Source organism: Portibacter lacus (assembly GCF_021533215.1).
GTDB lineage: Bacteria > Bacteroidota > Bacteroidia > Chitinophagales > Saprospiraceae > Portibacter > Portibacter lacus.
In genome coordinates this window covers 403,700-461,370 of record NZ_JAJNKA010000004.1, presented here as the reverse complement: position 1 = coordinate 461,370, position 57,671 = coordinate 403,700, and the positions used below count along the sequence as shown (strand labels likewise).

The 57,671-nt window shown below is 36.4% G+C and carries 46 protein-coding genes (2 of these 46 running past the window's edge); 20 read left to right on the top strand and 26 right to left on the bottom strand.

Annotated elements, in window-relative coordinates; translation table 11 throughout:
• Positions 1-16: the 3' end of a histidine phosphatase family protein gene (locus L2586_RS09400; protein ID WP_235292630.1), read on the top strand. It extends 596 nt beyond the left edge of the window; the window shows 16 of its 612 coding nt (coding positions 597-612); the start codon falls outside the window, past its left edge; the stop codon is at positions 14-16.
• A 9-nt stretch (positions 17-25) separates the two neighbouring features.
• Here the strand turns inward: L2586_RS09400 and L2586_RS09395 are convergent, their stop codons facing one another.
• The 8 genes from L2586_RS09395 to L2586_RS09360 form a co-directional block, all read right to left on the bottom strand.
• Positions 26-1,117: an AI-2E family transporter gene (locus tag L2586_RS09395; protein ID WP_235292629.1), complete on the bottom strand. Its 1,092-nt coding sequence runs from the start codon at positions 1,115-1,117 to the stop codon at positions 26-28.
• A gap of 101 nt (positions 1,118-1,218) precedes the next feature.
• The gene (locus L2586_RS09390) at positions 1,219-1,683 is read right to left on the bottom strand and encodes a Dps family protein (protein ID WP_235292628.1); all 465 of its coding nucleotides are present in this window, start codon (positions 1,681-1,683) and stop codon (positions 1,219-1,221) included.
• 74 nt (positions 1,684-1,757) lie between these two features.
• A complete protein-coding gene (locus L2586_RS09385; RefSeq protein ID WP_235292627.1) occupies positions 1,758-1,949 on the bottom strand; it encodes a CsbD family protein in 192 nt (63 codons plus the stop codon).
• 10 nt (positions 1,950-1,959) lie between these two features.
• Positions 1,960-2,247 (bottom strand): hypothetical protein, encoded by a 288-nt coding sequence (locus tag L2586_RS09380; RefSeq protein WP_235292626.1) that lies wholly within the window; start codon positions 2,245-2,247, stop codon positions 1,960-1,962.
• Between the two features lie 2 nt (positions 2,248-2,249).
• Complete coding sequence (locus L2586_RS09375) at positions 2,250-2,600, bottom strand: hypothetical protein (protein WP_235292625.1); 351 nt, start codon at positions 2,598-2,600, stop codon at positions 2,250-2,252.
• Positions 2,601-2,669: 69 nt separating this feature from the next.
• Entirely contained in the window at positions 2,670-3,101 is a 432-nt protein-coding gene (locus L2586_RS09370) for a YtxH domain-containing protein (RefSeq protein ID WP_235292624.1), read from the bottom strand.
• Between the two features lie 79 nt (positions 3,102-3,180).
• Positions 3,181-3,696, bottom strand: coding sequence for an RNA polymerase sigma factor (locus tag L2586_RS09365; protein WP_235292623.1), 516 nt, complete (start codon positions 3,694-3,696; stop codon positions 3,181-3,183).
• A 243-nt stretch (positions 3,697-3,939) separates the two neighbouring features.
• Complete coding sequence (locus tag L2586_RS09360; RefSeq protein WP_235292622.1) at positions 3,940-4,464, bottom strand: helix-turn-helix domain-containing protein; 525 nt, start codon at positions 4,462-4,464, stop codon at positions 3,940-3,942.
• 174 nt (positions 4,465-4,638) lie between these two features.
• On the opposite strand from L2586_RS09360, the gene L2586_RS09355 reads away from it, so the two are divergent.
• The 4 genes from L2586_RS09355 to L2586_RS09340 all read left to right on the top strand — a co-directional run bounded on the left by L2586_RS09355 (position 4,639) and on the right by L2586_RS09340 (position 7,958).
• On the top strand, positions 4,639-5,154 hold the full coding sequence (locus tag L2586_RS09355) for a helix-turn-helix domain-containing protein (protein ID WP_235292621.1): 516 nt from the start codon (positions 4,639-4,641) through the stop codon (positions 5,152-5,154).
• Between the two features lie 86 nt (positions 5,155-5,240).
• On the top strand, positions 5,241-5,696 hold the full coding sequence (locus L2586_RS09350) for a PA2169 family four-helix-bundle protein (RefSeq protein ID WP_235292620.1): 456 nt from the start codon (positions 5,241-5,243) through the stop codon (positions 5,694-5,696).
• 16 nt (positions 5,697-5,712) lie between these two features.
• Entirely contained in the window at positions 5,713-6,594 is an 882-nt protein-coding gene (locus L2586_RS09345) for a mechanosensitive ion channel family protein (RefSeq protein WP_235292619.1), read from the top strand.
• A gap of 5 nt (positions 6,595-6,599) precedes the next feature.
• On the top strand, positions 6,600-7,958 hold the full coding sequence (locus tag L2586_RS09340) for an NAD-dependent succinate-semialdehyde dehydrogenase (RefSeq protein ID WP_394804401.1): 1,359 nt from the start codon (positions 6,600-6,602) through the stop codon (positions 7,956-7,958).
• A 216-nt stretch (positions 7,959-8,174) separates the two neighbouring features.
• Here the strand turns inward: L2586_RS09340 and L2586_RS09335 are convergent, their stop codons facing one another.
• Complete coding sequence (locus L2586_RS09335) at positions 8,175-9,140, bottom strand: endonuclease/exonuclease/phosphatase family protein (protein WP_235292617.1); 966 nt, start codon at positions 9,138-9,140, stop codon at positions 8,175-8,177.
• Positions 9,141-9,234: 94 nt separating this feature from the next.
• Here L2586_RS09335 and L2586_RS09330 point away from each other — a divergent pair, with 94 nt between their 5' ends.
• From L2586_RS09330 to L2586_RS09320, 3 genes are read left to right on the top strand one after another with little or no spacing between them, the layout of a single operon-like run.
• Positions 9,235-9,450, top strand: coding sequence for a hypothetical protein (locus tag L2586_RS09330; RefSeq protein ID WP_235292616.1), 216 nt, complete (start codon positions 9,235-9,237; stop codon positions 9,448-9,450).
• Between the two features lie 28 nt (positions 9,451-9,478).
• Positions 9,479-11,452 carry a M1 family metallopeptidase gene (locus tag L2586_RS09325; RefSeq protein WP_235292615.1) on the top strand — a complete coding sequence of 658 codons (1,974 nt, stop codon included), beginning with the start codon at positions 9,479-9,481 and terminating at the stop codon, positions 11,450-11,452.
• A gap of 3 nt (positions 11,453-11,455) precedes the next feature.
• Positions 11,456-12,316: a hypothetical protein gene (locus L2586_RS09320; RefSeq protein WP_235292614.1), complete on the top strand. Its 861-nt coding sequence runs from the start codon at positions 11,456-11,458 to the stop codon at positions 12,314-12,316.
• 40 nt (positions 12,317-12,356) lie between these two features.
• Here L2586_RS09320 and L2586_RS09315 read toward each other — a convergent pair whose 3' ends face one another.
• Complete coding sequence (locus L2586_RS09315) at positions 12,357-12,773, bottom strand: TerB family tellurite resistance protein (protein ID WP_235292613.1); 417 nt, start codon at positions 12,771-12,773, stop codon at positions 12,357-12,359.
• 120 nt (positions 12,774-12,893) lie between these two features.
• Between L2586_RS09315 and L2586_RS09310 the strand changes: the two genes are divergently transcribed.
• Together L2586_RS09310 and bshB1 are read left to right on the top strand one after the other, a co-directional pair.
• Positions 12,894-13,949, top strand: a complete 1,056-nt coding sequence (locus L2586_RS09310) for a 3-oxoacyl-ACP synthase III family protein (RefSeq protein WP_235292612.1) — start codon at positions 12,894-12,896, stop codon at positions 13,947-13,949.
• 9 nt (positions 13,950-13,958) lie between these two features.
• Positions 13,959-14,675 (top strand): bacillithiol biosynthesis deacetylase BshB1, encoded by a 717-nt coding sequence (bshB1, locus tag L2586_RS09305; RefSeq protein WP_235292611.1) that lies wholly within the window; start codon positions 13,959-13,961, stop codon positions 14,673-14,675.
• Between the two features lie 307 nt (positions 14,676-14,982).
• On the opposite strand, the gene L2586_RS09300 is transcribed toward bshB1, so the two are convergent.
• The 4 genes from L2586_RS09300 to L2586_RS09285 all read right to left on the bottom strand — a co-directional run bounded on the left by L2586_RS09300 (position 14,983) and on the right by L2586_RS09285 (position 21,052).
• Positions 14,983-15,507, bottom strand: a complete 525-nt coding sequence (locus L2586_RS09300; protein ID WP_235292610.1) for a hypothetical protein — start codon at positions 15,505-15,507, stop codon at positions 14,983-14,985.
• Between the two features lie 300 nt (positions 15,508-15,807).
• Positions 15,808-16,944, bottom strand: a complete 1,137-nt coding sequence (locus L2586_RS09295) for a THUMP domain-containing class I SAM-dependent RNA methyltransferase (RefSeq protein ID WP_235292609.1) — start codon at positions 16,942-16,944, stop codon at positions 15,808-15,810.
• 6 nt (positions 16,945-16,950) lie between these two features.
• A complete protein-coding gene (locus L2586_RS09290) occupies positions 16,951-18,585 on the bottom strand; it encodes an acyl-CoA carboxylase subunit beta (protein ID WP_235292608.1) in 1,635 nt (544 codons plus the stop codon).
• 1,045 nt (positions 18,586-19,630) lie between these two features.
• On the bottom strand, positions 19,631-21,052 hold the full coding sequence (locus tag L2586_RS09285) for a trypsin-like peptidase domain-containing protein (protein WP_235292607.1): 1,422 nt from the start codon (positions 21,050-21,052) through the stop codon (positions 19,631-19,633).
• Between the two features lie 191 nt (positions 21,053-21,243).
• Between L2586_RS09285 and L2586_RS09280 the strand changes: the two genes are divergently transcribed.
• On the top strand, positions 21,244-23,094 hold the full coding sequence (locus L2586_RS09280; RefSeq protein ID WP_235292606.1) for a hypothetical protein: 1,851 nt from the start codon (positions 21,244-21,246) through the stop codon (positions 23,092-23,094).
• Between the two features lie 84 nt (positions 23,095-23,178).
• The gene (locus L2586_RS09275; protein WP_235292605.1) at positions 23,179-23,763 is read left to right on the top strand and encodes an ArnT family glycosyltransferase; all 585 of its coding nucleotides are present in this window, start codon (positions 23,179-23,181) and stop codon (positions 23,761-23,763) included.
• 906 nt (positions 23,764-24,669) lie between these two features.
• Here L2586_RS09275 and L2586_RS09270 read toward each other — a convergent pair.
• The gene (locus L2586_RS09270; protein WP_235292604.1) at positions 24,670-26,943 is read right to left on the bottom strand and encodes a hypothetical protein; all 2,274 of its coding nucleotides are present in this window, start codon (positions 26,941-26,943) and stop codon (positions 24,670-24,672) included.
• Positions 26,944-27,141: 198 nt separating this feature from the next.
• Between L2586_RS09270 and dapF the strand changes: the two genes are divergently transcribed.
• The gene (gene dapF / locus L2586_RS09265) at positions 27,142-27,930 is read left to right on the top strand and encodes a diaminopimelate epimerase (RefSeq protein ID WP_235292603.1); all 789 of its coding nucleotides are present in this window, start codon (positions 27,142-27,144) and stop codon (positions 27,928-27,930) included.
• A 357-nt stretch (positions 27,931-28,287) separates the two neighbouring features.
• Here dapF and L2586_RS09260 read toward each other — a convergent pair whose 3' ends face one another.
• On the bottom strand, positions 28,288-28,581 hold the full coding sequence (locus L2586_RS09260) for a hypothetical protein (RefSeq protein WP_235292602.1): 294 nt from the start codon (positions 28,579-28,581) through the stop codon (positions 28,288-28,290).
• Between the two features lie 185 nt (positions 28,582-28,766).
• Entirely contained in the window at positions 28,767-29,087 is a 321-nt protein-coding gene (locus L2586_RS09255) for a tetratricopeptide repeat protein (RefSeq protein ID WP_235292601.1), read from the bottom strand.
• A gap of 61 nt (positions 29,088-29,148) precedes the next feature.
• Between L2586_RS09255 and L2586_RS09250 the strand changes: the two genes are divergently transcribed.
• Genes L2586_RS09250 through L2586_RS09240 form a run of 3 tightly spaced genes read left to right on the top strand, consistent with a single transcriptional unit; the run spans position 29,149 to position 31,489 of the window.
• A complete protein-coding gene (locus tag L2586_RS09250) occupies positions 29,149-29,889 on the top strand; it encodes an electron transfer flavoprotein subunit beta/FixA family protein (RefSeq protein WP_235292600.1) in 741 nt (246 codons plus the stop codon).
• 19 nt (positions 29,890-29,908) lie between these two features.
• On the top strand, positions 29,909-30,871 hold the full coding sequence (locus L2586_RS09245; protein WP_235292599.1) for an electron transfer flavoprotein subunit alpha/FixB family protein: 963 nt from the start codon (positions 29,909-29,911) through the stop codon (positions 30,869-30,871).
• A gap of 18 nt (positions 30,872-30,889) precedes the next feature.
• Complete coding sequence (locus tag L2586_RS09240) at positions 30,890-31,489, top strand: bifunctional nuclease family protein (RefSeq protein ID WP_235292598.1); 600 nt, start codon at positions 30,890-30,892, stop codon at positions 31,487-31,489.
• A 33-nt stretch (positions 31,490-31,522) separates the two neighbouring features.
• Here L2586_RS09240 and L2586_RS09235 read toward each other — a convergent pair whose 3' ends face one another.
• Complete coding sequence (locus L2586_RS09235; RefSeq protein WP_235292597.1) at positions 31,523-32,557, bottom strand: threonine aldolase family protein; 1,035 nt, start codon at positions 32,555-32,557, stop codon at positions 31,523-31,525.
• 68 nt (positions 32,558-32,625) lie between these two features.
• Positions 32,626-33,399, bottom strand: coding sequence for a hypothetical protein (locus L2586_RS09230; protein WP_235292596.1), 774 nt, complete (start codon positions 33,397-33,399; stop codon positions 32,626-32,628).
• Positions 33,400-33,811: 412 nt separating this feature from the next.
• Here L2586_RS09230 and L2586_RS09225 point away from each other — a divergent pair, with 412 nt between their 5' ends.
• Together L2586_RS09225 and L2586_RS09220 are read left to right on the top strand one after the other, a co-directional pair.
• Positions 33,812-44,344, top strand: coding sequence for an SdrD B-like domain-containing protein (locus L2586_RS09225; protein ID WP_235292595.1), 10,533 nt, complete (start codon positions 33,812-33,814; stop codon positions 44,342-44,344).
• A gap of 125 nt (positions 44,345-44,469) precedes the next feature.
• On the top strand, positions 44,470-45,318 hold the full coding sequence (locus L2586_RS09220) for a DUF2911 domain-containing protein (RefSeq protein WP_235292594.1): 849 nt from the start codon (positions 44,470-44,472) through the stop codon (positions 45,316-45,318).
• Positions 45,319-45,407: 89 nt separating this feature from the next.
• On the opposite strand, the gene L2586_RS09215 is transcribed toward L2586_RS09220, so the two are convergent.
• Positions 45,408-46,457, bottom strand: a complete 1,050-nt coding sequence (locus L2586_RS09215) for a glycerophosphodiester phosphodiesterase (RefSeq protein WP_235292593.1) — start codon at positions 46,455-46,457, stop codon at positions 45,408-45,410.
• Between the two features lie 111 nt (positions 46,458-46,568).
• On the opposite strand from L2586_RS09215, the gene L2586_RS09210 reads away from it, so the two are divergent.
• Both L2586_RS09210 and L2586_RS09205 read left to right on the top strand, forming a co-directional pair.
• On the top strand, positions 46,569-48,455 hold the full coding sequence (locus L2586_RS09210) for an AAA domain-containing protein (protein ID WP_235292592.1): 1,887 nt from the start codon (positions 46,569-46,571) through the stop codon (positions 48,453-48,455).
• Between the two features lie 185 nt (positions 48,456-48,640).
• On the top strand, positions 48,641-49,099 hold the full coding sequence (locus L2586_RS09205) for a heme-binding domain-containing protein (protein ID WP_235292591.1): 459 nt from the start codon (positions 48,641-48,643) through the stop codon (positions 49,097-49,099).
• Between the two features lie 108 nt (positions 49,100-49,207).
• Here L2586_RS09205 and L2586_RS09200 read toward each other — a convergent pair whose 3' ends face one another.
• From L2586_RS09200 to L2586_RS09175, 6 genes are all read right to left on the bottom strand, one after another.
• Entirely contained in the window at positions 49,208-51,085 is a 1,878-nt protein-coding gene (locus L2586_RS09200) for a T9SS type A sorting domain-containing protein (protein ID WP_235292590.1), read from the bottom strand.
• 101 nt (positions 51,086-51,186) lie between these two features.
• Positions 51,187-52,176: a bifunctional heptose 7-phosphate kinase/heptose 1-phosphate adenyltransferase gene (locus L2586_RS09195; RefSeq protein ID WP_235292589.1), complete on the bottom strand. Its 990-nt coding sequence runs from the start codon at positions 52,174-52,176 to the stop codon at positions 51,187-51,189.
• On the bottom strand, positions 52,173-53,393 hold the full coding sequence (locus tag L2586_RS09190) for a 3-deoxy-D-manno-octulosonic acid transferase (RefSeq protein ID WP_235292588.1): 1,221 nt from the start codon (positions 53,391-53,393) through the stop codon (positions 52,173-52,175). The genes L2586_RS09195 and L2586_RS09190 overlap by 4 nt, the downstream gene beginning before the upstream one ends.
• 263 nt (positions 53,394-53,656) lie before the next feature.
• Complete coding sequence (locus tag L2586_RS09185; RefSeq protein WP_235292587.1) at positions 53,657-54,856, bottom strand: glutamate-5-semialdehyde dehydrogenase; 1,200 nt, start codon at positions 54,854-54,856, stop codon at positions 53,657-53,659.
• Positions 54,857-54,946: 90 nt separating this feature from the next.
• Entirely contained in the window at positions 54,947-56,689 is a 1,743-nt protein-coding gene (locus L2586_RS09180) for a M14 family metallopeptidase (RefSeq protein WP_235292586.1), read from the bottom strand.
• Between the two features lie 698 nt (positions 56,690-57,387).
• Positions 57,388-57,671, bottom strand: the 3' end of a protein-coding gene (locus L2586_RS09175; RefSeq protein ID WP_235292585.1) for a hypothetical protein. 550 nt of this gene lie beyond the right edge of the window; only the last 284 of its 834 coding nucleotides appear in the window; its start codon lies off the right edge, out of view — the gene reads right to left on this strand; its stop codon occupies positions 57,388-57,390.

Here is a 57,671-nt window from a genome sequence, read left to right as displayed (position 1 = left end):
CCATCTAGAATACTAAGCATTCCAGTTATGTTGCTCTCTTCTTAATGGGTAGTTCTGTAAATTTATTCGCTATATCCTTAATGTCGGCGCTCATAATCATAGATATGGCTTTCGTTTCTTCGAATTGTTCTAGAATGATCCTAATAACTGAAATCAGTGGAAGCGCTAGAATGACACCTCCTATTCCCCAGAAAGAACCAAAGAATATTAAGGATAATATAGCCACTAAAGGATTAATATTAACTTTGTTACCAACTACCTTTGGCGTTATAAAATTGCCTTCTACTTGCTGTATGACAGCATAGTAAACAATCACAGCGATCGGTTGCCACGTGGAATCAGAAGTACTTAGCGAATAAAGAAAGGGCAGTAATCCACCTAGGAAGGTTCCCACATATGGCACAATTGCTAGTACACCTGCTAAAGCTCCCCAGAATAGAGGATATTCAATTCCGATTAACCAAAGACCCAATGTATTAAGTGTGGATAGGATTAGAACTACGATTCCTAAACCTGTTACGTATCCTTGAACTGTCTCTTTAATGGCGAGAAGTGTGTCCTTGATATCGTCTCTGTTATATCTTGAAAATTGGTAAATGATAAAGTTTTTTATGCTCTTTTTATAGAAAAGTATTAAGAAGGTATAAAGGAAGGTCAGTGCTGTAGAAAGTAATATTTCTGAGGAGGAAACAATTCCGCTACCTATAGTATTAAGCTGGCCATCTGACATGTTATCTATGTTGTTAGATATCATTTCTTGGGCGTCAAATTGATTAAATGGATTCAAATTTTGAATCTTTTCTATTACTTTATCCACTCCTTCAGTAACTTTTTCGGCAATAGATGGAATATTATCTAACATTTCTACCAGTTGTAGCGAAAATATTGTGAAAAGAAGCACTACTGGTAATATCACACATAAGAAACCTAGCAATATAGCTAACCACCTTAGTTTGATCTTCTTAGTAAACCATTTCGTGATTGGAATTAAAAAGATGGCAAACAAACAAGAAAAGAGTATAGGAAGTACAATTCCAGATCCGACATACAGTAGCCATCCAAAACCTATAATTATAATAGTGATATAGGCTAGATTCTGGATGGTCGTATTTTTCATATGAGTAGACTGAATTGTGAATGGATAATGCTTAGTTTTCTCAAAGCATTATCTAATACTTTGGATAGAAAAATAGTGTATTTATTTGACAAATGGATGATCTATCTATTTAACCAGGCATCAAGCATCCAACTGTTTTTCTCAACAGATGCTAGAAATCCTGCTGTCATATCTATTGTTCCTTCATCTGAAGCATCTCCAGCTGTTTCGATTACAGATCTTAAGTTTGTAATGATTTTCTTGTGATCATCAAGAATATTAGCGACCATCTTTTTCGGATCATCCGTAGATCTTTCATTAATGTCAGCATTCTTTAAGTACTCAGCAAGAGTGGATGTTGGTTTTTGTCTCAATGTTAATACTCTTTCAGCAATTTCATCGATGCTTACTTTCGCTTCATTGTACAGTTCCTCAAACTTAATATGTAGATCAAAGAAGTGCTCACCACCAATGTTCCAGTGATAATTTCTTAAATTTTGGTAGTAGATCTGATAGTTACATAGTAACTGATTTAATTCATCTACTGTTTTTTCTATATTTTCAGGCTTAAATCCTAAGTAGTTCATTTTGATTGTAATTTTAATTTTGAAAAAGTGATGATCAATTTCTGTTAAAAAATTGATCATCAAAAGGGAGGCTATTATAAGTTATTGATAAATGATTTGATATCCTCTTTAGCTTCTCCTGTTTTTTTCTGAATTCTACCGAGTAGCTCATCTTCTTGACCTTCGGCATAAGTTAAATCATCATCTGATAAATCCCCGTATTTTTGTTTTAGAGATCCTTTAATGATATTCCAATTTCCTTTTAGCTTATCTTGTAAAGCGCTCATATTTATGTGTTTATTTGTTAGTAATTATTTTGTATCCTTGTTTAATAACAGACAGGTATTTGAAAATTTGTCTGATTAAATTTTTCTGGGGTAAAATTGTCCTAGCGATCATATCTGCACTAGAAATAGCTCTTTTCGGATCATCTATAATTCCATGTAATGCTCCAGGTATGGAACTTGTGCCTATTGATATATAATCTTTCAGACTAGCATTGTTAACATTTTCTTCTAACAATAAGGAAGCTCTGTCTATTTCTTGCTGTAGTTTTTCTTTCCGTTCAATAAGTGTAACATCCATATCTATATTTTATCTGCGATTTTGCTGTAAAAAAGTTTAGCTACAGGTCTATACAGTAAAGGTTTTCTCAATAAATAAATTACTGTGCAAATGATTAGTAACCCTATTCCAGAAATCATTAAGCCAATTAGTACTGATCCTGTTGCTTCAGCAAGTAATATGATTAAGGCAGTTATCAATATGGCCAGTAGAATGAAGAACATGCCGGATAGCATTAATGCAAGAATGATAAGTCCTAGAGACTTTGCTACATTCTGAGCGAGATCTATTTTGAATATTTCAATTTTATTATTGATGATCGTTCGAATATATTCATAGTTCTCCCCTATGTCGGTCATTAATTGGTCGTTCATTGAATTGAGAGTTTCTGGTAAAAGATCCTGTAATACCAGACTGGTATTACAGGTTGTTATTGTTGATACTTAGGCTTTTACACCATTGTTTAATTTTTTCTTAGCTTTGGCAACACCACTTTTCAAGTTTGATGCTTTATCTGTTGCAAAGTCTTCTGCGGCATCTGCTGCTTCTTCAGTTTTGTTAATAAATCTGTCTTTTACATTAGTAATGGTACTTGATGCGGAATCAAGTGCTGTTTTTGCAGATTCCTTAACAGAGTCTATTTTTTCAGAGGCAGTTTTCATAGCTGATTCTGCATAGTTTTTAGATGAAGTAGCAATTTCAGATGCTTTTTCACTCACTGTGTTTTTATATTCGTCAGCTTTTTCAACGATTGCATTTCTCACTTTTTTCCCGTGGGGAGTATTAAGATAGATCGCTGCTGCGGCACCTGTGATGATACCTGCTACGAATAAAAATTTATTAGTGTTATTTCCTGAATTATTGTTGTCGCTCATAATATTTGATTTAATTGTTTATTAATGTTGTTCGTTGTTCTTACTTAATCTGAATCTTATATGTTCGAAATGAAATTGATTAAGCTGCTAATTTTTCTTGAATAGTTGATAGGTTTTTCAATTTGGTTCTTGCAAAATTGATTCTACTTTTCACAGTTCCTATTGGAATGTTTAATATATCAGCAATTTCGTTGTATCTGTATCCTTCCACATACATAAGGAAAGGCAATCTACTCTTGTAACTAAGTTCTTCTATAGATTCTTTGATTTCCTTAATTCTTAACTGTGAAATAGCGTCATTCCTTACAGAATAGGTGTTTTCAAGTGCGAATGTGAAATCTTCGATTGGGTTATTAACTACTCTTCTTTTCTTCTTTCTATTATATTTGCTAATAAAGGTATTCTTCAAAATTGTGAATGCCCAGCTTTTAAAACTCGTTCCATCTCTAAATGTATGCATTGCTCTGAATGCTTTAATGGCAGTTTCTTGTACTAGATCTTCCGCGTCTACATGATTATTAGTTAATTTTCTTGCAAAGTTTGTAAGAGCATTATTATATTCATTATAGTTCTCGATAAATTGTGATTCTGTCATTTTTATTAATTTATTGATTAGTTAATATATAAGTATAATAACATTAGGTGCTTAATTGTTCATTAAAAACTCAAAATAATTAACAAAAATGTGCATTAAACCAACAAGAATATTTTAACAGGCTGAAAATCAGCTATTTGTATGAATTAGAAAAGTGCAAAAAAAATGTGCTTAATCAGCGCATTTGTGAAAAAATGGAGAATGTGATGGTTTTTTTAGTGTAAAACCGAGAAGATGGAGGGATTAGGCAGACTCAGACTTAGCTATTTCAAGAAAAGTGGTAATAACATTCTCATTATAAGAAAGGAGGTGTTCCATTAATTGAATAAAATTATCAATATCAAAAATTATTTTTTCTTTTTCAGGAGAATCTACAACCATTCCATTTTTTCTAAAGTTATAGAATGCTTTAAATCCTTCTAAGACCTTTCTGATTTTCTCTGATTTCTCAACAAAGGTTTCTATTTGTATATTCTCAGTGATGTCTAGTTTCAGATCGACAGTAGGTGCCGTGGCTGATTTTTGATGAAAGCTTTTGTATTCAGTATCCTGAGATAGCTCAGTTTCTATTAATGTACTGACATCAATGTCAAAAATCCTGGCCATTTCTAGAATGATTCTTAATCTTGGTTCTACGTTCTTACTTTCGTAAGCTGCAATATTAGACCTTTTTATATTAAGACGTTCGGCTAGCGCCTCCTGACTTAAGCCTTTAACTTTTCTTAAAAACTTTATATTATTAGATAGGGTAGACTTCTCAAGTGCCATACATATAGCTTTTTTATGATTACTTATTTACCGAACTTAAAAATATTCATTATGTTCGTTATAAGAATATAAATAGCCGGCAATACTAAAGTTGTTCTTTTTATGCTCATCATTTTTGATTTCTGGCACAAAATAATGATAAAATTCACTTATATCCAAATTTTGTAATATGATATGATCGGAAAAAAGAAGAATATTCCCAAACCCACACACTTTGGAAAAAATTTGCGATTTCTTAGAAGACTTGAGGGTTTAACTCAAAGTGCCTTCGCTGAAATAATTGGAATTACAAGAAATAGCATCGCATCATATGAGAATGGTATGGTCGAACCGAGTGCTCACAATTTTTTACGAGTTTGTGAATATTTTAATGTTGATGAAAAATCTATGCTAGAAGATATTTTGTCAAATCAGGACGATGATAGTGCAAAATCAAAAGATGTATTAGTTAAATATGCAGAAGATTCCTTTCAAGAGTTTCTAAAGCAAACTAATGAGATGACGAAGGTTTATGAAGGCTATAAAGTATTTTATGCCATGCAGAAGGATAAATTGACTGATGACGAAAACCGAGATTTCTACCTTATTCTTGATGATCTGATGACACTCCTCCAGTCTTTAATCGCAGAAAACTGGCGCCTTATAAAGAACGTATACCCTCAGCAACAGGTGTTGGATGATGATGAATAATCATTTTTAATCATCTTTCGAACAAATGATAGTTTTATTCACTATTGATTTTGTAAATATTTTTATTCATTATAAAATCAATACTTATGGATACCATAGAAATAAGAAGCGTCTTACAAGATCTTATTATTAGACTAAAAGATGCTGAGGAAGGATTTACTACCATTGCCAATGGAACAAGAGATGTTAAATTAGAAAAGTGGTGCCGGAAGTTTGCAGAGGATCGCCATGAAATGCATTCAGAATTAGAAGAATATTCACAATCGTTATCCGGAGATCCTACTGTCAAAACAAGTATATTAGGTGAAATGCACAGGCTTTTTATCAATTTCAAACTGAATTTTGTAGATAGTGACATACCTGGATTGGTAGATGAAATAGAACGTGGAGCTAGCAAATTATTAAAAGATTACGAAAATGCACTAGCTAGTGTTGAACTCCCTACCGATATACTTTCTACATTTATAAGTCATAAAACTGTAATCGAAGTTGAGCTCGAAAGAATGCTTGAAATGAAGAAGAATTATCTTACACCGAAATAAACCCAAATATTAAGAAATGGACATTATTAAAGATTTACAATCACAATTTCTGACTTACTATGATAAGCTGATTGTGATTTTACCGAAGTTGTTGATTGCGATTGCAGTGAGTGTGCTATTCGCAATAATTGTAAAGTTTTTCAGAAAGAAGATCATGAGATTTGCTCGCTCGAAAGCGGAGGACGATTTACTTGTGAATTTTTTCGACAATATCTTTAGGATTTTCAATATCACCCTAGTCATACTCATCTTTTTATATATCATTGGGCTTTCAGCAGTTGCTGGTTCAGCACTTGGCGCAGTAGGAATCTCTACCTTTATAATTGGTTTTGCATTTAAAGATATAGGAGAGAATTTCCTTGCGGGGATAATAATGGCTTTCAAGCGTCCCTTTAGAATAGGAGACTATGTTAAGACATTAGAAGTCGAAGGCTCTATCATCGAAATGAATATGCGAGATACACAAATCAAGACTTCTGATGGAAAAGATGTGTATGTGCCTAATGCGCAAATCTTGAAAAATCCATTATATAATTATACAATAGACGGATTTCTTAGGGGAAGCTTCATGATTGGCGTTGATTACAATTCAGATATTGAAAAAGCTAGAGAAATAATTTTGAGAGAAATATCTGACATTCCTGGAATTTTAAAAGAAGAAAAACCTCCTAGAACTCACGTAAAGAATTTGAATACGAGCACTGTAGATATAGAAGTACATTATTGGATAAATACTTTCGATAGTAATTATTCTGGATTAGAACTTAAGTCTATTGCACAATCAAGAATCGTTACCGCTCTAACTCATGCTGAGATAGGACTACCAGCAGATATCGTGGAGTTAAAAAATTATGATGATGGAATTTCACTTAAGCCAAATAAAATATCTGAAAATTGAAAAAGATAATCACTATTAATCCAGCTACTGGTCACGAATTAAATGAATACGAGAGCTTCTCAGATGAGAAAGTATCAAAATTGATTTCAGCTACTCAAAAAAGATTCTCAGAATGGAAAAGAACTTCTTTTAGTCATCGAGCTGAATTGATGAATAAAGCGGCAAAAGTCCTTGAAGATAATAAGGAAGAATACGCTGAAATGATGACTCAGGAAATGGGTAAGACTTATAAATCAGCAATAGGTGAAGTGGAAAAATGTGCTTGGGTCTGTCGATACTATGCAGAGAATGCAGCAGAATTTCTGAAAAGCGAAGAAGTTGAAACGGAAGCCAGTAAGAGTAAAATTTGCTATCGTCCGTTGGGTGTGGTTTTAGCAGTTATGCCGTGGAATTATCCATTATGGCAAGTTTTTAGATTTGCAGCACCAGCATTAATGGCTGGAAATGTAGGACTTTTAAAACACGCGAGTAATGTGCCAGGATGTGCCTTAATTATTGAGGATGTATTCAGACAAGCTGGCTTTCCTGAGAACACATTTACGACCTTAATTATATCAAGCAGTCAAGTGGAAAAAGTTTTAGACCATTCTGCTGTAAAGGCTGCTACATTGACAGGAAGTGGACCTGCAGGTTCAGCTGTAGCCAGTTCTGCTGGAAGCAAGATTAAGAAAACGGTACTAGAATTAGGAGGAAGTGATCCTTACATTGTATTAGAAGATGCAGATATAGAATGGGCCGCAGAACAATGCAAAACCTCTAGACTTCTTAATACAGGACAAAGTTGTATCGGAGCGAAAAGATTCGTGGTCGTCGATGAAGTCTATGACGAATTCCTTGAGAAATTCAAAGAAAAAATGGCCCTTGCATCAGTAGGAGATCCTATGGATGATGTGGACATGGGGCCTATGGCAAGAATAGATCTTAGAGACGAAGTCCATGATCAAGTGGAAAGAAGTGTCAAGAAAGGTGCTAAAGTGATATTGGGTGGGGAAATTCCTAACAAACCCGGAGCATTTTATCCAGCAACCATTCTGACGAATGTAAAACCTGGGAACCCAGCATATGAAGAAGAGATTTTTGGTCCAGTTGCAACGGTAATTAAAGCAAAAGATGAGGAAGATGCCATTCGCATTGCTAATGATACTGAATTTGGTTTAGGTGCATGTGTGTTTACTAAGGATTTAGAAAAGGGTGAGCGTATCGCCGAAGAAGAACTAAATGCTGGCTGCTGTTTTGTTAATCAGTTTGTTAAATCAGATCCACGACTTCCATTTGGCGGAATAAATGCCAGTGGTTATGGTAGAGAATTAAGTTATTATGGAATAAGAGAATTTGTAAATATAAAAACGGTCTACGTGAAATAGGGAGTCTCCTTAGAATCCACTAGGAATATATTCTATTTTCATCAAATGGAAAATTTCCGTTTCTGTCCCTTGATGATCAGATTTCTAGATTTTGTTGACTTTATTTTGAAACGTTCAGTCATGCTTAGTTTCCTGAAAAGAAATTTGTTTTCAGGTTTTGAAACAGTCTTCCTATTTTTGAGTGAATTAGGTTTTCTCATATTCTAAAGATAGCAATTATTCGGGAATTTTGAAGATTACATTGACCGGAAAATGATCCGAACCTATGTTTTCTAAGACTTTAAAATCAACTAATTCCAAACCACTAGAACAAAAAACATGATCCAATGGGATTTTGATTGGAGACCAAGTAGGGAAGGTCGGATAAAAGCCTCTTCCTGCTCTGGGATCTTTCATACCTGTCATTTTTTTAAATGCTAATGAAGCTCGACTCCACGCCACATCATTCAAGTCCCCAATTAGAATTTGGTGATCGTCTTCTACTTGTGCATTTAAATAACGAGCAGCTTGAATTAGTTCTCTGTCTTTCGATCTGCTGGTTTCAGCCTCTCCGAGTACTGGTGGCTTAGGATGAATGCCTAGTATTCTCACCATCACGTTATTCTTTTTTATCAGAATCTCAGCAGAAGGTATTTCTTGCTTGACGAGATAGTTGATTCCACCTTCTAATAATTCTAGTTTCGAATACAACATCAACCCATAGGTGTTTTCTCGAACGTCATTCAGATGGAAGTTGTATTTCTCTTTTAACGACGACAACCCTTTTGCCCAATCCACACTTGTCTCGATTAAAAAAATAATATCAGGCTCTACTTCTTCAACCAAGTCCAGCAATTTTTGATATTCAGTATTGTATTGATATACATTATAGATGAGTAGATTAAGCGTGTTTTCAGTAGATGATTCCTTTGCAGATGGCACTTGTATTTTCCCCAAGCTGGTAAATGGCAATATAGATTGGAGGCAGACAATGACTGCGGCTATTAAACCAGCGATCATTATAAAAGTCCACAATGTTGCTCCTGCAAATACTAGCAGCAAAATGATCATTAACACATTCAAGCCCAAATAGACTCCTCTGAAATAAGCTTGCCCTCTGACAATCCAATGCTCAATATCAAATTTCGGTAGGAAAGTTCCTATGATAGCTAATATCGATATAGTATATAATACGAAAATCATTAAGCAGTATTAATTCTAAAATTTTATAAGGAAGTGAACAATTAAATATCTTCTGAAGTATCAATTTAAAGATAAATAAGTAAAATAAAACAAAATGAAAAAAATTATTGGAATAGTATTAATTGTCCTAGCGGTAGTCCTAGGATATATGGGATATAATCAAGTCGCTGAAAGCACCGCATCAGCTGAAATACTTGGTGTTGAATTAACAGCATCTGATGAAGGCGGCCAAATGCAAGGTTATATTTTACTTGGACTGGGCGTAATTAGCTTGCTAAGTGGAATATATTTAATGGGTAAGAAAGATTAGAAACAAATAAGTTCGATATATTAGCAATGTGAAAAAAACAAAATATCATTTTATTGTTTTCTTTTTAGGCATTGCTAATATACTATTTGCGCAAGCGTTATCTCCCCGAACAGCCAATTATACAATGGACATCAACCTCGATGTCAGTGAAAAATTACTTCACGGTAAGTCTATCATCGAATGGACGAATCCATCACAGAATGAAGTCGATCATCTTCATTTTCACCTCTATTATAATGCCTTCAAAAACAGTAATTCTACTTTCTTAAAGCACAACAACGAACTCGGATTTCTAGATAAATCTCTGAAAGAAGATTGTGGTTGGTCTTATTCAGAAGTCAATTCTTTAAAAGATAGCGACGAAAATGAATTAGTCCCAGAAAGTTACTTTATATCTCCTGATGATGGTAACCCGGATGATGAAACGGTTCTGAAAGTGCCTCTAAAAAAGATAGTGATGCCCGGGGAAACGATTCAGGTAGAAATGGAATGGACGGCGAAGATTCCGAAAGCTATGATCCGGACAGGGTACAATCAAGATTACTATTTTTTCGCTCAGTGGTTCCCGAAGTTAGGCGTGTACGAACCTGCTGGGATGAGATACGAAAAGGAAGGGCAGTGGAGCTGCCACCAATATCACGCCTCTGGCGAATATTATGGTGAATTCGGCAATTATGATGTCACGCTTAGAGTACCGAAAAACTATATCGTAGGGTCTTCGGGAGAACAAGTAAGCGAAACGGAAAAAAATGGACAGAAGGTGGTGCAGTTTAAAGTGGACGATGTTATCGATTTCACGTGGACCTGTTCACCGCACTACCAAGTTTATACCGAGAATTGGCAAGATGTTACTCTGAAACTGTACACATATCCAGGCCATGAAATATTCAAAGATCGATACTTTACGACCGCGATCCAGTCCCTGGAATTTATGGATAAAAACGTTGGGAAATATCCATATACGACTTTAAGTATGATCGATCCGCCGATCCATGGTATGTTTACAGGAGGAATGGAGTATCCGACTTTGATCTCTTCCTTGAGTCTAAGTTTTTTGCCGGAAGGCATAAAGACGCCAGAAACATTAATCGTTCACGAATTTGTCCACCAGTATTTTATGCAGATGGTTGCGACTCACGAGCAAGAAGAGCCATGGATGGACGAAGGAATTACTACTTATTACGAAGGCAGAATACTAGATGAATACTATGGGAAGCATACTTCTATGATTGATGCTTGGGGAATAGAAATAGGAAATAGAGCCTATAATCGGATGGAATTTTGGTTAAAAGATAATCCGAAAATTGCTGATAATAGTTATAAAGCTAGAGACTTTGTACATGGCGGATATAGCGCGATTGCATATAACAAGACAGCCATGATGCTGAGAACACTGGAAGGAATTCTTGGGATAGATAAGTTTGACGAAGTCATGAAATCGTACTTCGATCAATGGAAATTTAAACATCCTTGTGGTATCGATTTTATAGATGTTTTCAAGGAAGAATTAGATGCATCATTCTTGGCCGAAATCAAATTCGATCTAGATCAATTTTTCGACCAGGTACTATATGGTTCATTGGTCTGCGATTACAAGGTGGCTGAAATTGTAAATAAGGAGAAGGTGGCAGCTTTAGGTTATGTGAATAATATTGATAATTGTGTTTCAGAAAGTGACCCCAGAACGGGCTTATATGAAAGTAAAGCAATTATATACCGGTTAGGAGAGGTAATTCTTCCAGTGGATGTTGTATTAACTTATGAGAACGGACATGTGGAGCAATACCTTTGGGATGGTGTGTCTAGAACTGCTGAATTCGGTGGTGTTTCTGAACATCAGTTGATAAAAGTACAGATAGATCCGGAGAGAAAAATTGACCTAGAAGAAAATCTAATCAATAATACCATCATGAAAGAGAAGTCTGAAGCCTATAGAAAATATACATCTAAGTTTAAAGTAGGAGTTCAGCATTTATTAGACTTTTTAAATTTTTTAAGCTAGCCATTGAAAGCGATTAAATCATATCAGACAGCTTGGGCGAATATCTGGAAATACAGGTTTCCGATTGCCTTCTTGTATTTGGCTAATATCGTCTTCACGTTTATTGCGAGCTCCCCTTATACCATTTACTTCAAGCAGAAAATGCAACATTCAGATGTATTAGACTTTTATGAAGGTTTCGACATTACGATGATCGGTGAATTTGTGAATAATTATGGTCAAGGTCTAGTACCTTTAATGACTTTGTTTATCATTCTAGTTGTATTTTACTACTTCTTTTCCATTTTCGCTAATTCCGCCATTCTATATGCGGTTTCTAGCCAGAATAAGTTCATACCATTAAGGTCATTTTGGAATGGCGGTTTGAATTATTATTGGAAAATAATGAGGTTGAGTTTGTATTATATCTTAAGTGTCATTTGCGTAGTTGGTTTCGCATGGTTTGTGTTACTTGCCGTAGGAATTAATATTTTGGAAGTGGAAAATGATGCGGAGTTAGCAAGGAAAATTAAATATGCCTTGATCGGAATATTGATTTTGATTGGGATTTTCTCGATGATTAAGCAATACGCTAAGCTGCACATCGCAACTAAAAATTTACCATTTATATCATCGTCAATTTTGAAGTCAGGTGGATTTGTTATCAGAAACTTTTTACAGACGACCTTACTCTACTTGATTAACATAGGTGTCTTGGTACTCTTTTTTATTTTATATGTCAATGTTAGAAGAGTCATCAATGTTGATGCTTGGTTATTGACATTCATAATCGCTCAGGTATACTTACTTTTTAAAATTGTATTTCGAATAGTGCATCTAGATAGCTGTCTTACACTTCTTTTAAAATTGACCAAGAAAAAGTAAAGGAAGGCGAGAGATACTAGAGCGAATCGTTGAATAGCTCTTAGTTCATGTACTTTTGTAAGTTTCTAAGCAAAACTTCTGGCGGTAATTTTCGATCAGAATGTTCTTTAACGCTGGAAATCAGATCATCGGTTAATTGCTGGCGGAAACCTAGTTTGAAACCCATTTTTTGAACAAGAATAATTTCTTCAGAAGTAACTTCTTGGTCGCTTTTCATGCAAAAAAGAAGATAATATAAGATCGTCATTCTTTCTTTTTCAGTCTTAGGCGGCGTAAAAGTGTACTGGTCAATTTCTATTTGAATAGTTCTCATTTCTTCCGGTGAAATACCTAGAGTGCTGGCAACCTGCAGAATGAAAGAGAATTCGCGCTCATCAAAAGCACCATCCTTCCTAGCTAGCTTTAGCAACAAGGCGACGATTTCTCGACTAAGGTGTTCTTTATTTGTTTCTTTCATTCCACGGTAAAATAGAAATTATTTTTTTGAATATCTACTAATTTATGTGAAAAACAATCCAAAAGGCAAGTAGCTTTACATACTTATTGCTTAAATTAATGACTTAATCCAAATTAGAATATGTACGCAACAAAAATTGCAGGAATAGGCAAGTACATTCCTGAGAAGATCGTAAAAAATGAAGATTTTGTTGAATTTATGGATACCTCGGATGCGTGGATTCAAGAGAGAACAGGAATCAAAGAAAGACATTATGCAGAAAAGCATAAGGAAACCACGACAACAATGGCAGCCAGAGCTTCTGAGATTGCGATAGAAAGAGCTGGGATCAATAAAGAAGACATTGACTTTATCATATTCGCTACATTAAGTCCAGATTATTACTTTCCGGGTTGTGGCGTGTTACTTCAGAGAGAATTAGGCATAACGAAAACGGAAATAGGGGCATTAGATATCAGAAATCAATGTTCAGGTTTTGTGTATGGCCTGACGGTCGCGGATCAGTTTATCAAATCAGGGATGTATAAAAATATCCTCTTAGTAGGGTCAGAAATGCATTCGATGGGACTGGATTATACGACAGAAGGTAGAGGTGTGACAGTGATTTTTGGTGATGGAGCGGGAGCGGTTGTTCTTCAGAGACATGAAGAAGAGGGGAGTGGTGTGCTTGCAGCACATCTGCATTCAGATGGAACACATGCAGAAGAATTAGCAATGATTAATCCTGGATCTCATGGAGGTTATCATCTGAAAGAACGTGATTTTGGTTTTCCTGATCAAGAATACGGTGGGATTTTTGTTACGGAGAAGATGCTCAGCGATGGACAGTTGTTTCCTAATATGACGGGACAATTGGTATTTAAGAAAGCAGTTCAAAAGTTTCCCGAAGTGATCATGGAATCGCTGAAAACGGCGGGGTTGGAAACGACAGACATAGGATTGCTTATTCCACATCAAGCGAATCTTAGAATCGCACAGTTTGTTCAGCGATTGCTGAAATTAAGAGATGACCAAGTTTTTAATAATATAGAGAAGTATGGAAATACCACTGCGGCATCGATACCGATAGCGCTTTGTGAAGCTTGGGAATTAGGTAAAATTAAAAAGGGCGATATCGTATGTTTGGCTGCTTTCGGAAGTGGCTTCACATGGGGAAGTGTTCTTATAAAATGGTAAACGAAAGAGATGACAGTAGATATATTAGCAATAGGTGTGCATCCCGATGATGTAGAATTAAGCTGTTCCGGAACATTGCTAGAGCAGATAGAGAATGGATACAGTGTCGGTTTGGTGGATTTGACGCAAGGAGAGTTAGGAACAAGAGGAAGTGCTGAGATTCGATTGCAAGAAGCATTAGATGCAAGTAAGATTTTGGGTGCTGAGTTTAGAGAGAATCTAGGGATGAGAGATGGATTATTCGAGATCAATGAAGAGAATTTGTTGAAGCTCGTGGTGTCTATAAGGGCGCATCGACCTAAGATTGTACTAGCGAATGCCATACGAGATCGGCATCCAGATCATGGGCGTGCTGCGGAGTTGATTCATCAGGCATGTTTTCTAGCTGGCTTACGGAAGATAGAAACGTCTAAAGATGGTGTTCAGCAAGAGGCATGGAGACCGAAAAATGTATTTCATTATATTCAAGACAGAGCATTAGAGCCGGACTTTGTATTTGATATTTCTAATGTTATTGAGCAAAAAATGGAGGTGATAAAAGCTTTCAAATCTCAATTTTACGATCCGAATTCTAAAGAACCACCATCGCCAATTTCAGGGTCTGATTTCATGGAATTTATTCTTGCTAAAGCGCGGAATTTTGGTAGGGAAGCTGGATTCGAATATGCGGAAGGATTTACGACTTACAAGAAAATAGGAGTGCAAGATTTGTTTGATATTAGATAGATGATAGTGAAAAAATTTTCCCGCAGATTTCGCGAATTACGCAGATTGAAAAAATATTTAGACTCGGACCTGTCTTGCTTTAGCGAGAAGCTAAATGTTCTAGAAAGTGGACAGTTGCTAGTGAAAAATTTTCCCGCAGATTTCGCGAATTACGCAGATATAAAAAAAACATTTAGACTCGACATTATCCTGCTATTAGCAAAAAGAATTTACCCCCAAAAACAGGTCCACAATCTATTTGAAGAAAGAAATGAAATTGACCTCTTGTCCTAAAAACTAAAAACTAAAAACTAAAAACTAAAACTGCCTACTGCTTTACAGCTGTCATATCACACTTAAGCGTCTGACCGATAATCACCAATAATACTCTTAATTCACCAGATAAATTTACTCCTGAGGCATCTATTGTTGCTTCTCCTGAATAAGTTAGTTGTGTCGTTTCATCCGGAGTAGCAGGATTTAATGCAATATCTACCGTTTCTGGGTCAATTACGAGGCTATTTCCATCTACTCTTGCTGTTAATTCAGGTAAAGGTGGATCTACATTTTGAAAAGAAATCAGAACTTCAGAATTATTTGTCAGCCCTTCACTAATTACGATTAGGAATTCTTCATCACTTGGCAATGGTGCTTGACATGATAATTGACCTGCGAAAGTTCCGACAAACTTATCTCTTGCATAAGTACAAGTTCCATCACTTACATCAGCATCTGCATTATAATTTTCTGCTTCGACATCGGTACAACCCTCTACTTTCTTACAAGAATCTAAAAATACAATGGTGGATAGACCTAACATTGACATAAGCATAAAACGGAATAGAACTTTCATATCATTTAATTTTTGGCTGTGATTTTATAATTTGGCTTTTGTTCGAGATAATTGACATAGTCTAGCGAACCTAAGCGAAAACGCATATTTACATTAGAATTCCTCGCTACCTTTTCTTCAAATTTGCAAAACAATGATAGTTTGTCATAGCTGTAAATTAGCGGCATGGACGAATTCTGAAAGGATAACGTCGAATCTATCTTAAATGTGTTATCAAACTTCTTAATATCATATTTTTTTTCAACAACAAAAGATTGCTGCCCGAATAGAGAAAAACCAAACGACATCAAAAAGACAACACTAAGATTTTTTACGACTCCCTTCATATAATTCAAATTTATGAAACTTTGCAGGATTTGGTCCATTGAAAAGATTGAATTTCCTACTCGGTTTCAATCCTAACAATTTTAAAGCCTGTATGTTTGAAGAAATGATCCAAACCGTCGTTCCAGGCATGTTTGTCTTCATATGATCACCTATTTGCTTGAAAAATTCTACAATATTATCTTGCTTAAGTCGAATATCGTATGGTGGATTAATGATTACAAAAGACCCTGAAGGAATTTCCATATTTTCGAAAAAGTCCATTTTTTCTACCTCAACCAGTCCTCGTAATCCAGCTTCTGCAATATTGTATAGACTCGCATTGACAGAGGATTGATCAAGGTCAAATCCTTTTATAGTAATGTCTAATGGCTTAACCAGAGACTTGCTTTCCATGACGACTTCATCCCAAATTTCTTGATCGTATCCTTTCCAGTTCATGAAGGCATATTCCCGATCATAAGATTGTGGAGGATGATTGATCGCCATTCTAGCTGCTTCGCATAGGAAACTTCCAGAACCGCACATCGGATCATAGAGATCCGTTTTTCTGTCCCAGTCACTTAACATCAATAATCCCGCTGCTAATACCTCATTAATCGGCGCTTCTACAGCCTCTAATCTATATCCTCTTTTATGTAACGATGTTCCACTACTGTCTAGTGAAATGGTAACTCGATCTCTATGAATGTGGGTGTTAATACGAATATCTGCATCTTCTACATCCACGTCAGGGCGCTCGCCCCATCTATCTCTCAGCTGATCCACGATGGAATCCTTCGTTTTTAAGGCCACATAGTGAGAATGGTTAAAAAAGTCCGATGAGATAGCAGAATTCACAGCAATAGTCTGACCTTTTCTGATATATCGATCCCAGAATACTTTCTTAACACCATTGTACAAATCGACCTCATTTCGAGCTCTGAATCTAGAGATCGGCATCAATATTCTTAATGCTGTTCTGAGTTCTAGATTAGATCGGTACATGACTTTTTTGTCACCAAAATATTTCACAGCACGCTGACCTATTTCTATTTCACTCGCGCCTATGTTTCTTAATTCTTCCGCTAGAACCTCTTCCAGTCCAGCCATCGTTTTCGCTACTAATTCCACGTTTTATTATGTTTGAATTACTCCTACATTAAATTTTTCAATCGGCGCATTTTTACAAGCATTGAGACAATTAGAGATAAAATCTCTAGTGTCTTTCGGATCAATGATGCTATCTACCCAAAGGCGGGCAGCGGCGTAATATGGCTCTGTCTGCCGGTCGTATCTTTCTTTGATCTTTTTTATTAAATCTGCTTGTGCTTTATCGTCGACTTCTTCTCCTTTCGCCTTCATCGAGCTTACTTGTATCTGAGCTAGAACTTTCGCTGCTTGTTCGCCGCCCATTACTGCAATTTTTGCAGTTGGCCATGCAGCAATAAATCTTGGGTCGTAAGCTTTTCCACACATCGCATAGTTACCAGCTCCGTATGAATTACCCATGATAATTGAAATTTTTGGGACGGTTGAATTCGAAACAGCGTTCACCATTTTAGCGCCGTCTTTTATAATTCCTCCGTGCTCAGAACGCTTTCCCACCATGAATCCCGACACATCGTGAAGAAATAACAATGGAATCTTTTTCTGGTTGCAATTAAGGATAAATCGAGTGGCTTTATCTGCCGAATCCGAATAGATTACGCCTCCGAATTGCATCTCTCTATTCCCATTTTTGACTACCATTCTGTGGTTCGCCACGATTCCTACAGACCACCCATCTATGCGAGCATAAGCACAGATAATAGTTTTACCGTAATCTTCTTTATAGTAGGTCAATGTATCCTTATCCACAATACATTTTAATATTTCTCGAGTATCATATGGTTTAGCCCGATCTGCAGGCATTATTCCAAGTAAATCTTTCGCATGTCTTTCGGGTTCAATTGCTTTGATTCTATTTAATTCTGTGGTAGGTGTACCGCCCATTTTAGAAACCAAATCTTTAATAGTGTCAAGGCATGATTTATCATCAGGACAATTGTAGTCTGCAACGCCAGAAATTTCATTGTGCGTTTTCGCACCACCAAGCGTCTCGGAATCCACATCTTCACCTATTGCTGCTTTAACTAAGTAAGGTCCAGCAAGGTATATAGAACCTGTTCCTTCTACAATTAGCGCTTCGTCAGACATAATAGGTAGATAGGCACCTCCTGCAACACAACTACCCATGACTGCGGCGATCTGCGGGATTCCCATACTGGATAATTTGGCGTTGTTTCTGAAAATTCTACCAAAGTGTTCTTTGTCAGGAAAAATTTCATCTTGCAAGGGAAGGAAGACACCAGCGCTATCCACAAGGTAGATAATTGGCAGTCTGTTTTCCATTGCAATCTCTTGAGCTCTTAGATTTTTCTTTCCAGTAATCGGAAACCAAGCACCTGCTTTCACAGTGGCATCGTTAGCTACAATAATACATTGTCTTCCAGCTACATATCCAAGAACGATGACCACTCCTCCCGATGGACAGCCACCATATTCTTCATACATACCATCTCCAGCGAATGCTCCGATTTCTACAACTTGAGATTTCTTATCGATTAAATAGTCGATTCTTTCGCGAGCGGTAAGTTTGCCCTTGGCATGTTGCTTGGCAATTTTTTTCTGACCTCCACCTAGATAAATTTCGTTCAATTTACGATCCAAACGACCTAATGCAAGGAGCATTTCATCTTCGTTCATATTAAAATTTAAATCGGTATTCGACATAGGTAATGATGTTTTTTACTTACAAGTGACTGATTAATATGGATTTTATCAATGTTCACAGTGTTGAATGTAAAAGTACATTTAATCCATTAAAATAGGCGGGAATTCATAGAAATATCGACTGAGAGTATTTAGTCAGACTCAGCCTGGGAAAGATTATTGCCCCACAGAAAATGCGACACATTCTTGCTCTGCGCAATGGCTCTGCTTAAAATGCATCACATTGAATCAAGGTAGTTTCGATAGCAATTTCATGGTCTCACTTTGAGTGAGGCTATGAATATTGCGGTGTATCATGAAAACTTAAAGGACCTTGGGCTTCAGCCCGAGAAAGATTATTGCAGAGCAAAAATGCGACACATTCCTGCTCTGCGCAATAGCTCTGCTTAAAATGCATCACATTGAATCAATGTAGTTTCGATAGCAATTTCATGGTCTCACATGGAGTGAGGCTATGAATATTGCGGGTATCATGAATGCCTAAAGGACCTTGGTTTCAGCCCGAGAAAGATTATTGCACCACCAAAAATGCGACACATTCCTGCTCTGCGCAATGGCTCTACTTAAAATGCATCACATTGAATCAAGGTAGTTTCGATAGCAATTTCATGGTCTCACATGGAGTGTGGCTATGAATATTGCGGTGTATCATGAATGCCTAATGGACCTTGGTTTCAGCCCGAGAATGATTATTGCCCCACAGAAAATGCGACACATTCCTGCTCTGCGCAATGGCTCTACTCAAAATGCAACACATTGAATCAATGTAGTTTCGATAGCAATTTCATGGTCTCACATGGAGTGAGGCTATGAATATTGCGGGTATGATGAATGCCTAAAGGACCTTGGCTTCAGCCCGAGAAAGATTATTGCACCACCAAAAATGCGACACATTCCTGCTCTGCGCAATGGCTCTACTTAAAATGCATCACATTGAATCAAGGTAGTTTCGATAGCAATTTCATGGTCTCACATGGAGTGAGGCTATGAATATTGCGGTGTATCATGAATACTCAAAGGACCTTGGCTTCAGCCTGAGAATGACTTAATCTATCACAAATGCATATGGAAACTCACCTGGGTAATTCTCATAGAACCCCTCTAGAACCACAAAACCTTTATGCTTTTCCAATTCTTTAATTAAGTCTTCCACATTTCGAACCGGCTTCTCATTGATCTTTGTAATGATATAACCAGGATCCATATTCGTTCGCTCTATTTTACTGCCCCTAGAAACACTAACAACATAGATACCTTCAGTATCCAATCTCTTCTTTTCAGTTTTATCTAGATTCCTTAGTTCGAAACCTAGATCTGTCAATATCTTATCTTTACGAATTGCCACAAAATCCGTACTATTTATCTGATTTCTTAAAGTAACTTCCGCCACACTCTTTACGCCATCTCTAAAGTAAGTCAGTCTAATATTATCGCCAGGGCGGAAACGACCAACTTGCTCCATAAATTCAGGAGTACTTAAAGTAGGAATATCATTAACACCTACGATAACATCACCCTTCTTTAGGCCAGCTCGAAATGCCGCTTCACCATTATTGACAAGATCTAAATACACTCCACCAACTGTTTTAAGTCCTAATTTATCAGCTTTATCATTGTCCACATTCAAAATAGATACTCCTAACCATCCTCGCTGAACAGCTCCAAACTCGATAATATCATAAACTACTTTTTTAGCCAAATTAGAAGGAATGGCAAATGAAAATCCCTCGTATCGACCGGAATAAGTCATAATCGCGGTATTAATTCCAACCAATTCACCAGCAGTATTAACCAATGCTCCACCACTGTTTCCAGGATTTACAGCAGCATCTGTTTGAATGAATGACTCGATGCCTTGCTGTTCCAGAATATTGATATTTCTTGCTTTCGCACTTACGATCCCAGCAGTTACTGTAGACTGAAGACGAAATGGATTCCCGATCGCAACAACCCATTCACCGATCAATAAAGAATCAGAATCCCCAAATGTCAAGAAAGGTAAATTATCCGTTTCTAGTTTAATAATAGCCAGATCAGTTGTTGGATCTGTCCCTATTAATTTTGCTTTGTATTCCCTGTTATCATTCAACATGACCTCTATCGATCCAGCATTTTCTACGACGTGATTATTCGTTACGATATAGCCATCTTCAGAAATAATAACACCAGAACCAGTTGAACCTCCAGCGCTTTCACCCATTATTTTTGCTTTTCCAGAATTTTGGATGGATCGAATAAATACAACAGCAGGCCTTCCTTTGTCTGCAGCACTTATAAAATCCGTAGGAGACGATGAAAAGTATGCTTGTTTGGATTGATTTACTTTAGCAATTCTTTCAGCGGCTAGTGTAGCTGCAGGTCGATATTCGACAACCTTTTCTTCGGGTGCGAAAAATGTATTGTTAATATATACTGCCGTAAATGCACTTACAAAGCATAGGAGTATAATCTGGATATTCTTTTTCATCGACTTCTGTACTGGTTAGATATGTTCAATGTAACAACGATAAAAGTAAGTTAATTTGATATGAAATGCGAGTTAAAATTTATATAAATGTAAATATATGACTGAAATGTGTAATATGTTTGTGTTTTGTGCCTTGCTGAATTTTGCATAGTTTTGATTTGCACGCTATTCTAAACTGTTAAGTATTGCAGATGTCCTATCGTTCGAAAATTGTTGGATTTATTGGAGTAATTTACTTTTTTAGTTTTTTTACGCTGTATAATTTGTACGATGTAATGTCCAATGGAGATTCATCAGGATATTACATTCATTTGGTTTCGGCATTGATTAATCAGGATGTCGGTGAATATTCGAAAAGTACGGCATCGATGGTTGAAAATTTTCCATCTTCTTCAGTTCTATTAGATGATCCCTATTGGTTAAGAGAAACGAGCATTGGTAGGAAGTACATTAAGTATTCTGTAGGTGTTGCGGTCATGGAGTTGCCAGCTTTTTTTCTTGCGCACATCTATACAAAATTTGATCATCGATATGCTTCGGATGGATGGAGTAAACCCTATATCATTTCTATTAATATATTGAAAGTGCTTTATATTTTGATAGGGTTATATTTTCTGATACCCATTCTTTTAAATTATTTCAATCAAAGAATTACAGCTTTAAGTATCATCGGAATTGCACTAGGAACGAACCTGTTTTTCCATGTTCCTAATTTAACGATGGCACATCCATTTCAGTTCTTCAATATGTGCATGTTGATCTATTTTACGAGCAAATTTTATACTAATCCTAACTATATCAAAGCTTGGATGATCGGCTTATTCGTGGGGTTGATTACGATTACTCGAATTCCAGAAATCATCGCCTTAGGGATTCCTGTTTTATGGGGGATTTATAGTATTAAAACCTTGAAGGAGCGAATTAATTTTTTAGTGGGAAATTACAAATATTTAATAATAGCCCTAGTTGGTCTCATTTTAATGCTTAGTCCACAGATTTCTTACTGGCATTTTGTAAGTGGCGAATTCTATTTTAATCCATATGCAGGAGAGGGTTTTGACTTTACCTCGCCGGATTTCTTTAATGCATTTTTGAGTTATAATAATGGTTGGCTTGTGTACACTCCTTTAATGTTATTTTCTTTAATTGGATTATTCTTTCTCCGTAAAAGAGCACCATCAGTTATTTTACCCATTTTGGTGTTTGTCGGATTGAGTTCTTGGATTCACTTCTCCTATTATACGGTTAATTACTTTCCAGGTCTCGGCTCTCGAGTAATGATTGAATCATACCCTTTATTGGTTTTTGGGCTCGCTGCGTTTTTCGATATTTGTAAAAAAAATCAAGCTTTAAGAATTTTCTCACTGTTCATCTTAGTTGGGTGTATTGTCCTTAATATCTTTCAATCTATCCAGTCGAAAAAAGGCATTCTACTCTCAGAACAAACGAACAGGACCTATTATTGGACGATTTTTGGAAGACTAAAAATTGATCTAAATGCTGTTAAAGAGTTTGATTCTAATGAAGAGCAACCAAATGAGGATAAAATTGAATTAGTGAAAAACCTATATTTTGAAGACTTCGAGAAGGTCAATGACGATAATCTAAGTGATGAATTTTCTTATTCAGGTCAATTTTCATATTTTTCTTCAACTCCACAGCCTAATATTAAATTTGAAGACAGTTTTCAAAACCTAAACCTCCACCCTGACGAGTTAATTAGGTTAAGTATCTTCTCTTATCGTAAAAATGAAGATATGGTTACTGTTCAATGGGATTTAGAGCGCATTATCATAAAGTTTTATGATGAGAAGGGATATGAAAAAAAATCAAGAGGTTTTAAAATGGCGAGATTTGTTGGCAATGAAAATAATTCAATCTTTCATATGGGCAAAGCGGATGTATGGGGAGCAGCAAGTTTCTTTGTGAAAGTACCTAAAAAGGCCACCCCAGAATGGAAGATGAAAGTTACGATAGAAAATAAATCGAATAAAAAATTATATTTTGATGATTTTACGATAGATCGGTTTATTAGAAAGTAAAACGCATTTGAAAATAACTCTATTGATTGATTGATTGATTGATTGATTGATTGATTTTAAAGCAATTGATGAATTACATTTTGGATGAAAAACAATAAAGAGACAATTGGCAAGGTCATTTTTTGGTCAATGGTAATCTATATTCTATTTGCACACCTAGACCACTTGCCTGTTATCATATGGGATGAGGCTAGGCTTGCAGTGAATGCTTATGAAATGTTTAAGTCCGGGAATCCCTTCCTGGTTTTTTACGATGGAAGTCCAGAGATGTGGAGTGTGAAACCACCATTCATGCTATGGTGTCAGATCTTCTTTATTAAAATTATAGGATATTCTACAACAGCTATTAGGTTGCCATCCGCTTTTGCCGGATTGGGAACAGCGATCATTCTGTTTCGTTTTATTGCTAAAAGAAGTAATTCATCATTATTACCATATATTGCGGTAGGCGTATTAATCACCACCCCTGGCTACATTATGGTACATGGCACACGAACTGGCGATTATGACGCGATGCTTATATTTTTTAACACCTTTTATTGTTTCAGTTTTTACAAATATTTGGAAGGAAGGAAGGAAGGAAGGAAGGAAGGAAGGAAGGACAGCACTTGTTATTCACCTTCCTTGGAATTTTATTGGCAACGTATACGAAAGGTGTTGCAGGTTTAATCTGCACTCCCTTCTTAGTAATAGCAGCAATCTTTCATCGTTCAGTACTTTCAGTTTTAAAATCAAAGGAATTCTATATTGGCCTCATCGTCCTAATTGGTTTAGTAGGCTTCCATTACATTTATCGAGATTTTATCACACCAGGTTATTGGAATGCAGTCGTTTTTGAAGAACTTGGTGGTCGATTTTCCGGCGAGATTCCAGGTCATGATCATCCTTGGTATTACTACCTCAAGTTAATGTTTTTCACACATTATACATTTTGGTTTCCATTTTTGATATTGGGGATTATCCTTAGAGTATATGATATTAAGAATAGACAGTATTTAAATTATTGCTTGGCAGCTGGCTTATACTACTTGTTAATTGTGTCCAGTATTGGGACTAAGTTAGAATGGTATGCAATGCCTGTTTATCCGTTTTTTTCTGCTATAGTTGGATCCATGATTTTTTTCATTTATTCCCAATGTAAACGAGTCCATATTTATAAGAATGGTTACAATTATCTGGGTGGAGCATTCTTATTGCTGCTTTTAGTTTTTGGTATTTTCAAAGTAAAAGAAAATTTTTTTACACCACATGTTAGGCCATTTGAAGAGGAAACTTTTAACATCAATTATTTCTTAAAAGATCAATATGAAAATTTAGATGATCCTGACAAATATATCCTTATCAATGAAGGGTATTATGCACATTTGCTATTCTATAAGTACTATCACCATGAGAATGGGAGAGATCTAAGGATCACCACAAAAGAAAATATAAACCCAGGAGACATAATTATTTTGCATGAATTCAGTGTTCTTGAATATGTTTCGAATAAATTTGAAGCACGAGAACTAGGCAGGTATGAAAATGTGAAAACTGTTAAAATTATAGATTACAAATAGGATTTACCTAACCTGATTATTTCAGCTTATAATTATTAAAAAGAAATTCATATGGGCTTTTTCTAACCAGTTCTGAATCCACCGCTCTGAACGTCCATTCATCCACATGGAAGGTTTGATTGATGTTTTCAACATAAACATTGATTGACTTTGCTTGAGCAGGAATTGTCCAGTCTTCACTCGCTCTTACCCATGAATGATGGATGTCTCTCGAAATAAATGCATCAAATCGACCACCTCCGATCACATTCCCTTCTTGGTCTAAAAAGTCCAGTTTAAATTCTGGCATTCCGTATTTGTGATTGTCTAGCTTGATCCAGATAGAAGATTCATACGTCCCGACGATCGAATCGGGTAGGCTTGTAGAAATCAATAAACCTTCTTGATTGATTACCTTACTGCCTGCTCCTGTATAAGAAAAGGAAGGGTCTTCATTGTCGAAATTTTCATAATGAAAGAATAAACTATCTGTATCGAATACTGAAACTTTGGCGTCAGCAAATTTACTGATAATACTATCTTGGAATGAGCTAAGATCTAGTTGATCGATTGTTAACCTTCGCAATTGAAAATCTTTCTCATCAGCGAGCAATGTAGATTGATTAAGCAGATATTTCTCACCAGTGGTTAATTTCTCAGGGTCTTTTCCGAAAACTATTAAGATGTCTTTCTCTTGATCCAATTGCGTTAGCAATGCCCTTTTAATCTTTGGATCTGCGCTTAACTGAATAGCATTCGAAGCATCCGTTATACCAATTCTGGACAGCATTCCATTGATCATTGGAAGGCCAGTAGACATGGAAAAAAGTATGGAATTAAATTCGGCATTAAAATGAGGAACGATGTGAAACTTGTCATTCCATCCTTCCATTAGTGGAACGGAGTAGAGCGCTTGAAACTCTTCCAATTTAATATCACTATCCTCAACAATACCTAGCATTTTAGACTTCGTTTCCTGAGAATAAGGATTATTAAACATTTGCACAAACACCTTTTGGTCAAGGTATATATAGGTTTCAATTCCCCAAATCGAAAATACAAGGAAGAGCAAGATTGGGATAACATATTTTCGAGAAAGTCTGTCAATCGAAATCACCTTGTTAAGGTAAATCATAGACAAAATCGTTGCAATAAAATAAACAGGCCAAGCAAACCTAGCAGAGGCCTTGAACATGGTCAGTAAACTGATTTTCAAAAAGAAATAATCTCGTAAAAATGGGATGTAATACAAGGCAGCACTTCCATAAATGAACATGATAGCTCCTGCTATTCCCAGAATTGTGAATAGTTTTCGGTACGTATTTTTATTTAACTCAGGCTTCTTCAGCAAGGTAAGTAAAGGGGCGGTCACTAGGATCAAAATTGGGATAATACCAAGGTTTATCCAGGTTTCGAATCCACCAGTTTTTGGATTGCTCACCTTGCTTAATAACTCATGGAGAATACCAGTAGGCGGATAAAGGAAGCTTGCTAGATTTGCTCGATTGAAAAAGTACCCCCATTGAATTTCTATACGATCAGCTCCAGGATCGGTCAGTTGGATAAATAGGTACAATGCAATGATTAATACCACAGAAATACCGAGTAGGTAAAACCCCTTTTTTCTTAAAGCTTTCTGAGTAAGGAGAATGATAGATATCAACAGCGAAAATGTAAGGTTAATCATTCCGATATAGAAATTGTTCAGCCCGAAAAACAATAGGACTAGCATAAATGCAATAACATTAAACTTTTTGATCTGATCTCTAAGATAAAATTGACATAGAAAGAAAAAAGTATACGAGAAAACAAACGGAAAAGCCAATCCGAAATGTCCAGCACTCAGCCTAATCATCATGGGAGAAAGCAAGATGATAAGTATGCTCGCGGGGATTGAGATCGCTTTGTTTATTTTAAATAACTCCAGTGTTTTATACACATAAATAGACGCAAAGCCAAGCATAATATAATGGAAGCGATGACTCCAACCCACAATTTTATTAGGCGTAAAATAGCCAGGTAAAACATCATGAATCCAAGAAAATGCAATACTCAATGCCGCTTGCGCATCTGTCATAAAGATGGACTCAAAATTCGGAAAATTCATGCTTTCGAGCATCATCCCATTTCCAAAAAAAGTGTGGAAAATCATGTTGTAATAGATGAATGATCCATCGCCACCGAAAGTATAAACGTATGAGCCAGGATGCCAAAAAGCATCGCCCAGAAAGTATGCTAAAATAACCTGTACGATTACAAAAATAGAAGCAAGGCTAGCTAAGTTTTTCCAATCTGTTAATAAATCTTTCAAGATGTTAGATCGCGGTTTTTTCTATTGGGCAAAGATGATAAATTATCCTTAAGTTGCTTGAATTACGTAGGTAGAAATAAGAGAAAGTGAAAAGAGCGAAGGATTTTTTATTTTTACGGTTCAATTATGAATTATTTTTCTGAAATGTTGTTATGCATATTTCTGAATAAATTTTATAAGCAGTAAACAGTTAATCAAGTGGAGTATAAATTTTGGAAATATCAAGGGACTGGAAATGATTTTATTTTTCTAGATGGGCGGAATGATGTATCGGCAATTAAGGATAATACGCCTGTTATTGCGAGGTTGTGTGATCGGAAGTTCGGCATAGGAGCAGATGGATTGATCATTCTTGAAGAAGGAAGTGAGCATGATTTCCGAATGGTGTATTATAATTCTGATGGAAGTGAAAGTACGATGTGTGGGAATGGAGGACGATGTGCGATTGCATTTGCGAAGTTTATTGGCTTAGCAAAGGACTCTACTGTTTTCGATGCAATCGATGGAAAACATGCGGGCGAAATTTTAGAGGATGGATGGGTGGAATTAGGGATGATCAATGTTTCTAAGATTTCAAATTTGAAAACGAATGTATACGAGATGAATACGGGGTCGCCGCATTATGTGCAGCTTTTGAAAAAGGGAGAGGCACTTGATATCGTGGATTTCGGAAGGAAAATACGGTACAATGATCAATATAAGGCCGAGGGAATCAATGTGAATGCGGCGAAAATGCTTGAGAATGGAATCAGTGTAGAAACTTATGAGCGTGGGGTAGAGGATGAAACGCTGTCTTGCGGGACTGGTGTTACGGCTTGTGCGATTGCTTATAATGAGTTCATGGGAAATAAAGGTAAGAATTCGGTGGATGTCATGACGAAGGGCGGGCAGTTGAAAGTGAGTTTTATGGAAAAGGATGGGCAGTATTTTGATATTGTATTGTCTGGGCCGGCGGTTCGGGTGTTTGAGGGGGTGATTGGTGTTTAAGTCGGGAAGTCTGAAGTCTGGAGTCGGGAAGTCGGAAGTCGAAAGTCGCGTTGCTCATAGGTCTGAAGTGATAGGTCGGGAGTCTGGTTTTAAGTCTGAAGTCTGGAGTCGGGAAGTCGGAAGTCGAAAGTCACGTTGCTCATAGGTCTGAAGTGATAGGTCGGGAGTCTGGTTTTAAGAATGAAGTCGGAAGTCGGAAGTGTTAAGTCTGGAGTCGGGAAGTCGGAAGTCGAAAGTCGCGTTGCTCATAGGTCTGAAGTGATAAGTCGGAAGTCTGGTTTTAAGTCGGAAATCTGAAGTCACACGACTCAAGACTTTGGACTCACGACCCAAGACTCACGACTCACGACCGAATCATTAAATTATAGATGCTATATATTTCTTTGCAATATATTCCCATAGCTCATCTATAGAACCAGATAAATCAGGCTCGCCAGCTTGTCTATACCAGTAAGAAGCATTCCACTGATCTCCTTCTATTCTATGGAGTAGCCCATGAACTAGACTTCCGTATTTGCTATGATTATCCTGTGCAATATTATGTGCGGCATCCCAATTATCCTGTTTGATTAGGTATAAGCTCTGGAGGATTTCGTCGTCAAAGACTTGTCCAGGTAACTCACACTTTGATTTAAATTCATTGATGGTCATAGGTTGCTAATTTACGATTCATTAATTTTTTAAATAGGTTTCGCTCTATTGTGGTTAGGAAAAATGCTGACGCAAGTTGCAATGGTTTTACCTCGCTAATAGCTCGCTGATCCCTGCAATACGCTTCGGCTCGACGATCTGACTCACGACTCACGACTCACGACTGAAGACTCTGGACTCAAGACTCACAACCCCAACTCCAGATTCATCTTCGATCCTTTCAACTCCGAAAGCGCATGCTGATCCTTAATCTTTATTGCAATCTCTATTCCCTGGTCATAAACCTCCATCGCTTTATCCGAATCATCTAACTCCGCATATAACGCACCCAAATGAAAATACAATCCCACATAATCTTGATCTATACTTCTCAACTTTTCATAGTAAGATAAAGCATTCTCAAAATCTTCTTGCCCCTCATATTCCTTGGCTATTGCAAAAAGTAAAAAACCGTCGTTTGGACTATCCTTTAGCAGGTTTAGTAAACTTTTTAATCTTGAATCCATTAGTATTAAATGTTATCGGTAAGAATTATATATATTTGTGGCAAAATTAAGTAAATAACTTATGAAGTTTTTAGTTTGTATAAGTAAAACTCCTGAAACCACTGCTAAGATTGGGTTTACTAATGATAATAAAGAATTCGATACGAATGGAGTTCAATTTATCATGAATCCTTATGACGAGTGGTATGCCTTAGTAAGAGCATTAGAGTTAAAAGAAAAATTAGGTGGTGAAGTTGTAGCGATCAATGTTGGTCCAGCTAGTAACGATATTATCATCAGAAAAGCCTTAGCCATTGGTGCAGATAAGGCCATTAGAGTGAATGCAGAGCCAGAAAGTGCTTTCGCTGTAGCGAAATATATTTCTGATCATGCAAAATCAGAAAACTACGACATCATATTTACAGGAAAAGAAACCATTGATTATAATGGATCTGAAGTTCCAGGAATGATCGCTGAGTTTTTAGATCTTCCATTTATTTCGTACGCTAGTAAATTAGAACTGGAAGGTTCTTCAGCGAGCATCGAAAGAGATATCGAGGGTGGGGTAGAAGGCATTAAGTTGGATACTCCATTTGTATTGTCAGCAGCGAAAGGTCTGGCGGAACAACGTATTCCTAATATGAGAGGAATTATGATGGCGAAGAGAAAACCACTAGAGGTAGTAGAACCTGCAGTAGTAGAAGAGCCAGTTTCGATTGCTTCATTTGAACTTCCTGAGAAAAAAGAAGGAGTGAAAATGGTAGATCCTGAGAATATGGAAGAGTTAGTAAGATTGCTTCATGAGGAAGCAAAAGTGATTTAATTTTTAAAAGAAGAGAAATATGTCAGTATTAGTATTTGCTGAAACGATAAAAGGAAAATTCAAGAAAGCGACTTTCGAGGCGGTAACCTACGGCCGGAAATTAGCAGACGCTTTATCAACAGACTGCATTGCACTATGCTTAGGTGATGTTACTGGAGCGGAAGATCTTGGAATTTATGGCGCATCGAAAATTCTTAATGTTAAGGATGATGCATTGAATCATTTCGATAGCCAAATTTATACTTCTGTAATCGCACAAGTAGCTGGGCAGACAAGTTCAGACGTTATTGTGTTAAGTCATTCCGCGAATGGAAAATCACTTATCGGTCGTCTATCTGTAAAGATGAATGCTGGAAGTGTTTCAGGTGTAAATGCCTTACCAAATGTAGATGGGAGTTTTTCTGTTTCTAAAGGTGTCTTCTCAGGAAAGGCATTCGCAACCTATGAGATAATAACAGCTCAGAAAGTTATTTCTCTAATGGGGAATTCTTTTGGAGTACAAGAATTAGGAAGCGCTGGGACTGTTGAAACAATTTCTGCAGATGTTCCTGCTTCGAGACTGACCGTAACAGAAGTTCAAGTTTCTGAAGGAACGGTTCCGTTGCCAGAAGCAGAATTAGTTGTATCGGCTGGAAGAGGAATGAAAGGTCCAGAGAACTGGGGAATTATAGAAGAGATGGCTGATATCTTAGGAGCAACAACAGCTTGTTCAAGACCAGTTGCAGATTCAGATTGGAGACCTCACCACGAACATGTAGGTCAGACAGGAATCGCGATTAGACCGAATCTCTATATCGCTATAGGAATTTCAGGAGCTATTCAGCATCTTGCAGGAGTAAATAATTCGAAAGTAATTGTTGTTATCAATAAAGATCCAGAAGCACCGTTTTTTAAAGCCGCTACTTATGGAATCGTCGGAGATTTATTCGATGTCGTTCCTAGATTAAATGATGCATTAAGAAAATTCAAAGCAGAAGCTTAAAAAAAAGGTCTCTTTTAAATGAAGAAATTAGAATTAGATATTGTAGCTCTTTCTCACAGCGTAACTCAATCACATAATTATGCTGTTGTTCTTGGAGAGATATTGGGCTCGAGAAGATTGCCAATTGTTATTGGAGGTTTCGAAGCTCAAGCAATTGCTGTGGCGATGGAAAAGATGTCACCAAATAGACCGTTGACACATGACTTGTTCAAAAACACGTTAGAAACTTTTGACATTGAACTGAAAGAAGTCATCATAAGTAATCTTCTTGACGGAATATTTTATGCGAAATTGATCTGCTTAAGAGCAGGTGAAATTGTGGAAATAGACTCTCGCACTTCGGATGCTATCGCTATGGCGGTCCGTTTTGATTGCCCTATTTTTACCTATGAGTTTATCATGGAGCAAGCTGGTGTAGTGTTGGATGATGCGGAAGAGGAGAAGATGACTTCCACGTCGAAAGCAGTTTCTAAAAAAGAACAAGAAGATGCGCCACTGAATACTTATAGTGATGATGCCCTGAATAAACTACTAGATGAAGTCCTTAAGAATGAAGACTACGAGCGAGCAGCAGAAATTCGCGATGAGTTGAAATCTAGAGGAGGGAAAGAAAGCTAATTTTATTTTAGGTCAATGTTTTAATTTTTACTTTCACTTTGCATCTAGCAAGGAAGGAAGTGCTATTTTTAATTCTTCCATCATGGTTTCTGTGATATCCATATGAAATACAAATCGGATGGTCTGAGGACCGAATTGAACAGCCAGAATATTCTTTTCTTCTAGTTTTGATAAAACATGATCTACAGGAAACTCAGGTTTTAAGTCAAAAATCAGGATATTGGTTTTTACAGGTCTAATTTGATCCACGTAGTGACATTGACCTAGAAGTTTTCCTATATCTTTCGCTCGGTCGTTATCTATTTTTAAACGGTCAATATTATTTTCAAGAGCAAATATTCCACCGGCAGCAATGATACCAGCTTGCCTCATTCCTCCGCCTAACACTTTTCTAAACCTTCTTGCCTGCTTTATAAATCTTTTATCTCCGATTAATAAGGATCCTACCGGTGCACCTAATCCTTTAGACAAGCAGATTGAAATGGAGTCGAATAAATCTCCCACTTCTTTCGTTTTCTCACCTGTTTCTACAAGAACATTGAATAATCGAGCTCCGTCTAAGTGCAGCTTTAACCCTTTCTCCATGCATAATTCAGTGATCGGTTTAATTTCCTCTAGGGTGTAGAAGCTTCCACCACCTTTATTGCAAGAATTTTCTAGAACGACTAAAGTTGACTTAGGAAGCCAATCATAATCTGCATTTATAGCACTTGAAATTTGTGTTGCGTTGATTTTGCCATGTTCTCCATGCAATAACTTTACTCCGATGCCAGAATTGAAAGCGTATCCGCTGGTTTCATATTGGTAAACGTGTGAAGATTCTTCACAGATCAATTCTTCCAAAGCTTTCGTATGGACCTTGATGGCAATTTGATTAGTCATCGTACCGGAAGGGCAGAATAGAGCAGCTTCCTTTCCGAACATTTCTGCAGTCATTTTTTCGAGTGCATTAATGGTGGGGTCTTGCCCGAAGACATCATCACCTACTTCAGCGTTCAGCATGAAGGCTCTCATATCAGGACTCGGTTTTGTAACCGTGTCGCTCATTAAATTTATCTGACTATCCATATTCCAAGTTTGAAAACATGAAAATAGGAAAATGATGTAAGAAAACTTAGCGGTAAATTAACAAGGTTTTAAAAAACAGACCCATCAGATCCGAAGAGCTTAAGATTAATATCAGAATGAGTGGCCTTAAAATTGCTGACCACTTCTTTTATTTCATTAAGATCAGCTAAGTCGAAAGCTAGAGTTTTCACAATTCCACTGCTCGGCGCATCATTTACAAAGATTTCTCCTTGCTCATCTATTTCAAAATAAGAGTATTTGCCTGGCTTCATATAGGTAAGTGGCCTTGTGGAATAATCATTCCTTAGCAGAAACGATTCAATGATCTCTTGTTCACTAGAATCTACAGCTTGGTAGTAACCCCAAATAAAGCGACTCGGTATCTTATTAATATATGGTTGGTCTATAATAAGACCTTTCGCAGTGCTAAGATCGAGTTCGTAACCTTTATCAGAAACTTGAAGAATACCATTTTGATTCACCTGTTCTTGAACTTGAATCCCAAGATCATAGGTGTTGTTATTAACATGAAAGGTAGCTGTACCTTGAGGGTAACTTGTTTCATCATTACAATCAGGTGGTGTAATGATATCTTGTATTATAATACTTAGATTGTTATTAGATATATTCTGCACAAGCCCCAGTTCTGAATCTTGACATTTAAACTGGTCGAGTAAAGTTATATTAATGGCTAATGACCTTTGAGTAGGTTCAAGTATTTCAACCATCTCTATTTCAAATTCATTATCTACATTAAGTACAAGCTCAGATCCAGGGTCTGAAAAGTACGAGCAACTTCCTACCAAAAACAATAAAGCTATAAAGCCAAATTTGAATTTCATTTCATTCTTTTTATCTACGTAAGTAACGCTGTGTAAATATATATGCTGCTTACAAATTAGAAGTTAAACATAATATTTATTTTTTGCTATTCCTAAGACATCTTAATGTCTTCTTTTATACTTCTTCAATACCTATGTTATTGACATATGTCAACAGAATTCAGCGATTATAAGTCAAAATCAGAACAAATATGTAATGCAATTTTGATGCCATTATATATTATAATTATAAAATATATATTTTTTTTATAATATATTCTATACTTATAGAGAATAAGTTTATATATTTGTAAAGAGTCTTATAAGACTTTAATCAAAACTGTTACACTGCGCCTATCACGAGAATATATAGAAACCTTCTGTATATAAGAAAACTATTGGTTTTAAAACAAACTCGATTTAAACAACGTAAATGAGACGAATTAATTTGTCCGGAGTGACTACCGGAAGGAATTCTCTGAAAATGCTATTGCTATCCCTAGCAATGATCTTTCAGTTCAATTTCTTAAACGCACAATGTGATCAGTTGCCTGGAACTATTACAGGTAATGTTCAAGATGAAGTATCTGGGAATGGAGTAGGTAATGTTTTGGTTAAAGCTTTTAATCAAAACGGAGAATTGGCTATTCAGGCAATGACTGACTTTTTTGGTAATTATGAACTTTCAGGTCTAGGAGATGGAGAAAACTTCAGACTTGAATTTGTTTATGGTAGCAATTATGGGCCCGCCATTCATAATGAAAAAAATAAAACAGACATACAGTTTGTAACAGTGCCAGCTTGTGGTGCTGATTTTGCTGTTTTAAATCCTGATGAATATTGTGCTGAAAATGCGCAAGTAGCTTTAACATGTTTTGTTAGAGGCGCTGATGGTGAAAACGATGAATTAGAAACAATTGTCTATACAGATTTTGATTTTGGTCTTGATAGCAAGGTTCAGAAATATTCTAATAAGGCAATGACTGGTTCTGTTTGGGGGCTTACTTATAAGAAATCAAGTAGAACATTATTTTCAGCTGCATTTATAAAGCAATATGCTGGCCTGACTGCAAATGGACATGGTGCAATTTTCGCATCAAATATTAAAACAGGTGAAACTTACTTACACACTAGACTGGATGAACTAGGTCAAGACATCGGAACGATCTTACCGGATCACAATGATGCAGCCTATGGAGCTCAAGCAGGAAAGATCGGATTAGGTGGTTTAGAAATTTCTGAAGATGAAGAAACACTATATGTTATTAATATATATAATAACACGTTAGTTAGTTTGTCTTCTTCGAATCCAACCGCAGAAACAACAACTGCATTTAGCATTCCAGACCCAGGGTGTGTAAATGGAGATACTTATAAAGCATTTGCGATTACTAGAAGTGGAGATAAGCTTTATGTTGGTGTTACTTGTACTTCTTTAGAGTCAGGTGAAGCTGGCGAATTATCTGTAACCGTTTTTGAGTTTGATATAGCGACAGAAACATTCTCTCCTATATTCTCTACAGACTACCCTAAAGGTTACTGGAAAGATTTACCTGCTAATTCACGTAAGACACAAGCATGGCTTACAGATCTTGGAATTACTGATGAAGGAAATATGATTCTTTCATTATCTGATCGTATCGCTCATAGATATGCTGATCCAATAACGAATGGAAGATTAGATGATCAACACCCAGACATTCTATTAGCTTATAATGATAATGGAGTTTGGAAATTAGAAGATAACGCAGTTGCTGGTTCATTGATCGGTAGTCATCCGAATGTTGATGAAGGCCCAGGAGGTGGAGAGTTTTTTGGTTACGATTACTGGATCTCTGGTCCTGATTATCACTCAGAAATTGCAACTGGAAGTATTTTAGTTCTTCCAGGAACAGGATCAGTTGTGGCAACCGTATTCGACCCTGATTTCGATTCTTATACTGGTGGATTACACAAGTACAGCACATCTAATGGTGATAAATTAGGTGTCGGTATTATATACGAGCATACGAATGATCCTCAATTTGGAAAAGCTTCTGGATTAGGTGATATCGTTGCAATTTGTGGTATTCTTCCACAAGAAATCGGAAACCTTTTATGGATAGATGAAAATAATAATGGCGTACAAGATGCAGGTGAACCTGTTCTTTCTAATATCGCTTTAAGCTTATATGATGCTGACTGTAACTTAGTTGGTACTACACAAACGGATGATAAAGGAAACTACTACTTTAATGATTCGAATGTTGACTTGAATCAAGACGGACTTTTCGACGGGTTAGACTTGAATGCAGACTACTATGTTGTTGTAAGCGATGATGCTTATGATGCGACTACAGGTATTTTAACTGTAGATGGAAATGCTGTATTTGTTACAAAACAAGGATTGGGCTTCGGTTCTAATCCTGAAAGAAATGATAGTGATGCTAAGATCGGATCTGATCTTTGTGATGCTATTAATGGTAAACCTTACGCTAAGGTTCAGACTGGAAGTTCAGGACAAACAGATCATAGTTTTGACCTAGGATTTAGCCCAGAAGGTGACTTTGACTTGGCTTTGAAAAAAGAATTAGTTGGAGATTATGGTGTTCAATATGGTGATACTGTAATATTTAAGATAACAGTTATTAACCAAGGTGGGGTAACAGCAGATGAAGTTGTAGTCAATGATTACTTAGCTTCTGGTTACACTTTCGATGAGAATGCAAACGCAGGATGGAAAGATAATGATGGAATTCTTCAAACCTTAATTGGAGCACCATTATTACCTGGTGCAGAAGTAGAATTGTTTATTAAGCTAGTTGTTAAAGAAGGTGCTAAAGCAAACGATTTAGTTAATTATGCTGAAATAAGCATCGCGTTAGATGCGAGTGGAAATCCACTAGTTGATATAGATTCTACTCCAGATGATATCGTAGATAACGATAACGGTGGTATTTTATATCAAGCGACAGATAATGAAGTGAATGATGATGGTACGATTGATGAAGATGATCATGATCCAGCTGGTGTAAGAATTTTTGACTTAGCATTAAGAAAGGTTCTTAAGAATCCAGAAGAAGAAGTTGTTGCAAACTCAGCAGTTGATTTTTCTATCACAGTATATAATCAAGGTTCATTAACTGCTCAGTCAGTGACCATTTCTGATTATATTCCACAACCATTATTCTTTAATCCTGATATCAATGACGGATGGGAATTATTAGATGATTCAACAATAGTATATACTATAGACCAAGAAATTGTTCCATCTTCAAGCCATACGGTTGATTTAACTTTAGAAGTTGGGTCACTTTCACCTAATACGGCGATCATTAATTACTCTGAAATCAGAAGTGCGATTGATGAATTTGGAAATGAAGGAACAGATGTAGATTCACAAGCGGATGGAATAAGAGATAATGATAACGGAGGAAGTCCATATGATGCTACAGATAATGAAATAGATGATCATGGTGATATCGATGAAGATGATCACGATCCAGCAATTATTAACACTACTTTGTTTGACTTAGCATTAAGGAAAACAACGGTTTCTGGTTCAGTTAAAGCAGGAGAGAATGTTGAGTTTAATATCACTGTAATTAATCAAGGAGAACTTGCTGCTAAAACGATAGGAATCGTGGATTATATTCCAGAAGGATTATCATTGAATGATGATAACTGGAATTTGGTTGATCCGACGATGGCAAAATTATTGTTTGTAGTAGAAGGTGGATTACAACCTGGAGACAGTATTGTGAAATCTATTACACTTACAGTTGATCCAAGCTTTAATGCTGGGACGCTTATTAATTTTGCAGAAATAGACTTAGCATATGGAATGAATGATCAAGATCTTAGTAATAAAGATATTGATTCACGTCCAGATGATTTAAGAACTAATGATATAGGTGGATTACCATTTGGACCTACCGATAACCAAGTGAATGATCCAGGATTCGAAGATGAAGATGATCACGATCCAGCATATGTATATGTATTCGCAAGTTTAGTTAATGAATCATGCATATGTCTTGAAAATGCTTCTACTACTGAAGCAGGTCAATTTGGAGAAATCATAGAAATAATAGCACCTTCTGGTTTAGAATGGTATATCCATGAAGCAGATGGTTTATATGATGCTGCTGTAAGCCCAGCACTTGCACCAGTAAGTTCAGATTTCGCTACAGGAGCTCAGTATCCATTGACTAATTTCACTACTGGACCTGGCGGATATATGTTACTAGAATATCCTATCGGTGCAACTGGAAACAGTGCATATTATATAACAGGTGTTAGAGTAGATGGAGAAGAGTATAGCGTGGTTGTTAGAAATAACATAGGCGATCAAGATATTATTACGGGAGGAGCATGTAATTATGAAACTAATGCATTCACAGCACCTGCTGGTGTATGTGCAGGATCTATTGAAACTTTCTGCGTAGAAGGTTTTGATGCTGCAGACATGAATGTGTGGAGTGTAGTTGGTGATGCAACGATCGTAGGAGCAGACAATGAAGCTTGTGTTCAAGTTGAATTTGGCGCGACAGTAGGTGATGAAGTAAATATTGTATTTACAAGTGGATCAACTGAAGCTTGTTACGCTCCAGCAATGGAAACGGTAACAATAGGAGCTAGTGCAGGATTTTTATCTTGTTTAGGTAATGTTAATATTTCATTGAATGATGACTGTGAATTAGGATTAACTCCTTCTTCATTATTGACAATTCCAGTTACTCCAGATGCAGTATATTCAATAATCTATTCAACTGCAGAAGGATTTATGTTACCAGAAAATCCTGATTGGTCTAAATATTTAGGAAGAGAGATCATGGCGAAGGTGATGGATAACTGTAGTGGTAATTCATGTTGGTCATTCATTACTATAGAAGATAAGCAAGCACCAGAAATTGAGTGTTTCGATCTTACAGTTTCATGTATAGAAATGATGGATTATAATGGTCCATTTGTATTGGATAATTGTTTTGGTGAAGGAACTTTAATTCCTACGACTAAAACTAATACAGCATTAGAATGTGATCCTGACTTCACGTTTAGATTAACACGTGGATTCAAAGCACAAGATGATTTAGGAAATACTTCTAACGAGTGTATCCAGACGATCATGGTAGAAAGACCAGACTTAGATGCTATCGTAGCTCCAGCTAATAGAACGATAGAAGAGAGCAGTGCTTTATCTTGTGTAAGTTTTGATACTATAGCAGGTGGTGTTCCTGACCCAGCAGTATATGGAGTTCCTACTTTAGAAGGAATACCATTGTATCCTGGAGCTGGACAGTTCTGTAACTTAGGTGTGAATTTCAAAGATACTGTATTCCCACAGAATGGATGTGTTAAGAAAATAATGAGACAATGGTTTATTTTCGAATGGCATTGTGAATTCGGAAGACTTGATACGATCACGCAAATATTCAATATTGCGGATATGTCTCCTCCATCGATTACTTGTTTAGGTGACATGAAAGTAAGTTCTAATGGATCTACTTGCGAAGGTGATATATTATTACCAGCTGCTTTAGTTTCTGATGATTGTTCTTCTTCACCTAGAGTTGATATAGCTTATCCAGGAGGATTCCTTGAGAATTCAAATGGTGGACTTATTCAATTGCCAATAGGTATTCATGAAGTAACATATACTGTATATGATGATTGCTTAAATTCTTCTAGCTGTAGTATTATGGTAGAAGTAGAAGACAGAACTGCTCCTATTGCAGTATGTCATCAGAATACAGTTTTAAGTGTTAGAACTGATGGAACTACTTATGCATTAGCAAGTGTGTTCGATGATGGAAGTTATGATGATTGTGGTTTCGATAGAATAGAAGTGAGAAGAATGGATGCAGGCATGGCTTGTGATTCTGTTCAGAATGAAGCATTCAGCGATAGAGTTGAATTCTGTTGTGCAGATGTTGGAGTTGAAACAGTTGTTATCATGAGAGTATATGATGTGGAAGGAAATGCTAACCAATGTATGGTGAATGTTCAGATCCAAGACAAAAATCCACCATCATTAATTCCACCGGCAAACATCACAGTTGATTGCCAAGAAGTAATTGAATTAGATGATTTATCTGGTTTCGGTGTTGCAACTGCAACTGATAATTGTATGAATCCAATTATTTCTGAGCAAGTTATTTCTGGATTAAATGAATGTAGAACTGGAGTGATAGAAAGAAGATTTACTGCAACTGACGGAAACGGAACAGCGATTGCTTCTCAGTTCATTACAGTAATTACTGAAGATACATTTGACCTAGATAATATCACATGGCCATTAAATTATACAACAACAGCAGCTTGTGATCCTGGATCATTAAAGCCTGATAATTTACCTGCTGAAAATGGATTCCCAATTTTGGATGAAGGATTCTGCAGCCAAGTAGCTATTACTTATTCTGATAAAGTATTTAATATCTTAAATTCAGAAACTGCTTGTCAGAAAATAATAAGATCATGGATCGTTGAAGATTTCTGTCAACCAATAGAAGAGAATAAATTTGCATCTTGGAGATATGATCAAGCGATTACGATTTCTAATGATGTTGCACCTGTGATTACTTCATCTTGTGAAGATGTTACGGTTTGTTCAACCAATGAAGATTGTGCTACTGGCCCGATTACTCTTACTGCTGGAGCGTCTGATGACTGTACTCCTGGAGGTATGATGAGATATAGCTATTATGTAGACTTCGGAGACGATGGAGGAGAATTTGATGTAGAGGATTTCGGTAGCGGTGATACTGTTACAGTTATGGGTGAATACCCAATCGGAACGCATAGTATTTTATTTGTATTCGAAGATTTATGCGGAAATTCAGCTACTTGTAGACAAACATTTACAATCGAAAATTGTCACAAACCTTCTGTAGTATGTCATGATGGAATTAGTGTTGCATTAAATCCAATGGATACTGACAATGATGGTGAGCTTGATGATGAAATGGCTATCGTTAAAGCTAGATTATTTGATGCAAGTAGTTTCCACCCTTGTGGAGATGATTTGTTATTTAGTTTTACTGAAAATCCTGCGGACAGCTGTAAGACATTCAGCTGTGATGATATTGGATTAAACGATGTAACGATATATGGAATAACTGAATCTGGACAAACTAGCTTCTGTGTAACAACACTAGATGTTCAGGATAATAATGATGTTGATCTTTGTAGAGGTGTTGAAGAATGTATTGTAATGCCTACGGATATTACAATCACAGAATGTGTGGCTGATTTCTCTCCAGAAGTTATAGGAGGAGGGCCGACGATCGATCCTGATTGCATTTGTACAAATACAACCATTGAATATGTAGATAGAGATTCTACAGATTTAACTAATACTTGTACGATCATTATTAGAGATTGGACAGTTACATTTAATTGTGGTTTCCCTAAATCGTTTGCAAGTAAGCAGGTGATTACGAAATATAATGATCGTGCACCTATTTTGGACTGTCCTGAAAATATTACCGTTTCATCTGATGATGCGTGTAATGGAACAGTTATCGTAGGTATACCGGAAGTACTGAGTGATTGTACAACAGACTTTACCATTACGAACGACTCTGAATATGCAGACTCTAATACAGGAGCAGCTTCAGGAATGTATCCTGTAGGTATCGATACGGTAACGTATACGGTAACGGATATCTGTGGAAATGTTGCTACATGTGACGTAATCATTACAGTTACAGATAGTGCAGATCCGATTTGTGATGTGAATGACATTACTATTGCTATTACAGATGAATTCGTTGACGTAACGGTTAGTGCAGAAGATATTGATAATGGAAGTTTTGATGAATGTGGTTTAGTTGTGGACAAAGTATTAGTACCAACTGTATTCGGTTGCGCTGATGCTGGAGTTGTTCAAGATGTAACATTGACCATTACAGATGATAGTGGAAATTCTACTGAATGTTTCGCACAAGTAACAGTTGTAGATAGTGTAGCACCAGTTTGCTTAACTAAAACAACAACTGTTAATTTATTCGACGATGCTTCAGTAACGATTCCTCCTACAATACTTAATGATGGAAGTTACGATCCTTGTGGAGAGTTAGTAGATATCCAAGTGATGGGAAGTGTAGATTGTAGCATGGTAGGTCAAGACACTGTAATCCTTGCATTAGTGGATGATAGTGGAAATAGAACAGAGTGTAAAGTAGGAATAACAGTTCGTGATTTAGGAACTCCTGAATGTCGTTTAATTCCAATTACTGTTCAGTTGGATGGTTCAGATCAAGCAACCATAACTGGAGCAGACATTGACAATGGAAGTAATGATGTATGTTCGGGCTTAGATACTTTAATCCTTGACAAAACGACATTTAATTGTGATGATATAGGAGATGTAACGGTGAATGTAATGGCAGTAGACAGTGCTGGAAATTCAACAAATTGTTCTACAGTAGTTACTGTGACAGCTAATCCAACATTAATGTGTATTGCTGAAGATATCACGGTTTACCTTGGAACAGATGGAGAAGCAAATATTACTGCTGAAGACATCGATGGTGGTAGCGGAATTCCATGTGCTGAGGATGCTGAGTTATCTATAGATAGAACGACCTTCTTCTGTAATGATGTTGCACTTCCTAGAGAAGTTACACTGACTATTACAAGTGTATTAGGGGATACTAGTTGTACTGCAATGGTAATGGTACTTGATACTATTCCTCCGATTGTTAACTGTCCTGCAGATCTTACGGTAGATTGTCAAGATTTATCAGATGATTTATCTGTATATGGTACGGTTAATACTAATGGTAGTAACTGTGTTGTACTTGCTGAAGATATTACAGTGACTCCTGAGTTTAACTTGAATGAATGTGGATTAGGAACTGTAAATAGAGTTTTCGTAGCAGTGGGTATTAATGGAAACAGCAATACTTGTACACAAATCATAACGGTGGAAAATGCGGATGCTTTCGATGAGGATAATATTACATGGCCTACATCGCCACTAGCGATTAACCAATGTACTAGCATTCACCCAGATTCAATAGATAGTAGACCTATTATCAATGTTGATTCTGAAACATGTACTAACATCGGAATGGATTATGTAGATGTTAATTTGACAATGAATACGAATTGTGAAGATACGATCAGAAGAACATGGACAGTAGTTGATTCTTGTCCTTCTCCGTTTAATGTTTTCACGTTCGACCAGATGATTCTGATTTCAGATGAGATGGCACCAGTAATCACAACTGTTGACACAGTATTCCTTTGTGATACATTAGTAAATTATACATTCGAAGTTGAAGACTGTAATGAAACTACAGTAACATACTTCTCTTCAGTTGGCGCTGGAGACGGTACGACTGTAACTGGTGATTTCGAAGAAGGGAATACTACTGTTTATTTAGATGCAATGGATAGATGTGGAAATAATTCTACGGATTCTGTTGTAATTAATATTGTTCTAGATACAGTACCACCTGTTATAGTATGTATCAATAGAAATATTGTAATAGAGGAAGATGGATCGACTCAAGTGTTACCATCTGATTCACAATGGTTCTTTAGAGTAAATGATAACACAACGGATTCTTCGAATTTAATGTATTCATTTGATCCTAATTTTGACATGACCAATGACACCTTAGCATTTACTTGTGATAGTGTGATTGTGAAATCGCATGTGATTGATATCTATGTTAAAGACAAAGGAGGAAACGTATCTACATGTGCAGCGACTTATGTGACTACAGATCCGAATGGAGTATGTGTAGATGGATTAGCCACGATACAAGGTTTGATCTCTACAGAGAACAAAATTGAAATTCCTGAAGTGGAAGTTCACTTGATCAATGGTGATACTTATGAAATGACGAATGATGGTGGTTTCTACAACTTCCCTCAGATGACTTCAGGAAATGTATATGAATTGAAACCAGAAAAAGATACTGACCACATGGCTGGTGTTACTTCACTGGATTTAGTATTGATTCAGAGACACATTCTTGGAACTCAGAAGATTTCTTCTACTTACCAATTAATTGCAGCAGATATTAACAAATCTGGAGTAATTACAGGAAAGGATTTACTAGATCTGAAAAAGAACATCTTGAATATCACTAATAAATTCCCTAACAATAAGAGTTGGAGATTTGTAGATGAAGATTATCAATTTGTTGATGCTCAGAATCCATTTAATGAATTATTCCCTGAATCTTACATGATTTATGATATGGCTGGTCCAGTTTATAAAAACTTCGTAGGAATTAAAGTAGGTGATGTAAATGGTTCTGTTCAACTTGGTGGAAAAGGAAATGTAGTAACAAGATCTACTCCGATTGCATTATCACTTGATGATGAGATCCTTAGTGCTAAAGACGTCGTAATGGTTCCAGTAACTGTTAACAGACAGATTTCATTGGCAGGATATCAGTTGAGCTTTGCGCTAGAAAGTGGACTTGATCTTATGGACATTGAATCTGATTACTTTGATATCAATGGTAGTGACTATTCAGTTACTCAGTATGGAACTCAGAAATTAGTTACAATGGTCGTAGTTCCTCAGGAAGACATCGCGATCGAAGAAGGATCTGAATTACTTAGATTGAAACTTAAAGCGAATGCTAGAGTACAATTAGCTGAAGCAATAAGTATGAATGAAGCATTCAGTAATGAGTGGTATGATGCTGGATTAAATACGAGTGATATCGATCTAAGATTCAATGAAGAAGATTTTGCAGATGCAAATGTTCTACTTCAGAATACACCGAATCCTTGGAAAGACAAGACACTTATTTCGTTCACACTTGGAAGTGATCAACAAGCAACCATTAATGTTTACAATGTTACAGGTGCATTAATCACAAGTATTTCTGACAATTTCAAAGCTGGAAATAATCAAGTAGAGTTCAAGGCGAACAAATTCAACGAAAGTGGTGTTTATTACTACGAATTAGTGACAGATCAGACTAGGATCTCAAAACGAATGATTTTGATCAAATAAAATCAATTAATAATATATAAATGGTCTGATTATTAGTTTAGTCAGGCCATTTTTTTTAATAGCAATTTGCTGTACAATAGAAGAGAATAATTACTTTTGTGAAAAATTAAAACAACTTAAATATTATGAAGAGAATTTTCAATTTAACGTTACTACTTTGCGCATTGAGCGCTTCTACTTTGATGGGACAGATTAAGACTCCATCGGCAAGTACTGCAGCTTCGATAACTCAAGAATTTGGATTAGGTGAGATCAGTATCGAGTATGCAAGACCAAGTAAAAAAGGTAGAGATATTTTTGGAACAAATGCACTAGTGCCATATGATAAATTATGGAGAACAGGTGCTAATCAAGCAACTAAAGTTACTTTTTCTGACGATGTGAAAGTTGAAGGCGTAGCTTTGAAAGCTGGATCTTATGCAGTTTTAACTAAGCCAGGAAAATCTTCTTGGGGTGTAAATTTTTATAGCTATGAAAGTGGAAACTGGGGCAGTTACGTAGAGAAAGATGCTACAGCTTCTATCATGGTAAAACCTGCAAAATTACAGATGGCTTTTGAAACATTTACAATTATGATTGGAAATGTAACAAGTAATAGCGCTGTTATCGGATTAATGTGGGACGATACTTATGTGCCAATTAATGTTACTACTGAAGTTGATACTAAAGTAATGGCTGCCATTGAAAAGACATTAAGTGGACCTACAGCTAATGATTACTATAATGCAGGTGTTTACTACTTAAATGCAGATAAAGATTTAAACAAAGCATTAGAATATGTTCAGAAAGCAACAAAAGGTGACAACCCTATGTTCTGGCAATTAAGACAAGAGTCTTTGATTCTTGCTAAATTAGGAAGATATAAAGAAGCTGCTAATGTAGCTGAAAAGTCTTTAAAATTAGCTGAGAAAGCTGGTAATGATGACTATGTTAAGATGAATAAAGATTCTATTAAAATGTGGTCTAAGAAATAATCCACTTTTAAGACTTAAGAATAATCGGACCCTATTTGCAAGAATAGGGTCTTTTTTTTGGTCAATGTGATTTCGTTTAATGTTGCAATTTATTTCTCAATAATTATAGCTTCATTTAATAATTCCGTTCTAGTGTTAATCGCAGAAGTAACATAATCCGTCATGATTGCATCAACGCCTTTTAGCATAAAGTATTTTAACTCTTCTTCTTTAGATTCAAATCCCTTCACTCCTAAAGCAGCCATTGATTTATAATCACCTTGAAAGTTAGGATCTCGGAAAGTATACAAATGGATAGGAATGCCCATTTCACGTGCAATTTGTATAAAGGCTACCTTTTTATTTTCTAAAATATACTTAGATGGCACCTTCCATACATGCAGCATCTGTAAGTTTCTATTTAAGATTTGTTTCTTTAAGTATTTCTTAGCCTTTCTGCTCTTTGTAAATTTTGATATTTCTGAAATATTATCAAAAGCCAATTGAGTTTTAGGGATTTTATTCAATTTTGGGTTAACTGCAATCACATCCATCATTTCATAGTCGAAAGATTGAATCCAAACATTGACATCAGTCAGCAATTCTCTTTTTTCTAATGCTGCGGTCACTTGGGCAGATATTTTATTTAGAGAAGTGGTGTGCATATGGTTCTTCTTAGTTTTTATTTCAATGTATATTTTTAAGTCCTCTCTGGTTTTAGCCGCTCTATTAGTTAATAATAGATCTATGGATTCACCGAGGGTAGGCATTCTATACTCGTCTGATAAGGTCTTGTAATCATATCGATCGCCACCTGGTTCCGGATATGTAATTTTTAAGGTTTGGAGCTCTGCTTGTGTGTAATTTATTACATCATAACCACGACCTGGAAACATTTCATCTAATTGCTCCTTGCCTAACAGTCGCTTCAAGTCGAAATCATGACCTACGATCAGTTTCCCATCTTTAGTCGGTATTACATCTAATTCGAATCCATCCGCACCTAGATCTAAAGCTTTCTGAAAACCCCAAAGTGTATTTTCACCGCCATATCCCGGTGCTCCTCTGTGGCCAATGATATTGCAATAGTTGATCAGTTCAACAGCCCGCTGAGCTGAAATTGTCATTGTTGTCATAAGTAATAAAATCAGTGTTTTCATAGCTATAAATATAAGGAAGTAATGTTAACTCCATATAAATCTTTGTTTCAAGTTCTGTAGGATGAAGTCAAATTAATATATTCTATCCTAGCAAAATAATATATTTGCACCATGGAAGAGAATCGTTACCTGAAACTATTACAAGCAATTGAAGCTGAGAGAGAAGAGGAAGAGAAGTATTATCTTAAATTAAGAGCTAATGATTCGCGTCAAGAGAAGATTAAATCTGGGATTCTGCTTTACCCATTAAGTCTGGAGCGATCTAATTATACGATAGGAGAGCGTGTAGAAATTGTTTTCTATAGAACAAAGAATAAAGAACAATCACACAAATTTAGAGTAGGATCAGCGTGTGTTTTGCATATAGAAGGTAGAGAAGAAACTTATAAAGCGAGTATAGCCTTTTCTAGGAGAAATGAGTTCAGGGTAATTCTTTCTAGTTCCAATGTAAATTTAGGTGACTTTCCGAAGAATGGGTGGTTTTCATTAGAGTTAAGCTATGATGAAAAGCCTTATAGAGTGATGCGAGATGCGATTAATCAACTACTAAAGACGAAGTCGATTCCACATCAAGAGTTACGAGATGGGGTGAGTAGTTTGAATCCTTTCAAGTACAAGCGTGATGTGGATATTCATTACCATTCAGCATCACTTAATGACGCACAGAATACTGCTGTAAATGAGATCGTAAAAACCGATCGAATTTCTATTATTCATGGTCCTCCAGGAACAGGGAAGACGACTACAATAGTTGCATTAGTGAAAGCGCTTCTGAAAGACGAAAAACGGGTCTTAGTATGTGCACCATCTAATAATGCGGTCGATTTATTGGCTAATCGCTTGGATAAAGCGCAAGTAAAAGTACTTCGACTTGGTAATATTACGCGAATTGATGATAATATCGGTCACTTAACTTTAGATGAAAAATCTAGAAATCATGCGGATTGGTCTCACATTAAAAAAGTAAAAATAGAAGCTGAAGAGGCGAAGAGAATAGCTGGAACGTATAAGCGGAAGTTTGGTTCTGATGAGCGATCTAATCGATCTATGATGTACCAAGAAGCAAAAGAGCTCAGGAAGTGGGCGAGAGATTTAGAAGATCGCTTAGTGGATAATATCGTCATGGACGCAGAAGTTATTGCAGCTACACTTATAGGAATAGAGCATAAAGTGCTAGATGGATTAAATTTCGAAACAGTTATAATTGATGAAGCTTCTCAGGCGTTAGAACCAGAATGCTGGAACGCGATCTTGAGAGCTAAGAGAGTGATACTAGTAGGAGATCACTTGCAATTAGCACCGACGGTTAAGAGTCGAAAAGCAATCGAATTAGGCTTAGAAGATACATTGCTTCACAGATTAGCTGATCACATTGCCCATAGTTTTTTGCTGAATGTTCAGTATAGAATGAATGATAAAATCCTTTCTTTTTCCAATGTGAAATTCTATGAAGATCGATTGATTTCTGGTGAGAAAGTAGCTTCATGGACGTTGCCGAATGACCCAGAACCACTTGTTCTAATAGATACGAGCGGTTGTGGTTTCGATGAAGATTTTAATTATAAGACAAGGTCTCTATCGAATGAAGGAGAATACTTTATACTACGCGAATTTCTCTTAACACAAACGGAGAAAATGGCTGGTTCGAGCATTGGTATAATCAGTCCATACGCCGAACAAGTAAGGTTAATAAGAGCTCAAATTGCTGAAGATGTTGATTTGAAAAAGTGGGATATTCAAGTGGATACGATCGATGGTTTTCAAGGTCAAGAGAAGGATGTTATCTGCATTTCGTTAGTACGTTCGAATACTAATAATGAGATTGGATTTTTGAAGGATGCTAGGCGCTTAAATGTTGCAATGACGAGAGCGAAGAAGAAATTAGTGATGGTAGGTGATTTCGCAACCTTATCAAATAATGAGCTTTTTTCAGATCTGATCAAGCACGTAGAGGAAGTGGGGAATTACAAAAGTGCTTGGGAATTTATGACGTATTGAGTCGTGAGTCTTGAGTCGTGAGTCGTGAGTTGTGCTTTGCAAAGAGAGTAGAAATAAATTTTGTTCAGTTCGGCAACCGGCAACTTAAAAACGGAACTGGAAAACGGCATTCAGAAATGGAATAAAAAAAACTAAATCATTTTTCTATCTTTAGTAGAATTCGAAATCAGAAATTATAAAAGATTATGAAAAAGAAATTAAAGATAATAGGTTGGATAGCACTTGCTTCATTAGTCATAATTCAATTCTTTCCTATAGAAACAACTAATCCAGAGCCAGATCCATTACAAGAAATATTTGCTAAATTCGGAGCAAGTGATGGTTTAATTATAAAAATCAAAGACGCTTGTTATGACTGTCATTCCTATGAAACAGATTATCCTTGGTATACGAGAATACAACCAGTAGGGTGGTGGATGAAAGGACATATTGAGGAAGCGAGAAAACATCTTAATTTTTCGGAATTTGCCACTTATAATGACAAGAAATCGAAGCATAAGTTTGAAGAATGCGTAGAATATGTAGAAGAAAAATGGATGCCTATAAAGTCATTTCAGTTAACACATCCTGAGGCAAGGCTAACTACTGAAGAGCGAGCAGAAATGGTTCATTGGTTTCAGAAATGTGTAAAGAGTTATAATTAAGGAATGAAGTTAGCTAGTTAAGCTATGCAAGAGATTGAATAAATAGGAAAAAAAAGAGGCTTGAACTTTATCAGTACAAGCCTCTAATATTTTATGGTTTATGGTAGATTAATCTACAATAAACTTAACTGTTTTAGTTCCTTCTTCAGTTGCAACTCTTGCAAGGTATGTACCTGAAACATAAGTTGAAACATCTAAAGTAACAACATCTCTTTGTACGTTAGAAAGATTCTGGTAAGAAATTACTTTTCCAGTGATATCAGCAATTGTAATGGTTGCATTAGAGCTGTTCTCTAAGTTTAATTCAACATTAAGTAAGCTTGTCGCTGGGTTAGGGTATACTTTTAAAGCATTACTACTTAATTCTAATTCATCAATAGACGAAGATAACTCAAGTTGTAATCTAAGAATTGGTGCAGATTTAGAACCTGTAAATCCACCAAACCATCCATCAGAATAAAATAAGTCTGTACCTGTATTTACATCTGTAGCAAACAAGTGTAGTGGAGAAGTTGAACCTTGTGTTCCCCAATGAGCAAATAAGGCATATGTTTCACCAGCTTCAAAGATAGGTGTCGTCTCATCTGCTTCATCATTTAAGAAAGGCTCATCTGAAACAATAATATCAGCAGCAGCATCAGCTTCATCTATTGCATCTTGTGAGAATGCTATGAATTCCATAGAAGGATGGCTTATAGTAGCGATGTCTTCTTCATAATTTGTAGTGGAATCAAAACTATCAAGAGGTGTTGTAAGTTTCCATAACCAAAATTCTACTGGACGCCCAATTAGAGGCTCTGAATCAGCTCCTACTTGTCCTACTGCATAATTTATTGAGCTAACCGTGTAGTTTTCCATACAATTAAGTCCAAATTGGTAAAAAACACCTATAGCATAAAAACCACCATCATTCCATGTTCCAATATTTCCTCTTCCATTGTATTCCTTAGAAAATAAGGATTCATCAACGATGAAAAAATGAGAGACTGTGTTATCTGTCCCATTAAAATCATCTAAATTATCTGCATTATAAACAGTATGATCTATTCGGTAAACAATATCATCAAGGCCTTCAGGTGCCCAAGAGTTTACTAGATTTAAAGTGCTATCATTTATGCCTGGAGCGAAATCAGCCAAAACCAAACTATCTGAATAAATTACTGTTCCAGATTCATTTTCTACTACATCTACTCTGTAAACTAAGGTAGTAGCAGTATCTGCACCTATATTTGAAACAACTGTACTAAAAGAGAAAGTATCTACTTCAAAAGCACAAGCAGGAGCAATTGCAGAATGGGGAGTATAAAAAGGACTCGCATTATCATCATTCATAGCTAAATCATTTCCAGGCAATTTAGTTACCGCAACATCATCAATCATCCAGTAGTAGTAATCACCTGTCCAGTTGAATTTAATAACAACTTCGCTTGCACCTCCCGCAACGCTAGAAATATTGATCACTTTAAACTCTGTATTTGAGTTGATTGCAGAAACAGGAAATGAGGTAAATGTTGTACCTCCGTCATTAGATACAAGAACTGACACAGAAGCATCAAAATCTCTAAATTTTTGGTAAAAAGATAACGCAACTGCATCTTCACCTGAAAGATCGATCACTGGTGAAATCAATTCACTTGTCTGTGGTGAAGGCGCAGGTCCAGCACCAAAAGCACCAGCAACACCGCCATTATCTAAAAAGTCAGAATCAAAGTAGGCTGCGCCATTTGCCGCAGAAGGAGATAATATAACCGTGTTATTACCTCCATACGCACCTTCATTTGGTATTGCATCTTCATCCCATACCCATAACGCATTAGCAGTAGAGTCTGCATTTAGAGAAGAAAGAGCAACCACAGTCCAGTCGTTTAGTCCTCCATCGAATTCTCCATTTGGATCTCCAGGACCACCCCAAAGAACATCTTGTGCTGACATACCTAACGATACGCATAGCACTACTAATAAAGTAAGTGTAAATTTACTATTCATATAAAGATTTATTTAATATTAAAAAATTAATAATTTTGTATTAAATTCAAATATAATAACTTTTATATTTATAAATAGTCGACTAGATAACCTTTTTACCGCTATTTCATGTTTTTAGTAACATTTGCAATCATCTTCTTATCGACGACCCCCACACCTGGGATTTTACAGACTGCAGCCCCGCCTAGATTGGCAAGTTGACCTATTTCGCTAATGCTAGCATCTCCATTGGCATAAAGAAGACTGACAAGACTAATCACCGTATCACCAGCTCCACTTACGTCGACTATGGATTGGACACTAGTAGATTCCCAGTGATGATCTTCTTCCGTACTTACGAAAACACCATCTGCGCTTAACGTTAGTAACACCATATCGCAATCCATTTGATCGAAAACCTCTACACACGATTGACGAAGTGCTTTAGATTCGACTTTAACCTCATGACCTAGAAAATTTCTTAATTCCTTCAGATTAGGCTTGAAAATATCTACTCCTTTAAAGTATTCGATATTCTCTTGCTTAGGATCTAGTGCCGTTTTTACTTTATTTTCTTTAGCCCATGCTATAATCGCCTCGATCATCTCAGGACTAAATAATCCTTTATTATAATCTTGCAGAATAATGATGTCAATTGGTCTTTCATGATTCAGAAACTTGACCATTTTGATGATCTTGGTAACAATTTCTGAGTCTATAGGATGTGTATCTTCGTTATCGACCCGAAGAAGATTCTGATTCGAGGCCAAAATTCTGGTTTTGCATGTAGTCCGTCTCGAGTGATCATTCACTAGAAAGGTTTGCATACCTTTCCGATCTTTGGTTAGACCCGTGATGATCTTTCCATAATCGTCATTTCCTATTAGGCCGATTAATGATGTATGAGCTCCAAGACTTTGTGTATTCATCGCAACGTTAGCGGCTCCTCCCAGCCGATGAACTTTTTCAGATAAACTTACCACTGGTACAGGTGCTTCAGGAGAGATTCTCGTCGCACTCCCTAATATGTATTCATCTAACATTACATCTCCTAAAACGAGTACGTGCACATCATCAAATGATAATAACTCATTTATTCGCTCTACATTCATAATTCATTTTTAATGTATCTGATAATATCTCTGGAAGCACTTCCATTTTCTTCAAATATAACAGAATATATTTTTTCAATTTCTAACTGAAAATCTCCTTCTCGTAGTGTATTTACAGCTTCTTCTAAATCATGAACACTGGAAATTACCTTGACAAATCTTTGCTTTGAAAGATACCTAGCTTCAGGAAATTTTTCATATTTAGGCCCGAATATTAGCGGTAACTTATACACAAAAGGTTCTAATATATTATGCAAGCCATGAGTGAATCCACCACCGATATATACCATTGAAGCATATCTGTATGCATCTTTTAATAAGCCTATTTCATCTACGATAAGAATGTCATAACCTGAAAATACAGGAATTGCTTTTATGCTGGAATAGATAATACATTGTTTTCCTAATTGATCTTTAAGCTCGAAGATCTCCTTTTGGTCAATATTATGCGGAAAGATGATAATCCGTTGGTATTCAGTTATATCGTCAAATATTTTAACGATTTCCTCGTGTTCTATCGGGTAACTGCTCCCGAAAACTAAAACTTCTGAATCTCTAGAGAATTCTTCAAATATCTTATTCTCAACGTCCAGCATTTTTTGGTTGTATATACTTTCCACTCTTGTATCTCCTGCCAATGTGATATTCTTAAATCCTTTTTGTTCAAGCAGTGCATACGAGGCAGTGTCTATTAAAAATAAGTGGTCCGTTTTCCTTAGCAGATTCAGAAAAGGTTGTGCCAAATTTCGGAATAAATAATGTTGCTCACGAAGGGCTACAGAAACGAAGATTAAAGGAATTTTAGCAGCTAAAATAATTCTTATAAAATTCCACCAAAATTCGTACTTGATAAATATAATCAAGTCAGGATCAGTCGCTTTTAGGAATTTTCGGGCATTGTTAGAAGTATCAAATGGCATGTAGCAAACGTAATCGGCCACCGTATCGTATTGCTTAGGTTCGTATCCTGAAGGAGAAAAAAAGCTTAGAATGATTTCCATTCCAGACTGGCTTAATTTTTCTATTATCGGCCTTGCTTGTTCGTATTCACCTAAGGAAGCACAATGTATCCAGACCCTTTTTTTTAATTTCGGAGATAAATTAATAGGCTTCGCTCTGCCTCGAACAGCAAGTTTAGATTTTCGATTAAATATGGCATCAATGTGAATACCTATTATAAACAACCGAATAAAAATGACGTAAAGAACTCTAGTCATAGAGTTTCTAATGCTTTAGTGAAAAATATGTTGTGCAATTCATTAACATAGTTTCCCGTCATCATGAAGAATTTTTCATCGAATACATGAAAAAAAACTAATATTGCAAAGATGTTTAATTTAGATTCGTATTCAAATTATAAACGACATCAATCCTGAATACTTCTCAAAATAAATCAAAATCCGGTTCACAACCATGAGTTTTCATATCTATTGAAATCACATTCAGTGAAACTGTGAATGAAAAGGTTAATCCATCAAAACTAATCTCTCACATGACCATCTCCGAAAACATAGTATTTATTTGTTACCAATTGCTCCAGTCCTAGTGGACCTCTATGGTGTAATTTATCAGTACTAATTGCTAGTTCCGCACCGACGCCCATTTGGCCTCCATCCGTAAATCGGGTGGAAGCATTATGATAAACTGCTGCACTGTCCACCTGCTCCATAAATTTTTTGGCAGCTTTCGTCTTTTCAGTCATGATGATAGAGGAATGACCACCTGAATACATATTGATCATCTCTATTGCTTCATCTATAGACTCAACTGCTCCAATCATGGCTTTCATTGACAAAAATTCCTCCTCCCATACTTCTTCTTTTTCGAATGAGTTTCCAGAAGGCACTACATCTGCTAAACTAGAATGCATCGCAAGTTCAACCTTATTGGTCATGAATATCTGCCTTAGGTTTTGAATTTTTGATGAATATTGGTCAATGTTTTTATTAATTAGAATCTTGTCTAAAGCATTGCAAGCTGAAATTTTCTGCGTCTTTGCATTGAGCATCACCTCAATGGTTTTTTCCCATTCCGCATCATCATGTATATACATGAAGTTATTTCCTCGACCACTAATTAGAACTGCACACTTAGCATGTTCCTTCACAAATGCGATGAGTTTCTCGCCACCTCTAGGAACGATCAAGTCAAGTTTTTCTGTCGGAGCAATGAGGAATTCTTGAGTTTGAATACGATTCATGTTCAAGAATGTAATGAGGTCTGTAGGCAGATCATGCTTTTCCAAGGCTTCATGCCAGCATTCCACCAAAACCAAATTAGAATTAATGGCTTCTTTTCCACCTTTTAGAAGGATTTTACTATTAGCCTTGAAGGCAAGCACAGCCGCTTCTATGGTCACATCAGGTCTAGATTCATAGATAATCATGATTGTCCCGAATGGAGCGGTTTTGTTCTGAATCTTTAAGCCATTTTCCAGTTCTATCTCGGAGATTATTTTGTCCACAGGATCTTCTTGATCTTTGACCTCTTTAACGGCCTTAATCATGGTGTCAATTTTATAATCATCTACGATCAGACGATCATACATCGCTCTATCTGTAGGGTCATATAAATCAAGATCTTTTTTGTTAGCTTCGATAATCTTCGCTCTGTTACTGTCCAGAATTTTAATCATCGATTTCAACACCTTATTCTTCTTCTTGCTGGAAATAATCTGCATAGTCAAGTTTCGTTTGTATTCATCCTAAATGGATGGGATTTTGCGATTGCAAATTAAACGTATAAAAAATGAAAGATGGTCTTTATTTTGTTAAAATTCTCTAAAAACAGGATAACGCTTGTATGTTTTTTCGTAATAAGGTGACCGTTTATAGATGTAGTTCAATTGTGCATAACTACTGTTGCTGAATTCTTTATCATTCCTTTTCTTCTCTTCAAAATCTTTTCTAAGTTCCTTATCTTTTTTTAATAAATCTTCTGCTATTTCTTCGAAAACGTAGGATGAGAAATGCTCCTTCGCCATTAAAATGCCATCGAAAAAATTCCAAGCAAAATACGAATCAGGCGCTTGAGGTTCTAACGTAGAAACGATGTACCTGTTTTTTGATTGGTTTGTTCGAATTCTATAATCTCCTTTTCGGATCTTTATTTGCTCTTTTCCGGTAGAAACGGTTACTTGAGAATGGTTATAATGTCCCTCATATGCAGATTTCGGATCTTCGTAGTCTTCTATTCGATAAACCTCTAAGGTCATTTCTTGATCCTCTGTAATTGTTTCAATTTGAACTCCATTCGCTCGCAACCTTTCGATGACATCGGTATACGCTTGTGGAATAATATAAGCCTTAGGTTTACTAACGGTCAATGTTGATTTATAGGTATTGTAAAAAGGCACAGACTTCTCATACGGCTTGCTTCTATCATAGTACATGCGGTCCAGGCCAGTAACCTTGCTCTTTTTTGTTGCAGACTCATAACCCTTGAACATGAGTTGATCTTCTTTTTCAAAATCTAACGTCCAGTTCAGGTCAAATTTTTCTTGAATCCTTGTATTTTCAATTGCTCTATTCCTAACATCTTGTAATGATTGCTTGTTATCTTTAATAAATTCAAGCATGCTAATCATGAATGTGTAGGTACTTTGTACGCGATCCTTGTATGGTTTGAACATATGTGTTTCAGGCATAAAAGAAATGGTGTTATGGAGAGCGGCATATCCAGAAGAATAACGTGGAAGGTCTAGAAATCCTGCAATACCTTCATCAGGCGTGCTTCGACTGTATACATATGGTGTCATTTCATAATCCTTTGACTTCATTTTGCTATATAATTCAGGTAGCATTTCATTCGTCATATACCTTGAAAGATTAGCTTCTAATTTGTCCTTTTGAGTAGCGATTAGCGTTATGATGTATTGATAGTCAGCGCCATTAGAGGTATGATTGTCAATGAATATGTCAGGGTTCCACTTTGTGAATAAGCGGTTCATGCTTTTCGCATTTTCTGAATCTTGCTTAATGAAATCCCTATTTAGATCTAAATTTTTAGCGTTTCCTCTGAAGCCGTAAAGTGCTGGACCGTTTTGATTTGCTCGGCTGTAGGCACCTCTATTCAATGAACCGCCAATGTTATAGACGGGAACAATAACGATAATCGTAGAATCGAGTAAGTCAGATTTGTTTTGAATTAAATCCTTTGCTAACATCATGGAAGCGTCTATTCCGCACGGCTCGCCAGGGTGGATTCCATTGTTAACAAACATGACCGCTTTGTTTTCTTGTATTGCTGCTAAAGGCGTGAATTTCTTAGACTTATCTATGATGACTTCATGTAGCGGATGTCCACTATCGGTCTTCCCGAATGCATTAACTTGGATATAAAGAGAGGTTTTGTCGAGGTATTTATAGTATTCGATCACTTCTTCATAACTGGCGGAATAATTATTATCCTTTTCGAAAGGAGTGAGTGATGGATCTAGGGAGTCGATGAGGCCTTTTGTAATGTTGCACGAAGTAATAGACAGAATTACAAAAAGCAGTAAAAGTTTATGCATGACTTTTTTATGTAAATGTAATTAAAAAACCTTTTGATGCCATTACTTCTTTTGATGACAGCGATTTCTTCTTGATGACAGAGCTTCCTCTTGATGACAGCGCTATCCGCGATGTCATCAATGTTTGCAACGAAAAGCTTTCTCCTAAAAAAATATAACATCTTCTTCTTTCGCGCAGGCCACGTTAAAGATGTCATATTGAGTAAATTCTTGTTAATATACTACCTGATAATAGCGCTTCCTCTTGATGACAGCGCTATCCGCGATGTCATCAATGTTCACAACGAAAACCTTTCTCCTAAAAAAATATAACATCTTCTTCTTTCGCGCAGGCCACGTTAAAGATGTCATATTGAGTACAATCTTGTTAATATTCATTCTAATAATAGCGCTTCCTCTTGATGACAGCGCTATCCGCGATGTCATCAATGTTCACAACGAAAAGCTTGCTCCTAAAAAATATAACATCTTCTTCTTTCGCACAGGCCACGTCAAAGATGTCATATTGAGTAAATCTTGTTAATATTCATTCTAATAATAGCGTTTTCTCTTGATGACAGCGCTATCCGCGATGTCATCAATGTTTGCAACGAAGACCTTTCTCCTAAAAAAATATAACATCTTCTTCTTTCACACAGGCCACGTTAAAGATGTCATATTGAGTAAATCTTGTTAATATCCAAATCAATGTTTCGAATCTATCGCCTTCGGCCACCTATCTGAAAATGAATATGATCATCATGTCTCACTGCCCAGCAGCCAGCACTTCTAACCTTTTCGCTTTGAATACCTAACCTTTCTTTCAAGTGAGTTTCGATATAAATTCTAGAAGTTTCTTGATTTTCCAAAAGTTTATCAATAATCAGTTTTGTATTAACTTCATCGAAAACATAGTCCTTCTTCTTGAAGAACCCAGCATATCGACTAGCATCGTATAACTGATGTCCACTTGACTTACAGATTTCGATCTGATCTGTTTCAC

Bases quoted from the DNA above. Each gene is read 5' to 3' on its own strand.
- L2586_RS09395 (WP_235292629.1), bottom strand. From the start codon at position 1,117: ATGAAAAATACGACCATCCAGAATCTAGCCTATATCACTATTATAATT.
- L2586_RS09390 (WP_235292628.1), bottom strand. From the start codon at position 1,683: ATGAACTACTTAGGATTTAAGCCTGAAAATATAGAAAAAACAGTAGAT.
- L2586_RS09385 (WP_235292627.1), bottom strand. From the start codon at position 1,949: ATGAGCGCTTTACAAGATAAGCTAAAAGGAAATTGGAATATCATTAAA.
- L2586_RS09380 (WP_235292626.1), bottom strand. From the start codon at position 2,247: ATGGATGTTACACTTATTGAACGGAAAGAAAAACTACAGCAAGAAATA.
- L2586_RS09375 (WP_235292625.1), bottom strand. From the start codon at position 2,600: ATGAACGACCAATTAATGACCGACATAGGGGAGAACTATGAATATATT.
- L2586_RS09370 (WP_235292624.1), bottom strand. From the start codon at position 3,101: ATGAGCGACAACAATAATTCAGGAAATAACACTAATAAATTTTTATTC.
- L2586_RS09365 (WP_235292623.1), bottom strand. From the start codon at position 3,696: ATGACAGAATCACAATTTATCGAGAACTATAATGAATATAATAATGCT.
- L2586_RS09360 (WP_235292622.1), bottom strand. From the start codon at position 4,464: ATGGCACTTGAGAAGTCTACCCTATCTAATAATATAAAGTTTTTAAGA.
- L2586_RS09355 (WP_235292621.1), top strand. From the start codon at position 4,639: ATGATCGGAAAAAAGAAGAATATTCCCAAACCCACACACTTTGGAAAA.
- L2586_RS09350 (WP_235292620.1), top strand. From the start codon at position 5,241: ATGGATACCATAGAAATAAGAAGCGTCTTACAAGATCTTATTATTAGA.
- L2586_RS09345 (WP_235292619.1), top strand. From the start codon at position 5,713: ATGGACATTATTAAAGATTTACAATCACAATTTCTGACTTACTATGAT.
- L2586_RS09335 (WP_235292617.1), bottom strand. From the start codon at position 9,140: ATGATTTTCGTATTATATACTATATCGATATTAGCTATCATAGGAACT.
- L2586_RS09330 (WP_235292616.1), top strand. From the start codon at position 9,235: ATGAAAAAAATTATTGGAATAGTATTAATTGTCCTAGCGGTAGTCCTA.
- L2586_RS09315 (WP_235292613.1), bottom strand. From the start codon at position 12,773: ATGAAAGAAACAAATAAAGAACACCTTAGTCGAGAAATCGTCGCCTTG.
- L2586_RS09310 (WP_235292612.1), top strand. From the start codon at position 12,894: ATGTACGCAACAAAAATTGCAGGAATAGGCAAGTACATTCCTGAGAAG.
- bshB1 (WP_235292611.1), top strand. From the start codon at position 13,959: ATGACAGTAGATATATTAGCAATAGGTGTGCATCCCGATGATGTAGAA.
- L2586_RS09300 (WP_235292610.1), bottom strand. From the start codon at position 15,507: ATGAAAGTTCTATTCCGTTTTATGCTTATGTCAATGTTAGGTCTATCC.
- L2586_RS09290 (WP_235292608.1), bottom strand. From the start codon at position 18,585: ATGTCGAATACCGATTTAAATTTTAATATGAACGAAGATGAAATGCTC.
- L2586_RS09285 (WP_235292607.1), bottom strand. From the start codon at position 21,052: ATGAAAAAGAATATCCAGATTATACTCCTATGCTTTGTAAGTGCATTT.
- L2586_RS09280 (WP_235292606.1), top strand. From the start codon at position 21,244: ATGTCCTATCGTTCGAAAATTGTTGGATTTATTGGAGTAATTTACTTT.
- L2586_RS09275 (WP_235292605.1), top strand. From the start codon at position 23,179: ATGAAAAACAATAAAGAGACAATTGGCAAGGTCATTTTTTGGTCAATG.
- L2586_RS09260 (WP_235292602.1), bottom strand. From the start codon at position 28,581: ATGACCATCAATGAATTTAAATCAAAGTGTGAGTTACCTGGACAAGTC.
- L2586_RS09255 (WP_235292601.1), bottom strand. From the start codon at position 29,087: ATGGATTCAAGATTAAAAAGTTTACTAAACCTGCTAAAGGATAGTCCA.
- L2586_RS09250 (WP_235292600.1), top strand. From the start codon at position 29,149: ATGAAGTTTTTAGTTTGTATAAGTAAAACTCCTGAAACCACTGCTAAG.
- L2586_RS09245 (WP_235292599.1), top strand. From the start codon at position 29,909: ATGTCAGTATTAGTATTTGCTGAAACGATAAAAGGAAAATTCAAGAAA.
- L2586_RS09240 (WP_235292598.1), top strand. From the start codon at position 30,890: ATGAAGAAATTAGAATTAGATATTGTAGCTCTTTCTCACAGCGTAACT.
- L2586_RS09235 (WP_235292597.1), bottom strand. From the start codon at position 32,557: ATGGATAGTCAGATAAATTTAATGAGCGACACGGTTACAAAACCGAGT.
- L2586_RS09230 (WP_235292596.1), bottom strand. From the start codon at position 33,399: ATGAAATTCAAATTTGGCTTTATAGCTTTATTGTTTTTGGTAGGAAGT.
- L2586_RS09225 (WP_235292595.1), top strand. From the start codon at position 33,812: ATGAGACGAATTAATTTGTCCGGAGTGACTACCGGAAGGAATTCTCTG.
- L2586_RS09220 (WP_235292594.1), top strand. From the start codon at position 44,470: ATGAAGAGAATTTTCAATTTAACGTTACTACTTTGCGCATTGAGCGCT.
- L2586_RS09215 (WP_235292593.1), bottom strand. From the start codon at position 46,457: ATGAAAACACTGATTTTATTACTTATGACAACAATGACAATTTCAGCT.
- L2586_RS09210 (WP_235292592.1), top strand. From the start codon at position 46,569: ATGGAAGAGAATCGTTACCTGAAACTATTACAAGCAATTGAAGCTGAG.
- L2586_RS09205 (WP_235292591.1), top strand. From the start codon at position 48,641: ATGAAAAAGAAATTAAAGATAATAGGTTGGATAGCACTTGCTTCATTA.
- L2586_RS09200 (WP_235292590.1), bottom strand. From the start codon at position 51,085: ATGAATAGTAAATTTACACTTACTTTATTAGTAGTGCTATGCGTATCG.
- L2586_RS09195 (WP_235292589.1), bottom strand. From the start codon at position 52,176: ATGAATGTAGAGCGAATAAATGAGTTATTATCATTTGATGATGTGCAC.
- L2586_RS09190 (WP_235292588.1), bottom strand. From the start codon at position 53,393: ATGACTAGAGTTCTTTACGTCATTTTTATTCGGTTGTTTATAATAGGT.
- L2586_RS09185 (WP_235292587.1), bottom strand. From the start codon at position 54,856: ATGCAGATTATTTCCAGCAAGAAGAAGAATAAGGTGTTGAAATCGATG.
- L2586_RS09180 (WP_235292586.1), bottom strand. From the start codon at position 56,689: ATGCATAAACTTTTACTGCTTTTTGTAATTCTGTCTATTACTTCGTGC.